51 protein-coding genes (1 of these 51 only partly in view) are annotated in these 57,671 nt (G+C 47.4%); 10 read left to right on the top strand and 41 right to left on the bottom strand.

All coding sequences use genetic code 11. The features are described 5' to 3' along the window. Window positions 1-189, bottom strand: the beginning of a protein-coding gene (locus M3636_RS23100) for a transporter substrate-binding domain-containing protein (protein ID WP_145409285.1). The gene continues 651 nt to the left of window position 1, outside the view; 189 of the gene's 840 nt are visible here — the first part of the coding sequence; it begins with the start codon at window positions 187-189; the stop codon falls past the left edge of the window. Window positions 190-539: 350 nt separating this feature from the next. Beyond that, the gene (locus tag M3636_RS23095; RefSeq protein WP_145049773.1) at window positions 540-881 is read right to left on the bottom strand and encodes a hypothetical protein; all 342 of its coding nucleotides are present in this window, start codon (window positions 879-881) and stop codon (window positions 540-542) included. 266 nt (window positions 882-1,147) lie between these two features. On the opposite strand from M3636_RS23095, the gene M3636_RS23090 reads away from it, so the two are divergent. After that, entirely contained in the window at window positions 1,148-1,684 is a 537-nt protein-coding gene (locus M3636_RS23090) for a GNAT family N-acetyltransferase (protein ID WP_251384170.1), read from the top strand. A gap of 119 nt (window positions 1,685-1,803) precedes the next feature. Here M3636_RS23090 and modB read toward each other — a convergent pair whose 3' ends face one another. Then, window positions 1,804-2,487, bottom strand: coding sequence for a molybdate ABC transporter permease subunit (modB, locus tag M3636_RS23085; RefSeq protein ID WP_128103375.1), 684 nt, complete (start codon window positions 2,485-2,487; stop codon window positions 1,804-1,806). Next, window positions 2,484-3,356: a molybdate ABC transporter substrate-binding protein gene (modA, locus tag M3636_RS23080; RefSeq protein WP_128103376.1), complete on the bottom strand. Its 873-nt coding sequence runs from the start codon at window positions 3,354-3,356 to the stop codon at window positions 2,484-2,486. The genes modB and modA overlap by 4 nt, the downstream gene beginning before the upstream one ends. A 352-nt stretch (window positions 3,357-3,708) precedes the next feature. Here modA and M3636_RS23075 point away from each other — a divergent pair, with 352 nt between their 5' ends. Further along, a complete protein-coding gene (locus M3636_RS23075; RefSeq protein ID WP_128103377.1) occupies window positions 3,709-4,767 on the top strand; it encodes a substrate-binding domain-containing protein in 1,059 nt (352 codons plus the stop codon). 154 nt (window positions 4,768-4,921) lie between these two features. Here M3636_RS23075 and M3636_RS23070 read toward each other — a convergent pair whose 3' ends face one another. The 13 genes from M3636_RS23070 to M3636_RS23010 all read right to left on the bottom strand — a co-directional run bounded on the left by M3636_RS23070 (window position 4,922) and on the right by M3636_RS23010 (window position 17,876). Next, entirely contained in the window at window positions 4,922-5,254 is a 333-nt protein-coding gene (locus M3636_RS23070) for a DUF3024 domain-containing protein (RefSeq protein WP_128103378.1), read from the bottom strand. A 103-nt stretch (window positions 5,255-5,357) separates the two neighbouring features. Next, window positions 5,358-5,627 carry a 30S ribosomal protein S14 gene (gene rpsN, locus M3636_RS23065; protein WP_128103379.1) on the bottom strand — a complete coding sequence of 90 codons (270 nt, stop codon included), beginning with the start codon at window positions 5,625-5,627 and terminating at the stop codon, window positions 5,358-5,360. 34 nt (window positions 5,628-5,661) lie between these two features. Next, a complete protein-coding gene (locus M3636_RS23060; RefSeq protein WP_251384169.1) occupies window positions 5,662-6,861 on the bottom strand; it encodes a GTP-binding protein in 1,200 nt (399 codons plus the stop codon). Between the two features lie 252 nt (window positions 6,862-7,113). Beyond that, the gene (gene cntE / locus M3636_RS23055) at window positions 7,114-8,328 is read right to left on the bottom strand and encodes a staphylopine family metallophore export MFS transporter CntE (protein ID WP_353056311.1); all 1,215 of its coding nucleotides are present in this window, start codon (window positions 8,326-8,328) and stop codon (window positions 7,114-7,116) included. 44 nt (window positions 8,329-8,372) lie between these two features. Continuing rightward, entirely contained in the window at window positions 8,373-9,566 is a 1,194-nt protein-coding gene (gene cntE / locus M3636_RS23050) for a staphylopine family metallophore export MFS transporter CntE (protein ID WP_251384168.1), read from the bottom strand. A gap of 14 nt (window positions 9,567-9,580) precedes the next feature. Next, window positions 9,581-10,327: an ABC transporter ATP-binding protein gene (locus tag M3636_RS23045; RefSeq protein WP_251384167.1), complete on the bottom strand. Its 747-nt coding sequence runs from the start codon at window positions 10,325-10,327 to the stop codon at window positions 9,581-9,583. Further along, window positions 10,328-11,137, bottom strand: coding sequence for a staphylopine uptake ABC transporter ATP-binding protein CntD (gene cntD, locus M3636_RS23040; protein WP_251384166.1), 810 nt, complete (start codon window positions 11,135-11,137; stop codon window positions 10,328-10,330). After that, complete coding sequence (gene cntC / locus M3636_RS23035) at window positions 11,118-12,014, bottom strand: staphylopine uptake ABC transporter permease subunit CntC (protein WP_251384165.1); 897 nt, start codon at window positions 12,012-12,014, stop codon at window positions 11,118-11,120. The genes cntD and cntC overlap by 20 nt, the downstream gene beginning before the upstream one ends. Beyond that, the gene (opp1B, locus tag M3636_RS23030) at window positions 12,014-12,946 is read right to left on the bottom strand and encodes a nickel/cobalt ABC transporter permease (RefSeq protein WP_128103384.1); all 933 of its coding nucleotides are present in this window, start codon (window positions 12,944-12,946) and stop codon (window positions 12,014-12,016) included. Before opp1B ends, cntC begins: the two co-directional genes overlap by 1 nt. 13 nt (window positions 12,947-12,959) lie before the next feature. Next, complete coding sequence (gene cntA / locus M3636_RS23025) at window positions 12,960-14,549, bottom strand: staphylopine-dependent metal ABC transporter substrate-binding lipoprotein (protein ID WP_128104586.1); 1,590 nt, start codon at window positions 14,547-14,549, stop codon at window positions 12,960-12,962. Between the two features lie 194 nt (window positions 14,550-14,743). Then, the gene (locus M3636_RS23020) at window positions 14,744-16,063 is read right to left on the bottom strand and encodes an opine metallophore biosynthesis dehydrogenase (RefSeq protein WP_251384164.1); all 1,320 of its coding nucleotides are present in this window, start codon (window positions 16,061-16,063) and stop codon (window positions 14,744-14,746) included. 122 nt (window positions 16,064-16,185) lie between these two features. Beyond that, window positions 16,186-16,980, bottom strand: a complete 795-nt coding sequence (locus tag M3636_RS23015) for an SAM-dependent methyltransferase (protein WP_483311540.1) — start codon at window positions 16,978-16,980, stop codon at window positions 16,186-16,188. A gap of 29 nt (window positions 16,981-17,009) precedes the next feature. Then, a complete protein-coding gene (locus tag M3636_RS23010; protein WP_251384163.1) occupies window positions 17,010-17,876 on the bottom strand; it encodes a histidine racemase CntK family protein in 867 nt (288 codons plus the stop codon). Window positions 17,877-18,200: 324 nt separating this feature from the next. Here M3636_RS23010 and M3636_RS23005 point away from each other — a divergent pair, with 324 nt between their 5' ends. After that, a complete protein-coding gene (locus M3636_RS23005; protein ID WP_251384162.1) occupies window positions 18,201-18,929 on the top strand; it encodes a biotin--[acetyl-CoA-carboxylase] ligase in 729 nt (242 codons plus the stop codon). 325 nt (window positions 18,930-19,254) lie between these two features. Here the strand turns inward: M3636_RS23005 and M3636_RS23000 are convergent, their stop codons facing one another. From M3636_RS23000 to M3636_RS22950, 11 genes are all read right to left on the bottom strand, one after another. Next, on the bottom strand, window positions 19,255-20,511 hold the full coding sequence (locus tag M3636_RS23000; RefSeq protein ID WP_251384161.1) for an amidohydrolase: 1,257 nt from the start codon (window positions 20,509-20,511) through the stop codon (window positions 19,255-19,257). A gap of 73 nt (window positions 20,512-20,584) precedes the next feature. Next, window positions 20,585-21,643 carry an LLM class flavin-dependent oxidoreductase gene (locus M3636_RS22995; protein ID WP_251384160.1) on the bottom strand — a complete coding sequence of 353 codons (1,059 nt, stop codon included), beginning with the start codon at window positions 21,641-21,643 and terminating at the stop codon, window positions 20,585-20,587. Between the two features lie 68 nt (window positions 21,644-21,711). Further along, the gene (locus M3636_RS22990) at window positions 21,712-22,584 is read right to left on the bottom strand and encodes a LysR family transcriptional regulator (RefSeq protein WP_128103389.1); all 873 of its coding nucleotides are present in this window, start codon (window positions 22,582-22,584) and stop codon (window positions 21,712-21,714) included. An 89-nt stretch (window positions 22,585-22,673) separates the two neighbouring features. Beyond that, complete coding sequence (ssuE, locus tag M3636_RS22985) at window positions 22,674-23,222, bottom strand: NADPH-dependent FMN reductase (protein WP_251384159.1); 549 nt, start codon at window positions 23,220-23,222, stop codon at window positions 22,674-22,676. Window positions 23,223-23,346: 124 nt separating this feature from the next. Then, window positions 23,347-24,264 (bottom strand): ABC transporter permease, encoded by a 918-nt coding sequence (locus M3636_RS22980; protein WP_128103391.1) that lies wholly within the window; start codon window positions 24,262-24,264, stop codon window positions 23,347-23,349. Window positions 24,265-24,282: 18 nt separating this feature from the next. Then, window positions 24,283-25,215, bottom strand: a complete 933-nt coding sequence (locus M3636_RS22975) for an ABC transporter permease (protein WP_128103392.1) — start codon at window positions 25,213-25,215, stop codon at window positions 24,283-24,285. Between the two features lie 42 nt (window positions 25,216-25,257). After that, entirely contained in the window at window positions 25,258-26,898 is a 1,641-nt protein-coding gene (locus tag M3636_RS22970) for an ABC transporter substrate-binding protein (protein ID WP_128103393.1), read from the bottom strand. A 504-nt stretch (window positions 26,899-27,402) separates the two neighbouring features. After that, window positions 27,403-28,746: an LLM class flavin-dependent oxidoreductase gene (locus M3636_RS22965; RefSeq protein ID WP_128103394.1), complete on the bottom strand. Its 1,344-nt coding sequence runs from the start codon at window positions 28,744-28,746 to the stop codon at window positions 27,403-27,405. A 460-nt stretch (window positions 28,747-29,206) separates the two neighbouring features. After that, window positions 29,207-29,485, bottom strand: a complete 279-nt coding sequence (locus M3636_RS22960) for a glutaredoxin family protein (RefSeq protein WP_128103395.1) — start codon at window positions 29,483-29,485, stop codon at window positions 29,207-29,209. Window positions 29,486-30,116: 631 nt separating this feature from the next. Next, complete coding sequence (locus M3636_RS22955) at window positions 30,117-31,688, bottom strand: glycosyltransferase family 2 protein (protein WP_251384158.1); 1,572 nt, start codon at window positions 31,686-31,688, stop codon at window positions 30,117-30,119. 67 nt (window positions 31,689-31,755) lie between these two features. Next, on the bottom strand, window positions 31,756-32,580 hold the full coding sequence (locus M3636_RS22950; protein ID WP_251384157.1) for a GT-D fold domain-containing protein: 825 nt from the start codon (window positions 32,578-32,580) through the stop codon (window positions 31,756-31,758). A 247-nt stretch (window positions 32,581-32,827) separates the two neighbouring features. On the opposite strand from M3636_RS22950, the gene M3636_RS22945 reads away from it, so the two are divergent. Continuing rightward, on the top strand, window positions 32,828-33,058 hold the full coding sequence (locus M3636_RS22945) for a hypothetical protein (protein WP_251384156.1): 231 nt from the start codon (window positions 32,828-32,830) through the stop codon (window positions 33,056-33,058). A 321-nt stretch (window positions 33,059-33,379) separates the two neighbouring features. Here the strand turns inward: M3636_RS22945 and M3636_RS22940 are convergent, their stop codons facing one another. The 5 genes from M3636_RS22940 to M3636_RS22920 form a co-directional block, all read right to left on the bottom strand. Then, the gene (locus M3636_RS22940) at window positions 33,380-34,111 is read right to left on the bottom strand and encodes a sugar phosphate nucleotidyltransferase (RefSeq protein ID WP_128103397.1); all 732 of its coding nucleotides are present in this window, start codon (window positions 34,109-34,111) and stop codon (window positions 33,380-33,382) included. Then, a complete protein-coding gene (locus tag M3636_RS22935; RefSeq protein ID WP_251384155.1) occupies window positions 34,108-34,881 on the bottom strand; it encodes a glycosyltransferase family 2 protein in 774 nt (257 codons plus the stop codon). The genes M3636_RS22940 and M3636_RS22935 overlap by 4 nt, the downstream gene beginning before the upstream one ends. Continuing rightward, complete coding sequence (locus tag M3636_RS22930; RefSeq protein WP_251384154.1) at window positions 34,881-35,960, bottom strand: glycosyltransferase; 1,080 nt, start codon at window positions 35,958-35,960, stop codon at window positions 34,881-34,883. Before M3636_RS22930 ends, M3636_RS22935 begins: the two co-directional genes overlap by 1 nt. A gap of 167 nt (window positions 35,961-36,127) precedes the next feature. Continuing rightward, the gene (locus tag M3636_RS22925) at window positions 36,128-37,012 is read right to left on the bottom strand and encodes a glycosyltransferase family 2 protein (RefSeq protein ID WP_251384153.1); all 885 of its coding nucleotides are present in this window, start codon (window positions 37,010-37,012) and stop codon (window positions 36,128-36,130) included. Between the two features lie 370 nt (window positions 37,013-37,382). Beyond that, window positions 37,383-37,670 (bottom strand): hypothetical protein, encoded by a 288-nt coding sequence (locus M3636_RS22920; RefSeq protein WP_251384152.1) that lies wholly within the window; start codon window positions 37,668-37,670, stop codon window positions 37,383-37,385. A 74-nt stretch (window positions 37,671-37,744) separates the two neighbouring features. On the opposite strand from M3636_RS22920, the gene M3636_RS22915 reads away from it, so the two are divergent. Beyond that, entirely contained in the window at window positions 37,745-39,310 is a 1,566-nt protein-coding gene (locus M3636_RS22915; RefSeq protein ID WP_251384151.1) for a M4 family metallopeptidase, read from the top strand. A gap of 221 nt (window positions 39,311-39,531) precedes the next feature. Here the strand turns inward: M3636_RS22915 and M3636_RS22910 are convergent, their stop codons facing one another. Further along, window positions 39,532-44,505, bottom strand: a complete 4,974-nt coding sequence (locus M3636_RS22910; protein WP_251384150.1) for a WIAG-tail domain — start codon at window positions 44,503-44,505, stop codon at window positions 39,532-39,534. A 279-nt stretch (window positions 44,506-44,784) separates the two neighbouring features. Between M3636_RS22910 and M3636_RS22905 the strand changes: the two genes are divergently transcribed. Then, window positions 44,785-45,915 (top strand): YheC/YheD family endospore coat-associated protein, encoded by a 1,131-nt coding sequence (locus M3636_RS22905; protein WP_251384149.1) that lies wholly within the window; start codon window positions 44,785-44,787, stop codon window positions 45,913-45,915. Between the two features lie 86 nt (window positions 45,916-46,001). Continuing rightward, window positions 46,002-46,793: an archaetidylserine decarboxylase gene (gene asd, locus M3636_RS22900; RefSeq protein ID WP_251384148.1), complete on the top strand. Its 792-nt coding sequence runs from the start codon at window positions 46,002-46,004 to the stop codon at window positions 46,791-46,793. Window positions 46,794-47,191: 398 nt separating this feature from the next. Here asd and M3636_RS22895 read toward each other — a convergent pair whose 3' ends face one another. Both M3636_RS22895 and pdxR read right to left on the bottom strand, forming a co-directional pair. Beyond that, window positions 47,192-47,977 (bottom strand): helix-turn-helix domain-containing protein, encoded by a 786-nt coding sequence (locus M3636_RS22895; protein ID WP_128103403.1) that lies wholly within the window; start codon window positions 47,975-47,977, stop codon window positions 47,192-47,194. A 199-nt stretch (window positions 47,978-48,176) separates the two neighbouring features. Further along, on the bottom strand, window positions 48,177-49,628 hold the full coding sequence (gene pdxR, locus M3636_RS22890; RefSeq protein ID WP_251384147.1) for a MocR-like pyridoxine biosynthesis transcription factor PdxR: 1,452 nt from the start codon (window positions 49,626-49,628) through the stop codon (window positions 48,177-48,179). A 144-nt stretch (window positions 49,629-49,772) separates the two neighbouring features. Between pdxR and M3636_RS22885 the strand changes: the two genes are divergently transcribed. The 3 genes from M3636_RS22885 (at window position 49,773) to M3636_RS22875 (ending at window position 52,278) form a co-directional block, all read left to right on the top strand. Next, a complete protein-coding gene (locus M3636_RS22885) occupies window positions 49,773-50,390 on the top strand; it encodes a pyridoxamine 5'-phosphate oxidase family protein (RefSeq protein ID WP_251384146.1) in 618 nt (205 codons plus the stop codon). Between the two features lie 133 nt (window positions 50,391-50,523). Next, window positions 50,524-51,822 carry an aminotransferase class I/II-fold pyridoxal phosphate-dependent enzyme gene (locus tag M3636_RS22880; RefSeq protein WP_251384145.1) on the top strand — a complete coding sequence of 433 codons (1,299 nt, stop codon included), beginning with the start codon at window positions 50,524-50,526 and terminating at the stop codon, window positions 51,820-51,822. Between the two features lie 333 nt (window positions 51,823-52,155). After that, complete coding sequence (locus M3636_RS22875) at window positions 52,156-52,278, top strand: YjcZ family sporulation protein (protein WP_217363759.1); 123 nt, start codon at window positions 52,156-52,158, stop codon at window positions 52,276-52,278. Between the two features lie 231 nt (window positions 52,279-52,509). Here M3636_RS22875 and M3636_RS22870 read toward each other — a convergent pair whose 3' ends face one another. The 5 genes from M3636_RS22870 to M3636_RS22850 form a co-directional block, all read right to left on the bottom strand. Beyond that, the gene (locus M3636_RS22870) at window positions 52,510-53,727 is read right to left on the bottom strand and encodes an ABC transporter permease (protein WP_251384144.1); all 1,218 of its coding nucleotides are present in this window, start codon (window positions 53,725-53,727) and stop codon (window positions 52,510-52,512) included. A 2-nt stretch (window positions 53,728-53,729) separates the two neighbouring features. Beyond that, on the bottom strand, window positions 53,730-54,482 hold the full coding sequence (locus tag M3636_RS22865) for an ABC transporter ATP-binding protein (RefSeq protein ID WP_251384143.1): 753 nt from the start codon (window positions 54,480-54,482) through the stop codon (window positions 53,730-53,732). Window positions 54,483-54,509: 27 nt separating this feature from the next. Next, window positions 54,510-55,880, bottom strand: coding sequence for a DEAD/DEAH box helicase (locus tag M3636_RS22860; RefSeq protein ID WP_251384142.1), 1,371 nt, complete (start codon window positions 55,878-55,880; stop codon window positions 54,510-54,512). Between the two features lie 247 nt (window positions 55,881-56,127). Further along, window positions 56,128-56,901: an SDR family NAD(P)-dependent oxidoreductase gene (locus tag M3636_RS22855; protein WP_251384141.1), complete on the bottom strand. Its 774-nt coding sequence runs from the start codon at window positions 56,899-56,901 to the stop codon at window positions 56,128-56,130. A 56-nt stretch (window positions 56,902-56,957) separates the two neighbouring features. After that, window positions 56,958-57,416 (bottom strand): chemotaxis protein CheX, encoded by a 459-nt coding sequence (locus M3636_RS22850; RefSeq protein ID WP_056702483.1) that lies wholly within the window; start codon window positions 57,414-57,416, stop codon window positions 56,958-56,960. Window positions 57,417-57,671 lie beyond the last annotated feature (255 nt).

Below are 57,671 nucleotides of genomic sequence, written 5' to 3'. Positions count from 1 at the left end.
AATGAAGCAGACGTTCGGGAACTGCGTGCCTGTTCCTACAATGATCTTTTTCACGTTGGTGTCGCCTGCTGCTGAAGCAGATTCGGAATCATTCCCGGCAGTGCCTGTGCTGCATCCAGCCAATACCGCAAGCATCGTAATGAACAGCAGTGCTGTTCGGAATTTCTGAATCCCCCGTTTATTAACCATTCCCAATCTCCTCCACAGGCTGTTTTCACAGCTAATATGATGTGTGCTTCCATTCCCAATCCATTTAACTAACCATTCTTACTTGTATAGTCGGAATTGGATTGAACAAAGAATATCATCGTGCGTCCTGAATAGGCAATAAGCAGGTTAATAGGACATCCTGATAACGTTATAGAACTTCTTTATATTTCATTGCATCTCTTTTTTGTTCAATAGAAAAAAAGCCATTCTTCCCTTTAAACGAACTTGGGAGAATAGCTTCATTTCTAATCTTCATCTCTCTTGTCGAATTCATCGTTAATCTGGTCTCTATCCAAACTCCAACGAAGACTTTGATTCATATTGCTTATCTATGTTCTACGGCTTGCCCACTTAATTTTGCGTGCCACTTCTACACGTTGTACTTGAAGTAGACCGATGCGTGCTTCAAATTTCTCACGTTCGTCCTTCGAATGTGCAGCATGCAATTGGTTACATAGCCCTGTTAACTTGCTGTTAATATGATCCAGCCTTGTCCAAAGCTCTTCTTCAGGTGATCGTTGTTGTTGCTGCTCCCCCGCCGGCTGAAATACTTTGAGCTGGTGGATCAGGGACTGCTGCCACTCTTGATCCTGAATTTGGATGGCAAAATGCAAAAGATCCAGATAGTCGTCAATTTGCAACGATACGCCGCAATCAGGTTTCGTATTCATTCGTCGTCTCTCCTTATTTCAGTGCTGGGCTGGAATCAGTTACTTCTATTTTACAGGATAGACCCCCATTTAGGCGAGAGGTGAAAGCGCTAAATTTGGTTTTTTTTATTTTTTCCACATATAGAAGCTTTCAATTGGCTTATAGACAGAATGGATTGGAGTTTTCCACACTCGAAAACCGTTTCATGATAAAATGACACCTAATCTATAATGTGCACTTATCGGGTTGGAATAGTTGTTATTCAATCATGAAGGGAAGGTTACCGATGACAGAACATTATCGCCTAGCCACACTGGAAGACGCTGAATCGCTGCTTGCCGTTACTTTGGATGCATACGAGACCATTCGTGCGCTAAATATTCCTTTTCCTGCAGGACATGCCACATTGGACGTTATTCAGAATAACGTAACTCAGCATGAGTGTTATCTACTTGAGGAAGATGGGCAGATCATTGCTACTGTAACCTTAGATCGTGCACAAGATGTGAGGCGGCAGGCCATCAGCTCCTATCCCTTTATTCGGTGGTTCGCTGTGAGTCCTAACCATAAAGGGAAAGGGTATGGTTCGAGGTTGCTGGACTGGGTTGAAAAAGAGGTCATTCTGAACAAACTGGATGAACCCGCTGTTTATTTGGCAACGGCAACTCGGCATCCTTGGCTGGCTCCAATGTATGAACGTAAAGGCTACACTCCGTTCCATACCCAAGTCGTGCAGACTCCGGATGCTTCAGAAGAAATTGTATTTATGATCAAAGTGTTAGATCCCAAACGTTATCATGCCCAATCTGTACAAACAGGCTAGCTATTAGGTTTTATTCTCATAATCTAATATCCGTATACGGATATAACTCAAAAACCCGCTTAAAGGAAGAAGCTTTCCTTAAGCGGGTTTTCTTACTTTCATCCACTAGTGTCCATTGATCAATCATTATTGCTTCGTGATTGTCTGGTCAGAAACAGCATAATAAATGAAATCACGACAATCGTACATGTCCAAGCCCAAGCCATCGTCTGGTTCCCGGAATCCACTGCAACATAGATTGCCGTAGGCACCGTTTGCGTTTTGCCTGGAATATTACCTGCAATCATCAATGTAGCGCCGAATTCACCGAGAGCTCGAGCGAAACCCAGTATAAATGCGGTCATCAATGCTCTGCCAGCCAACGGCAGGGAAATGTACCAGAATACTTGCCATTCATTCGCACCAATGGATCGACCTGCGGCTTCCAGATCCCGATCTATTCCAGAGAATCCTGATTTCATCGTTTGGTAGACCAGCGGAAAAGCCACCACAACAGCGGCGATTACCGCAGCCCACCAAGAAAAGATCACTGGTGCGGAGAAGATGGCTTCAATCCATTGACCAAGCAGACTTTTACGTCCTAACAGCACAAGCAGCAGGAATCCAACGACCGTTGGAGGTAACACAAGCGGAAGCATAAAGAACGTTTCTAGAAATATTTTCCCCCGAAACGACGCTCGCGACATCTTCCAGGCTACAGCAATCCCCAGCACGGCAGCAATAACACTGGATAGAAGTGCGACCTGAAGGGATAGTCGAACCGGTGACCAAAATACGGACCAATCTATGGCGTTAACATTCATTCCGGAATGGAGAACCCGTATTTGGCGAACACGTCCAGTACCTCAGGTGATTGCAAATACGTATAGAATTGTTCCGCTTCTGTCCGGTGCTTCGTTCCTTCAATGATCCCTACTGGATAATTGGCTGGTGTATAGCTAGTTTTATCTACTTCAAACGCAATTTTAACCTGATCGGAGGTCAACGCATCTGTTTTATATACAAAGCCAGCATCTGCATTTCCTGTCTCCACATACTGTAATACCTGTCTTACATCCTTGCCCTGTACAAGCTTGCTCTCCAGTTGATCCCATAGCTTCGCATTGGTTAATGCTTCCTTCGCATATGTTCCCGCAGGTACACTTTCTGGGATACCGATCGCAATGGTTTTAATCGTATCTGAGGTAAGATCACTCTCAGTGCTTACTTCATCCGCACGATCAGCAGAGACAACAGCCACCAATGAGTTTTGAAGTAAATTTTGCTGATCTGCTTCAGCGATCAAATTCTCTTCCACAAGAGCATTCATGTTTTTGCTTGCAGCGGAGACAAAAATATCAGATGGTGCCCCTTGCTCGATCTGTTGCTGTAATGCGCCCGAAGCACCGAAGTTAAAGTTAAGGTTAATGTTAGGGTTAGCCGCTTCAAAGTTGGTCTCAATTTCTTTCATCGCATCTGTCAGACTTGCAGCAGCCGAGATAGTCAGATCCACCGTTTCCTGAGGATCCACATTCTCTGTTGCACTGCTCTCTCCTGATGTTGCTGTATTAGAAGCTGTCGAATCCGTTGCAGAGGATGTATCCGGGGTATCTGTGCTTGCTCCGCATCCGCTCAACACAAGAGCTAGTCCAAGTGACATACTTCCTAGTACATATCCGATTCTCTTTCTCATTCGTTCTCCCCCAATGTTATGTTTCGTTATAATTAGTTATAATTAACTATAATTAATTATACACAAGACGAATAAAATGGAAAGGTGACATAGATCACATTCTATTTTTAATGACGTTTAGATCGGATGATTGCACGCTCTCTGGTTTATGGTTCCCCTCAATTAATGGTATAGTACAAGAGATATCAATGAAGAAGAATGATTCGATACCTTAGATGAAGATGAATTAATTTCTCTTCGTACATCTGTACATTTCTCTATCTAAAATGACTTCATAAAGCTCTGCCATCGAAGTGGCGAGTGTCCTATGTTTTAATTCATTTTTATATACCTTGAAGGAGGATCTTCACTAATGACGGAGGAGCAATCCTATACAACCGAAGAAATATCGAAGCTACTCAAAATATCCAAACTTACGGTCTATGACCTGATCAAAAAAGGTGACCTCGTTGCTTACCGTGTAGGTAAACAGATGAGAGTTGACGCCACCGATCTGGAGGCATACAAGCATCGCTCCAAACAGCTCCAATCCGGCGTGAATCGAACTGCTTCCGCGGATTCAGCTGCTCGTTCTCAAGATTCTAGCGAAAAGGGTAAGGATTCAATAAACATGGACTCGACCCTACATCCGGTGCACGCACCCAGTTCTTCATCTACTGTAACTGCGTATCCTCCTGTAAACGCTCAGCAGAACCACCTGTCCGCCCGCCACCTCGTCATTACAGGTCAGGATGTCAGTCTAGATATTCTCATGCGCCATATGGAGAAACAAACGCAGAATATCCGTCCACTCCGCTCATTCATGGGTAGTCTGGACGGATTAATCTCGATGTATCGGGGCGAGTCTGATCTTGTCAGCACTCACTTACTTGATGGAGATACAGGAGAATACAACTTGCCGTATATTCGCAAAATTTTGATTGGCTGGTCTTACGTGGTGGTGAACCTTCTGTCACGCCCAGCTGGACTCTATGTGCCGCGGGGTAATCCACGTGGCCTCAAGGATTGGAGTGACCTGAACCAGCCTGGTCTCCGATTGGCTAATCGCGAGAAGGGTTCAGGCGCAAGGGTTTTGCTAGATGAACAGCTTCGGCTCCACGGTATCTCTCCCTCCCAATTGACAGGATACGATATAGAGGAAACCAGTCATATGGGCGTCGCCGCGAAAGTCAGCACAGGTGAAGCTGATATAGGCGTGGGTATTGAGAAGGCGGTTCGGCTCATTGGCCAGGTTGATTTTATCCCCCTTGTGCAGGAGCAATACGATCTAGTTATGCTTAGAAAACAAGGAAATGAAGCGTGGGTAGACTCGGTGCTACGCATCCTGCAATCCTCAGAATTCAGACAGGAGCTGCAAACGTTTGAGGGTTATGATGTTTCACGTACAGGGGAAATTTTATACGAAGTGTAGTATCTAGACTGGGCGTAATGCTACATGATCATGTAGCATGATCATGTACAACTTAACTAAACTGTGCGTGATGTTCATATCTCGCTTGTGATATAAATAATTAAAATTAAAATGCCGCTGCAATCCATGCAGCGGCATTTGTCCGTTCTAAGCATCAGCGCCAAAATACACCTGCTTCATCTCGTTCCACCTGTTCAAGTAAATCTTCGAAATGCTGGCAAGGTTCTATTGCATCCACCGTATTCCAGCGATCATGTTCATCTTTGGCGAATACCTTCCAGCGATGTTCATCCCACTCGAATCTGGCAATATCCAGCTTGTCCCATCGGTAACGCTCCTCGGCTGGTCTTTCCTCGGTCAGAATCAGCTCGTTCTGATGCACACGATAGGTCAACTTCACCATGGTTCGCAGCGGTGCAGGTACTTTCTCGTGGATATACCCGTTCAGCACAGACTCAATTCGCCAAACGGTAAAGGAGTCTAGCATGATGTGACCTCCCTATCTAATCTTGGTACAGACAACCGGACTTCTGAACACGCTATTTAACACACATGGGTATTCGTTACCAGTTAATACACATGAGTATCCGTTACCAGCTTGACTTCGTCACGCCTGGAATCTGTCCTTTGTGAGCCAGCTCACGGAAGACAATCCGTGATACTTTGAATTTGCGTAGGTATCCTCTTGGACGACCTGTAACCTCACAGCGATTTTTCAATCGAGTAGGAGAGGCATTGCGTGGTAGTTTCTGCAACGCTTCGTAGTCTCCTTTTTCTTTGAGCTCACGGCGCAGCTCTGCATAGCGAGCCACAATTGCTTGTCGTTTTTTCTCACGAACAACTTTAGATTTTTTGGCCATATTTACATCTCCTTATCGTTCTGGTATATGTCTCTTAAACGACTGCGTCTACAGGCCACGGCAGTGGATTGTCAAACCCAGCCCAATTGGATTGCATCTCATCATCACTGAGTAAGCACTGATCCAGTTCTTCCTCTATGATGGCGGGGTCCATCTCAATCCCGATCATAACTAGCTCGGTCTGGCGATCCCCCCACTGGGCATCCCACTTCGCTCGAACCTCAGGCTCACTCTGCCATATTTCTTCCCGCTCCGCTTCCGGCAACGCCGCTACCCAGTGTCCCGCAGGCCCAAACTGAATCGATGGCCCTGCTTGGCTAAGACTGGCTGCCACATCTCCTTCAGCTGCGAGCCAGACCAATCCTTTTGCACGTACAACTTCTTCTGGCCAATAACTCATAAATTCCGCCAGACGGGAAGGATGGAATGGTTTTCTGCGGCGATACACGAAGGAGCCTATGCCATATTCCTCTGTCTCGGGAGTATGTGTTTCTTTCTCCAGTTCCTGAATCCATCCGGCAGACATACTCACTTGTTCGAAGTCGAAGCGGCCTGTGTTCAGAATTTCGGACGGGTTCACTTGACCATTCACTGTACGGATGATTTTGGCATGAGGCTGAAGCTTGCGAATGATACCTTCAAGTTTATTCAACTCCACCTCATCGACCAGATCACATTTGTTCAGCAGCAACACGTCGCATGTCTCAATCTGGTCGATCAACAGATCCACGACATCCCGTGTATCGTCATCCCCGGTAGCCTGATTCCGATCCAGAAGACTCTGTCCTGAGGCAAAATCATGCCAAAACCGATTAGCATCGACCACGGTAACTAAGCAATCCAGTTTAGCTAGACGGGTCAGATCAATACCCGATTCTTCATCGGCGTATGTAAAGGTCTGCGCAACCGGAACGGGTTCACTAATACCTGTCGATTCAATCAGAATGTAATCGAACCTGCCTTCGTGCACCAGCTTCTCAATCTCCTGCATCAGATCATCCCGCAAGGTGCAGCAGATACAGCCGTTAGATAGCTCCACCAGCTTCTCTTCCGTCCGCGAGAGTGTTGCTTCGCCTCGAACTAATGCGGCATCAATGTTGACTTCACTCATGTCGTTGACAATCACGGCAACCTTCAAGCCTTGCCGATTGTGTAGGACATGATTCAGCACCGTTGTTTTACCTGAACCGAGGTAACCGCTGAGTACAGTTACCGGCACTTGCTTTTGTGTCATGTGTATCTACTCCTTATAGGTACAGTTCATCCAGATGAACCTTAATAGTAATTATTACGATTAACAAGAAAGACTATAATCCTGTTCGTCGCTGTTGTCAAATTATTTTTCACAACATGACCTTAATCTTGAAGGCAAAAAAAGGCTTATGCCCTGTTCTCCTGCGGTTTCTACCCTGATGATAGATCGAGGAAATTTCAGTTCATAAGCCTTCACTACAAAATATAAACAATCACATACTCACTCTGCTGTTCAGTTCGCCACCACAGACCTGTCGCTATTGCCCGCTTCCATTCGCTGACGGAATAGTACGACCAGAACCAAGGCCACCACGGAGAGCAGTGTACAGATCATAAACATCACCGAATACGAGCTCACTTGCACAATGATGCCCATGGCGAGTCCGCCGAGAGAGAAGCCCAGATCGTACGAGGACATGAAGATGCCCATGAGTACATACCTTGAATCTGCAGGCAGCACGAAGGAGAGATAAGTCGTCAGTGTTGGATATAGCAAAGCTACGGCAAAACCGCTAAACACTGCCGAGAGATATACGAATGGTCCGATCGTCTCCAGCAGGCTGAGTAGCTGCGTTCCCAGTGCTGCACTTAGCAGTAATCCTGCCATCAGCCAGGTACTCCAGCTCCCGTCCGACGGTATTTTTTTGCGCAGGATGAACCGGCACAGAATAACTACCAAGCCTTGAATCGTTAGAAATAGCCCAGCACTCGCTGCCCCGGTGGACACCATATACAAGGGAAGAAACGTCGCCGTTGCTCCAAACACACACGAAGCAAAGAGCATCACGATACTGCTAATTAACAGGGGTGTACTACGCCAGATGCCGCTGAATGAACGTAGCATATCGCCCAAAGTGTATGATTTGTTCTGTACTGTACTTTGGGGCAGATCCACAGAGTAACCAATCAATAAGGGAAGTACCGCGAGCCCCAAGATCAGCACAGTGAACCACAGGTCATTGGCATTCTCCCAGATCTGAATGGCAAGGATCGGAATAACCAGCGTGGGAACCATCGTAAATAGCGTGTACATGGACAAACCTTGTGCACGGTCTTTATCCTCAAGCTTTTCCACAATCCCCGCTTGCATCGTCATTGAGAAAAACGCTGTTGCTACACCCTGCAATGCCCGCAGCCACAGATATGCCTCCACACCAAACACAACAAATAGCAGCAGCGTTCCCGCATGCAGAAGCAGTAACCCCTTCATGACACGAAGCGGCCCATACTTACCCAATAGTTGGGCTGCAAAAGGTCTTAAGAGCATACACGTGAACATGTATGCCCCCATCATGAGGCCAATCTCTGCCTGATTCAACCCTGCTGCCTCGCTCCGCAAAGGTAGAATAATCGTCAGCGCAGCATTGGCTGCAAAAAATAAAAAGGCCAGCATATAAAACCGAAAGAAAGATAAGGATGCCGGGTTTAATTTTTCATGGGATGTCACCGTTTCAGAATCCTTCAAAGCATCGTACCTACTTTCTCTGGAAGTCAGCTCACAGATGTACCTGTGACCGCATTACGCCGTTCATAGGCAAAAACGATCATCACCGCTCCCAGAATAGCACAGATCATGTACATCATTGAATAGGAAAATAAGTCAGCCAGTGGCCCCATGATCACACCGCCGAGAGAAATACCCAAATCTGCTGTCGCAATAAACAAGCCAATCAAGACATTGCGGTTCAGCTGAGGTAATACAAATGACAGATAGGTCGTTAACGTCGGATACAGAATCGCTTGAGCAATGCCCATCAAAATCGCACCGACATAGAAGAGAAAAATCCCTCCTGTGGTCGACAAACTTACGCAAAGCGCAGCTAAAGCGAGCAGAAACATCGTGCCCATAATAAATGGCGCATGCCATCGTCCGTCCGAAGGAATCCGTTTCCTAAGTACAATTCGTGCCAGCACCACCGTCCCCGCTTGAAGCATGAGATAGATGCCGGCATTACCGCTTGGAATCTGACTCGCATACAGCGGAATAAACGTTGTGACCGCCCCAAATACAACCGATGCACTGAGCATGAGTACACTGCAGCGAAACAAGTGTGAATTCTTCACCAACTGTCCAAAGGACTCCCACATACTGACAGACTGATCCGGTGCATTCCCTTCAGGCTGATCTTTATTCTTTTCTATTTTGGCGGTATAACCGAAGACGCCCGTACAGATGGCAATTCCGATTAACACAACCGTGAAATAATCCATACCGCCAGCCTGCCAAATCCCTAATGCGAGCACTGGCCCCACAATGCCCGGGATGTAACTAAATAACGAATAATACGATATGCCCTGTGATCGATCTTTTTCCGGGAGTGCATCGATAATGCCAATCTGTAGAGCCATGCTAAAGAACGCCGTGGATACCCCCTGCAAAATCCGGGCTAATAGATATCCACCTAGACCCGTAAACGTATATAAAACGAGGGCCAATCCGTTAATAATCAGAATAAGACGTAAAATTTTGATTGGCCCATGCTTTTGAATAATCTTCCCCGCCCATGGTCTAAAAAACATCGTCGTAAACATGTACGCACCCATGATTAACCCAATGGTCGTGCTGCTGGCTCCAAGGAATTCTCCCTGTAGGGGGATGATCACATTAAGAATGGCATTGGCACTGAAATAGAGAAGCACCAATATGTACAAACGCAAAAAAGGCCACGACATTGCTCCGCTCACAACGGGATAACCCCCTAAAATGTAATAAGATGTTTCAATAATTTCTTCGCATAATCCGACTGGACATCTTTTAATCGCTCGGTACGAATGATCTCTTCGATCTGGCCTGCCCTGAAAATAATCACCCGGTCACAGATATAGGCGGCCGCCTGAATATCGTGAGTAATGAAGACATAACTCATCTTATAGATGTCTTTCAGTTCCTTCAGTAGTTGAAGCACCTGAATCTGAACCGACACATCCAGCGAACTGATCGCTTCATCCAATACAATGCATCTTGGAGATGTAGAGATCGCTCTGGCGATACAGACGCGCTGTGCCTCTCCGCCGGATAGCTCATGTGGATATTTGGAACGGTAAGTGGCGTCTAATCCAACCTGAGTCAACAACAGATCTACCTTTCCTGCTATATCCTGCCCACTCTTCTTCAGCGCTTGCATCGGCTCCATAATGGCATCCTCTACCGTAAGAAACGGATTCATGGAGGACGTATAATTCTGAAACACAGCGCTGATATTGCCGATCCGGACGCGCCGATCACACACATTCCTTCCTTCAAACTGGATCAGGCCACGATCCGGTCTTTCAATGCCCAGAATCAATCGTCCCAAGGTAGACTTGCCACTTCCACTCTCACCGATAATGCCCAGACATTCGCCCTGCTTGCACTCAAAGGTAACGTTGCTCAGAATCTGCTGGCGTTGTTTTGAGAACAGCCCACCTTGGTTATATGATTTGCCAACTCCATCCACCTTCAGCATCTATGAGCCCTCCTGCATCAATGTCTTGAAATGATTGCTCAGCTCCAACCGGGTAGATACCAGATACTGCGTATAGGCATGCGCGGGTTCCGTTAATACAGATTGCATGCTACCCCGCTCCACGATCATTCCATCCTTCATGACCATCACATCATCCGCAATTTTCTTAACCACACCTAGGTCATGGGAGATAAATATCATGGAACAGCCGATGTGTTCACGCAATTGAATTAATTGTTCCACCACCTCGTATTGGGAGATCGTATCCAGTGCCGTGGTTGGCTCGTCCGCAATAATGAGAGCTGGTTCGAGCACCAGTGCCAGTGCAATCATGATTCGCTGCAGCATCCCGCCAGACAACTGATACGGATACTGATTCAGGATCTCACGAGGGTTCTTCAGCATGACACTTTCCATCGCATTGCAGATTCGGCGCTCGATCTCACGGGCATTCCAATCAAGATGCTGCTGTAATGTCTCCCGAATATGGACGCCAATCACACAGGAAGGGTCGAATGCACTCATACCATTTTGCAAAATCATACATAGCTGCTTGCCTCTCTTGCGCCGCATCTCTTGTTCTGTCAACACGTTTAGATCCTCACCCTGAAACAGCATCGTTCCAGATTGACGGATCCACGGCTTGTTTAGCCGCATCAGCGCCCTACATGTGACCGATTTACCGCTACCACTTTCGCCGACAATCGCCATGCAGCTTCCCTGCCTGACTTTGAATGAACTGTCATGAATAATAATTTTGCCTGTATTGGTGTCCCATACTTTCAGATGTTTAACCTCGACTATATTCATAAGCTGTCTTTCTCACCTCGCTTTCGTGAGGTTGGACGGACTTGCCCTGTGAAGTCATCAGTTTCGGATCTAGAGCAACCTGAAGTGCATCCGATAAAAAATTAAATGCCGACACAACGATGACAATCGCCAGCCCAGGTGCCAACATTAATTCGGGTCTAGAGAACATAACTTCTCTCGCTTCATTAAGCATCATCCCCCACTCTGCATGAGGCGCCTGAATACCTAGCCCTAGGAAGGATAATCCCGAGACTTGCAACATCATGGAGCACATCGCGCCACTAGCGATGACCGCAATATCCGCAAAGGTAACTGGCACAATATGCCTGGTGATGATTTTCAGGTTAGGTATGCCAGAAGCTTTGGCGAATTTCACATAATCCATGTCAGTGAACTGCATGACAGAGGTTCGAATGACGCGGGCAAACCAGGCCCATTTCATCCATACAAAGGCAATCAATATATTTTCCAGACCGGCTCCCAAAATACCCACCACAGCCAGTGTCATCACATAACCGGGGAAAGACAGCATAATGTCACAGATTCGCATAATCCACGCATCCACTCTGCCCTTGAAATAACCGGCTACAAAGCCGACAATGGCTCCGATCAGCACGGATAACGCCAAGGCAACGAGCACCCATAACACACTGGGACGAATGCCATAAATGAGCCTGGATAACACACATCTGCCCAGGTGATCATTGCCTAACAGATAAGTCCAGGAGGAAGAAGCATAACGAAGCTTCATGTTGACGGCTCCAGGATCATGTGGTGCGATGAAAGGGGCAAAGATGCCCACAATAATCGTAGCCAAGATGATGCACAACGAGGTCATTGCAAGCTTATCTCTGCTCAGATTTTTCAGTATTCGCATCAGAATTCCTTTCTTAACCTTGGATTCATCGCAGCATTGATAATGTCGGAAAGTGTGTTGAACAGGACAAACGTGACAGCCAAAATAAGCACATAAGCCTGAATAATCGGAAAATCTCTACTTAAAATGGACTTCACACTAAGCCTGCCGAGTCCTGGCCAAGCAAATACATTTTCAATGACAACGGTGCTGCCCAGCACAATAGGAATGGCCATGCAGAAGATCGATACCGCCACTTGCAGTGAATTACGCAAAATATGAAGCATAACCTTCCTTTCACTCAGACCGCTTGCCCGCGCGTACAACACATAATCCTCATTCATATTGCTTAACATTGAACTGCGAACAGTCCTAAAATAAATGCCCGTATAACTAACCGTGATTACAATAACCGGTAGAATATAGCTACGGTATGAGTCCATGCCACTGGTCGGCAATAGATCCAGCTTGACGGAGAAGTACCAGATCATAATGGCAGCAAGCCAGTAGGACGGCATCGCCGTGAGGAAAAATGAAATGCCTCTGACTGATTGATCCAGTAGTTTTCCTTCCCGCATGGCACAGACCACACCTAGTAGAATCGATAACGCGATAATAAATACCGAGGAAACCAGCGTTAATTTCAACGTATTCAGAAAAGCCGGGCCAATTAGCGTCCAGACAGACTCACCGGATACATACGAGTGACCAAAATCAAACTGCATGACGGCTATCGCCCAGTTCATATATTGGATCAGGAACGGCTGATCAAAACCCAGTTCTTTATTCGTTTGGGCAATGAGCTCAGCCGTAATCTGCGGAACTTCCTGTGCCTGTAATACCACGACAGCTGGTTCCAACGGCGACAGGTTAATGAGCACAAACGTTATAAATGAAATGACAATCAGTAAAGGGATAGCTAACAGAATTCGTTTGACGATATAACTTCCCATATCCATCTCCGCTCTATTTAAAATTCATCTGTTCAAACGGCAATTCATATTGCGTCTGTTTGAATCCAATACCCTCCAGGTTCTGGGGAGCAACCACCGTCACACGTCCGTTCGTAATGGGGATGAATACCGCCTCATCATGCACGATTTTCATAATATCGGCGTATAAGGACTTCCGGGATGTCTCATCCGTAGATACCATAACCTCGTCAATCTTCCGATACAGTTCATCTGCTTGAGCTATACCACTCGTTGTGTGCTTGTACGCCGAATCTGATGTAAACGCAGCAATGGTGCTTTGAGGATCATAAGCAAGTCCCCAGGTCTGATTGAACAACAGATCGTATTCTCCAGTCGCTCTTCGATTAGCGATGGAAGTTGATTCTTCGCCCACAAGCTCCAGCCCAATCCCCAATTCTTTTCCTGCATGTTGAATTATCTCGGCTTGAATTTTCTGTGAGGAGGAGTTGCTGTCATAGTATAGTTTCATCGTTAAAGGCTGACCGCTCTTCGTTCTTACAGCTTCTCCTGCCGCTGCTGTCCAGCCTGCTTGATCCAACAGTGCTTTTGCCGTTTCTGGATTATATTCTCGCCGCTTCAGATCAACATTGGCGTAGTTAACGTTGGATGAAAATAGTGTATTCGCTACCGTCTGGGTTCCATTGAAAATATCGTTGCTGATCGTCTCCCGGTCAATGGCATACCACAGCGCTTCCCGAACAGCCGTTTCTTGCACTGGGCTGCCTTGTCTGCTGCTGTTAGCAACGATCATACTTGTATTCATCGCCTCACTTCGGACGACCTGATAATCGCCTGATTGAGCTAACCGTTCCATCGCTTCAACATCGATGCTGTCCGCACCCCGATCATCTGTGAACACAACGTTGATTTCTCCCTTTTGCAGTGCCAAAAATGTGGTTTCTCCTGCCGGAAGCACCTTAGACGTGATTTTCTTAATTTGGGGTGCTCCTGCCCAGTATTCTTCATTGGCTTCAAAGGTAGCGCTCTCTTCAACCTTATGTGCAGTAAGCTTGTATGGCCCTGTGCCATGGTGTCCGCTTACGCCGTCTTTGGTTCCACCGTCAATAAAATCCTTCGGTGAAATGAACACATATGGTCGTGTCATAGACAATTCGACCATTGCTGGATAATAGGCATCTGATAGTGTCAAGACCACGGTGTGCTCATCAATGACTTCCACACTCGTAATTTTGGTGGACAATTTAATCCAGGCATGTTTTTCAGCGTTGGCCTGTACGGCTTCAATGTTCTGTTTCACGGCCTCTGCGTTAAAGGGCTCACCATCATGAAACTTCACCCCTTGGCGCAAATGAAATGTATAGTTCTTCCCATCCGCTGAGATATCCCAAGATTCAGCCAACAATGGCTTAATTCCGTCCGGTGTGTTCTCCACTAGAGACTCGTATACCATCCCTTGGGCAGGCATCGAGCCTGTATATAGGTGAGGGTTCATATCGTTAATATCTTTGGCTGACGCATAGATTAATTCACTTTGGACTTCAAGGTTAGCAGGCTCTGTCGAAGCCTCATTGGGTTGCCCGCAACCAGCAATAAGAACCAGAACAGATACCAGCATCAACATATAAATGAACGGACTACTCTTCTTCACAATATTTCCCCCTGATGATAAAAATAAAAATGTGCGAATCCATATCACAATAGCTTTAGTTGCTTTAATCAGAACTAGATATGGATCCAAAATCAGTTTGATTCATGTGCGCATTCATGCCAGCCGGCATGCTTCGTAACAATACAGCGGACTCTTTGAAAGCAAGGCTATACATCGCGATATATCGCATCCCTGTGGTTTGCAAGTCCTTGGCAGATCATCTCAATGTCCTCAGCAAAGGATTGAATTACAAAGGCATCGGATAAGCGCTGACCACGATGAGCTTGAGCTACTTGCTGAAGCTTCGCCTCATATGTAGCAATAAATTGATCAATCGTCGGACAGCTTACGTCCAAATGTCTTGCGATACCCTGGATAATTTTGATGCGATAATAATCTTCTTTGGGCATCCGTGGAATATCCACATCCCCCTCATGATTTACAAACATTTTCCGAAAGGGCACGGCCGAAAAGTCAAAATAGGTTCCTTCTGAACTTGGCTTAGAAAAAGGATCAATCAATAATGAGGTGTATCGTATGTACAATAAATACTCTTGATGTATGGGTTGCAATTGATTAAAATTCACGATATCGTGGCGGGATAAACTCTCTAATCGTACAGGATAATTGTCATCGGTCATGAATTGCAGCAGGTTGATCCCCTGAATATGGAGTTTGTCTGTAATTTGCATAATCTCTTGCCACTGAGCCCGCAGATCCCGAATCAAATATTGGGTAACTGGGCCTTCTGGATATATTTTGTACACATACGTTTGGATATCCGACTCCCCAAAGATCGCCTCAAGCGAGAAGTCATTCATGAACAGTGCAGGGTGCACATACAAAGATATATTTCTCGTTTCCGCCTCCAGCGGGGTTACCATGACCTCCATGTGAATGCCTATTCGCTCGTACAACCGGCACAGGTTGTGTACATTGTCAGAAGCAGATCGGGTGGAACCGATATAAACCTTCCGCTTCACTCCTGTCGTCATGACATGATTGGACGGTTGCTCGTGCATCCAGCGGGTATCTCCAAGATACGTAGAGAAGCTAATCACTTCCGGAGTCGCATTTCTCTGTTTCATATACTGGCTTACCAGACGATTGGAACCAAAAGTAGGGGATACCAAAATGATACATTTCACTTGTTTAACGAAGTGTTCATTCATTTCCCGCAATACGTCGATATATGCATCTGCTGTGACAGCCAAAATCATCGTATCCCATTCACCCTTAATGGTGTCGTAGCCATGAAACACCTGATCGACGGTGCACTCACCAGCGAGCGGTTGATGCTGTTCATTTTGGATACTTGCTTGGATGCGTTGATCGTTCTGTTCCAGTGCTGCAAATATCGATGCCGATCGCACGGACTCTCTGCCCACAATTCCGATGGAGCAGTTGAGATACGTTTGGAACAGTACGGCAAGCTGAATGGATACAGGCCCTGTTCCGGATATCAGAATTCGCTGAAAACCGTTCATATAAGCCTCCTTATGTTCAAAATAATACCTGCAGATTGGATTCATACTAGCTCCAGCTCTAATGAAGCAAGATCAACCTCTGTTCAGGTTTAATCGTTTTCGTGAAAAGGTGGTTGTAACAACTACGCTTTTTGATATAGGGCAATGTCGAACACATCATTAGGGCGTAATACTGTGTCTGCAAGCTTCCATTTCTGACTGTCCGTTTCCCTCATAGGATAGTTGAATAGGGATTTTAATTGGTCGCCATATCTCATCGCTACAACCACATGATCATTCGTCAGGTCATGCAATTGATCAAGTAGATCATACTTATTCGCTACCGTAGAGCTGAAAATAATATGTGTTGCTTCCCGGGTGTAGTCCAGCTGTTCGAGCAGTATGCGTTCCAGACGAATGTTCAAGCCAGCTCCCAGAATCTCAACAACCTTCTGTCCTAACGTAATCGCCTCTTCGTCGATATCGATTCCCACGACCTCGGCTCCTGTTCGCTTGGCTATATACAAGGGAGTCATCGGAAATGAACCCGAACCTACCAGCAATACCTTGGACTGAGATGTGACGTGGAAGCTGCCAAACTCTTTATCAATGCATTCTTCGATGTTCTTGAAATAATCCGCGATCTGCACGTCACCACGCTGCAATCGTAATGCACGATACTTCTCCATAATGGCTACACAGTAGGCTGATTGCTGCCTTAGTTCCTCCACGAGAGGATGAAGGCTGTCCAGCTCTTGTTCTGCAAGCTGTTCCCAGGCTGCCTTGTTCTCCGGATCTGTCACGAACCTGGAATAGTGATCGATCAGCGCTTCAAGCTCTGAACTATGATGCAGCGTATGATCATACTTGCTTCCCAGCTCATTGAATTTCATCGCGTATTCACGCAAACAGGTCTGAAAATGAACCAATGTGACCATTTCTTATCCCCCTACATCTTGTCATCGACTTACATATGATGTGTCTGTAAAAGTGCGCTTGCTGGGTCATCAATAAATGCTCTGCCTTGTGCCACAATGCCCACAGTCCCTTCAATGGTAATGCTCTCAAGCTCTGCTTCATGCCACTTGGCTACCACCTTAATTGCACCACCAGGCTGCTTGATATACTGAGATATTTCCCGTTGCTGGCTCCATGCAAGGTATGCTCCAAGGGAGGCTGTACCTGAGCCACATCCTCTTTCCCAGATGAGACTATCCAATTGAGGTACATAGATGAGTGGAGCTAGCTCTGCTGACGACGATTTATATAACATAATACCGATCAGCTTATCCCCCATCGTTAGCCCAAGTAAGCGAGCCAAGGCTTGAGCCCTTCTCTTCATCGTCTCATCGAATTCTTCAACTTCAATCACAATATGGATAAATTCTTGGTAGCGCACGATGATGATATCCAGATCCATACCTTCATACTTAATGGATCGTTGCTCAATCTGTTCAGGGATTGGCATAGACACTTGGCAGTCATATCCGCTGGCTTGCCTTTTCACATGACACACAATTAATTGCTCTGTTCCGGAAGCCTCCAGCACAACGTGCATCTGATCATGTTGTTCCAGCTTGGCTTCTGATGCGATGTGTGCAGCGAGCGCCATACAGGCATTGCCACAAAACTCTCCTCCCGCCATCTGTAAATGTGCAGCAGCTCCCTGTTGCATGGATCTCTCAATGAATCCCACCTGTTCAGCGTACACATGTTCATACGACATCAGTTGGGATGCAATGTGTGGGTAGCTCTCGGCTGGATGATTCGTCTGAACCAGTATCGTCATGTTCTGGGTCGGATTAAATTTAATAAACTCGATCTCCTGTTTCATCGCAGCGCTACTCCTATTCTTATCCTTAGAATATAAAGCTGAGCTTATTTTCCTCAATTCGACATTAATCGTAATTATTACGATTAGTGGACGAGAAAAATATAGCATAGCGATACCAGATCGTCAACAAATATTTCCATTTTAGAGAAAAGAGCTCTATCCGTTATACAACAATCCATTTTTCTATTGGCAGCCTATGGCTAAGGTTTACTTCAATCATAAGGATGTAAAAAAGCGGGAATTCTCTTGTCCGAGAATAGGTTCATGTTATAATTCAATCGTTAGTTCAGGTGCGTTGCATCAGACATGATTGGGGGATCTTCCATGGATATATTACAATACGACACAATTGATAGCACCAATATAGAAGCCAAGCGACTGATCCAGAGCGGTAAATCTCCAGGCTTTGCCGTTATGTCCCAGAATCAGACTGCAGGTAAAGGACAATACGGACGGGTGTGGCAGACACCTTCGGGGAATCTGGCACTTACCACCGTTTGGCCGCTATCAGCCAATCCGGCTCTTCGACCAACCATCGCTTTGATGGCAGGGCTTGCGATTCATGATGTCATTGAACCGTATCTTACAGCCAATCAGCGTCTGCAGATCAAATGGCCCAATGACATCCTTATTAACGAAGCTAAACTATCTGGTACGCTCGTTGAAGCTGATCACTCCGCTATTTACATCGGAATCGGCATTAATGTGGCGTATCGACCAGAACATGTGCCTTACTCCACCATATGCTTATCCGAATTCGCGGAGGTTCGCCCTGAGGTACTTGCAGAGCAGCTCGTGCAGAGGCTAGTGGACTATCATCAATCTTGGATTATGGATGGATTCGAGCCATTGATCCCGCTGTATCAGGAACGCATGTTTAACTTTGGAGAAGAGATTCAATTCATGGTTGACCGCAAGATAAGCGAATGGATTGAAGGACAATGCCTAGGCGTCGACAGCCATGGACGTTTGCTCATTGAGCAGGCGGATGGGCAGGTCACTGCGCATGCAAGTGGGGACGTCGTGATTAAGAAATTGGATGGTTCAAGCTAAGGAGTTATATTTCAAAGTTATATTTCAAAGTTATATTTCAAACTTATATTCCGAAGTAATCATAGGGATCACGCGATGCAATGGTCGAGTAACACAAAAAGGCTTTATGGGAACCCTTAGTCCATAAAGCCTTTTGGCATGATCTTTTGCAAAGAAACCGTACAGTAAGCAGGCAGATTCTCTACACCAAAAAGGCGAATTTACCTGCAACGTCTTTCTTTTTAGCATTTATTCTTTGGTAGCTGTTCTTTAAAATCTATCCTTTGTCAGCTATTCTATTGCCATCTGTTTTCTGACATTTCGTGCTATTCCAATCTTCAAGCAATTAGTCAGCCGCTGGCTGTTGTGCCTGTAGGTTCTCAAGAGCCTGTTCCGCAAGGGCTGCCAAGAGATGTGCCCCAAGCGGGAGTGCTCTTTCATCGAGATCGAATGCAGGGTGGTGCCATTCATGGCGTCCGGATGTGCCGAGAAAGAGAAATAAACCTGGAACTTCTTTTTGGTAAAAAGCAAAATCCTCACCAGCCGGAGACGGCAATGGTTTAACGCTTTTCAATCCGATATGCTCAGCCACATGTTCTGCTTCAGCGGCTAACGAGGCATTATTCACCACTGCCGGTGGGCCTTGTATCCAGCGTACTGACGCACGTGTACCATAAGCCGCCGCTACACCTGAGACGACCTGATTGAAGCGTTCCCGAATCCGCGCCCGTACCTTCTCATCAAAAGTACGCACCGTTCCATCCAGAATCGCTTCATCAGGAATGACATTCCATGCAGTTCCACTATGAATTTTAGTTACACTGACTACAGCACTTTCCTGCGCACCAACATTTCGACTTACGATTGCTTGTAGTGCTGTGACGATGTGGGAAGCGACTACGATTGGATCAATGCCCGCTTCAGGAACTGCCGCATGAGTGCCAACACCTTCCACTTTGACGACAAACCCATCTGCTGCCGCCATAAGCGCTCCTTCGCGGATGCCCACTGTACCTACCTGCAGATCCGGTTTGTTATGCAAGCCAAATATGGCACCAACGTTGGTGAGCGCACCACTTTGAATGACTTGTCTTGCACCTGTTGCCTTCTCTTCCGAAGGCTGGAATACAAGCCTCACCTTGCCCTGAAGCTGGGCTTCACGCTGCTTGAGCAGACGTGCAGCCCCGATAAGAATAGCCGTATGCGCATCGTGACCGCAGGCATGGGCTTTGCCATCAACCTGGGATGCGTATTCAAGTTTCGTCTCTTCTTGTAAGGGCAGAGCATCAATGTCCGCACGCAGAGCAACAATCGGGCCATCTCCCTGTCCGATCTCTGCGATCAATCCAGTACGCAGCTTATAATCCGTTGCAACGGTTACGCCCTCTTCTTCCAACCAGCCTCGAATGGCCGCGGTTGTTTCGAATTCCTCTCCGGATAATTCCGGATTACGGTGTAGCTGACGCCGGATTTCAATCAAGCGAGCAGCCAATGCTTCATCCTGTTCTGTAGGAGTTGCTGGCTTGTGATTGAGATGAGGCTCTGACTCCACTTGCTGTAATTCATGCCCTTCACGCTGTTCCGACAGTTTCAGATCACTCATGTCATCGCTCCCTCTCTCCATGATCGTGTACGAATTCTGTAATGATTAGGACGTGTCTGAAAACACACCCTAGCTATATCACGGATTCCGCAACATTTACGGCTTCCACATCTTCAATTAATCCCTGCTCCTCCAGAGCATCTCGCAGCAATTCAAACGAACGGATTCGTTTCGCAAAATCACGCGTAGACGTCGTTACAATCAGCTCATCCACAGCAAATTTTTGCTGAAAATCACGCAGCGCTTTCCCCACAGATTCCTTCGTACCTCGGGTCACGCTTGGTTCTAGCACTTCGGTTCGATAGGATTCATTCGTCTGTTTAGCAAACTCAGCTACCTGCTCCTCTGAAAGTACGGTCAGCGTCTTACCACTTTCCAAAAAAATCTTGATCGGTCTATGCTCTCCGATTAGCTCCTCGGCTTCTTGCTCACTCTCTGCCACAATTAACGACAGCGCAAGTGCCGCATATGGCTCACGACCAGTAGAACGGTCAAATTGCTCACGATAGATTCGCAAGGCTTCTTGAGCCACCTCTTGATTACTGTTGATAAACAGGGAGAACACATAGGGCAATCCAAGCTCTGCTGCCATACCAGCACTGTCCGGGCTTGCCCCGAGTACATACAGCTCGGCTGGAATTTCGGATACAGGTGAAGCTTTCAATCCAGCTAAAGGATGGGACGAATCTTGTTCAGGCTCGTTATGAATAAACTTCCTTACTTGAGCGATCTTCTCTTTAAGCGAGGCTGCCTCTTGGATACCTTGTTGCAGCGCTTGGGTCGAGCGGGGCAGTCCTCCTGGTGCACGCCCAATACCCAGATCAATTCTTCCCTCTCCGAGTGCCGCAAGGATATTGAAATTCTCGGCCACTTTATAAGGGCTGTAATGCTGAAGCATTACACCTCCGGAGCCCAAGCGAATCCGTTTCGTGTGATTAATCAGATGAGCAATGAGTATTTCTGGTGAAGAGCCTGCCACATGCTCTGAATCATGATGCTCTGATACCCAGAAACGATGAAATCCAAGCGCTTCCGCTCGCTGAGCAAGCTCAACCGTATGCCGAAATGCATCCGCTGGCTTTTCCCCTTCATAGATTGGAGTCTGATCCAATATCCCAATACGAATGCCCATGTGAAGTTCCCCCCTAAATTAATCATTCGAGTTCAAACATATGATTCGCAGTACGAATATCCAACATGCTATAGCTGCCGCAGCAGTTCCCCAAAAGGCTCTGCAAACGGAGAATGTTCTTCTTTTAACGTAACGACACTAATCTGCAAGGAGACCCCCGCAACCTCGTGTACCTGAATAGGAAACAGTTGTTGCTCTTCCACTTCCTTCTGCACCGTGAGTGCAGGCAAAAAGGCAATTCCTGCGCCCTGCATAACGAGTTTCTTCGCCGTTTCCGAATGATCTACATGATATGTAATATCCGGTGGGTGTTCCAGTGAGTCAAAAGCTCTGTGAATACGTAGCCAGTCCAGTGATCCGCATTCGAAGAAGACCAACCTCTCGTCTCGAATCGCCTCCATGCTGACATGCCCACGTTCAATAAACGGATGCCCTTTATACACATACAACTGGATCGGATCTTCATAAAAAGCGACTGTCCGAATTGCCGGATGCATGACCTTACGTACAAAAGCGAGATCAATCTCTTGATTCAATAACTTGGCGACCAACTGGTCGGTCGGAGCTGTCGTTAATTTAATGCTGACTTCCGGGTAGGCTTCCTTAATCTTGGGCAGGAAATCCGGTATAACATAATTCGAGACAGAAACAGTGCTCCCAAGGCGCAGCGCATCAGGCGTAGTCCGGCGTTGTTGGATTTTCTGTCTGCCCTTCTGAATCACTTGCAGCACCTGCTGTGCATAAGGGAGAAATTTACGCCCCTCCTCCGTTAGCACAATCTGCTTGCCCAATCGGTCAAACAACTTGCATCCGAGTTCACGTTCAAGCGACTGGATACGTGCGGTCACGGAAGGCTGGGACAAAAAGAGTACTTCGGCAGCCTTATTGAAGCTTCCGTAATGATTAATGTATACAAACGCTTCAATGTTTTCGATATTCATAAGTGCCTCCGTATCCACGTCACTGACGCTTTGCTCCAATCAGTTGACCTTTAAATTTTATTTTATTTTACCGATCTAATTACTTGGTTTTAGGCTATCGTAATACCATCCTTTTCCAGTGTCAATCTTAATTCTTCGAGTGACCGATCCAAACGTGTTGTAATCTCAGCCGATAATACATACTTATCTCCATCCAACCGTTCGATACCTTGATCGACTGCGTACACTCCACCAAGGATATGCCTACCTCCAAGAGCTGTCAGTACAGGCTTCAACGCATAATCAATTGCAAGCAGATGTGCAATGGATCCACCAATCACTAGTGGAAGCGACACTTTGCCTCGAAGTCCTTCTTGAGGAATGAGATCCAGGAACAACTTCAATACGCCTGAGTATGCAGCCTTATAGACTGGAGTAGCCACGATTACTGCGTCTGCCGCTTCAACTACCGCTAGAGCATCCCGAATGAACGTGCTATCAAATCGAGCCTGCACCAAATCTTCGGCAGGTAGGTCTGCTACATGAATAACTTCAACCGTAACTCCTGCCTCGCTTAGCTGGCTTACACTGTAGTCAATTAGCCCCGTCAGACGTGAGCGTTTGGACGGAGAACCTGCAATAATAACGACATGTGACATTAATAATTCCTCCTTATGGATGTTGTTCAAAAAGTCCCACCGACATTTTTGAATGCGCACTTATATAATGCATGTTCAATTCCCGGTAGTCTTTGGTATCAAAAAGATAGAATAACGGTAGTGTCTACGCCGCCCCATTTACTTTGGGATCAAGTCGATCACGGATATCGTCTCCAATCAGATTAACCGCCAGTACAAACAACGTAATAGCTAGCCCCGGGAAAGTACAGATCCACCAAGCCACCGTCAGATAACCTCTTCCTTGGGAGAGTAACGCTCCCCAATCAGGGATTTCCTTCAACACCCCGAGGCCTAAGAAGCTAAGCCCAGATCCGGTCAAAATGGACGTTCCCACCCCAAGCGTTGCCATAACCAACAACGGTGATAAGGAATGCGGAAGCACATGACGCCAGAAAATACGTGTATTGGAACCACCGAGCGAGCGTGTTGCGGTAATAAAGGGAAGTCCTTTGACAGACATAACCTGCCCACGCATAACCCGTGCATAACCCGGAATGGAAGCTACCGCAACCGCCAAAGCAATGTTTAGCAGTCCTGGCCCAAGAGCGGCCGCCACAGACAAAGCAAGCAGCACACCAGGAACAGCCATCAATATATCCACTGCACGCATGATGATTGAATCTACAATACCACCGATATAACCGGATATAATCCCAAGCGCGCTGCCTGCAAGACCGCCTACGAGAACAGAAGCGAAACCAATCAACAACGAATCTCGGCTACCGTACACAACCACGCTAAAAATATCTCTTCCAAAATAATCCGTTCCAAACAGGTGAGCCCAAGAGGGAGCCTGAAGGATGGCATCAGTCAACATCTCCGTTGGCGAATAAGGTGCAATCCAGCCCGGTACAATGGCACAAGCAATCGTAAATACCACAATCAGTAATGCAGCATAGAAGAATGATCGCGAGATGGCGAGCGAGAAGCGTGCCTGCCATGAATGGCGATTCCATAAGCGAATACGTCCTCTACGCCCCAACCATGCTTTTTTGTCACCAACCAATGGTTTCATGCTCATGAAGATTCCTCCTCCCGATTAAGCTCGCACTGCACGTCTTACTCTTGGATCGATGTACGCATATGATATGTCCACGAGCAAGTTCAACACCACATAGATGATCGCTGTAAAAAATACGACACCTTGCACCACCGGCAAGTCTTTAGACATAAGGGCATCTGCAATAATTCGGCCAATTCCTTGTCTGGAGAAGACTGTTTCCACGACAACAGTCCCTGCAAGTAAATCACCAATAAGCATACCGATAACCGTTACAGCTGGGATCAATGCATTTCGTAGTGCATGACCATACATAATGACCCGTTCCGAGAGCCCCTTGGCTCGCAATGCCACGATAAACGGTTCATTGATCACTTCCAGCATACTGTTACGTACCATTCGCACGATAAATCCTGCACCCACTAAACCTAGTGTTGCCGCAGGCAGCACCAGTGAACTGAATCCATCTGAACCCATCGCCGGAAACCAACCAAGCTGCACGGAGAACAAAAGAATGAGCAGAATTCCCGTCCAGAAGGTAGGCATCGAAATCCCGAATAATCCTACAAGGCGAGCAATAAAGTCAATTACTCCATTACGATGAATGGCTGACAGCACACCTAGTGTAATGCCAATCGTGATGGCAATCAGGGAACTAAGCGCCGTCAGTGCCAGTGTTGCAGGGAAATGCTCCAAGATTTTAGGCAGCACCGGGTCAGAATTAATCATTGATTTACCAAAATCCCCACGAAGCATATCGCCAAAATAGTGTGCGAACTGGATGTAAAACGGCTGATCCAGACCTAGCTGAACCCGCAAGTTCTGGATCATCTCTGGTGTAGCAGAGGATGGGTCTAACATCAGCAGGACCGGATCACCCGGCAGAAGATACATGATGCAGTACACCAGCACCGAAGCTCCGAAAATAACGAAAAGTGATGTTGCTAGCCGTGTCAGTACCGTTTGAACCATACCGGGTCGTCTCCTTCCTATCTACGTAAAATGCTGAACATGTTATGGCTGAATGGTGACATCGTTGAACAATGGGTATCCAAGTGCATCGAACTTCACACCTTGAACGGTCTTGGATGCAGCGACAGTATAAGGGAAGACGTAGATTGGCAAAATGACAGCCTGATCAATCAAATATTGCTGAACCTGATGGTAGATTTCCACCCGTTTGTCCGGATCGGTCTCCACCGCGCCTTGCTCCAGCAGCTTGTCAATTTCAGGGTCTGCCAGGCCAGACAGCGTTGGACGCTCTCCTTCTGCACTCGTATGATAGAAGGCGTACAGGGCATTAGGATCAGAATTGACCTGACTATTACCGTATAGATCATAATCCCAGTTCTGATATATGACAGTGGCAATATCTTTTGTAATCTCAACCTCAACAGCAATACCCACCTGTTTCAACTGTTGTTGAATAATAGCCGCGATATCATTGCGTTTTTCCCGGTTAGGAGAGCCATCTACATAACGAAGTGTCAGCTTCTTCCCATCCTTAGCACGAATTCCGTCCGTTCCTTTAACCCATCCCTCTTCATCCAGCAATTGATTCGCCTTGTTGATGTCCGGATTAATGCTGCCTTCTAACGAAGCATCGTAACCCAAAATTCCTGGAGATAGCGCAGACCATGCACGTTCGTAATTGCCTAGATAAAGCGTTTTGACGATGGTCTCCACATCCACGGCAGATTGAACGGCCTGACGAACTTTCACATTATCCCAAGGGGCTTTACGTAGGTTGAAAAAGAGGGTGTAAGGCAGTCCCACGGTATTCGCCTGCAACAGCTGCTGATTCGGATCACCCTTCAGCGCCGCAATATTTTGCGGTGGAACCGTCTCGGCTGCGAGCACCTGACCACTTTGTACACTTCCGATACGCGTGGCTTCTTCAGGTACAATTTTGAAGGTAATTGTATCTAGGTGAGGCGCAGCCTGATTTTCTACGGTCTCAGGTGCCCAGGCATAATCTTTATTTTTGGCAACAACGATATCCGCATTTTCATCCCATTTTACAAACGTGTACGGCCCGGTACCTACCGGGTTTTTCCCCAATTGATCTCCATATTTCTTCGCAGCAGTTGGAGACACAATGCCAAGTAATGCTTGACTTAGGTTGCCAAGGAATGCCTGTGATGGCTGTGCCAAATTAACTTTAATTGTGTATTCATCAATGACCTCAGAGGAGCTATACGGTCTAATGAGGGCTAGAGAATTGGCAGCTTTGGTAGCTGGATCGATAACGCGATCCAAATTATACTTGACCGCTTCTGCATTAAACGGCGTGCCGTCATGGAATTTCACGTCATCCCGTAGCTTGAACGTGTAACTTGTGCCGTCGTCCGATACACTCCACTCTTTGGCTAACCAAGGCTTAATGGAGCCATCTGGTAGTTGAACCACCAGGTTATCATAGATCGTCCGAATTGCACGTACCGTTACCGCTAATCCGCTTCGATGAGGATCAAGCGTGTCTGGAGATGTCGCAAGTGCATACGTCAGATTGCCGCCTTCTGCTGGTGCAGACTGCTTACCACCCGAAGCTTGAGCAGCTCCGTCTGATGTGCTGCCAGCTCCACATCCGGATAATACCAGTATTAGTGCTGCTGCCAAAGCCATATATTTCATCCATCGAATAGACCTGCTCATATCGCTTCCCCCTCTGTGTATACAGGTGTCATTGAATCATTAATCAATATAACCTATAAGATAACTTGGTTTTAATTCGTTAAAAAATGACCTATCGGCATGCCGCGTAATCAAAAGCGAACTTTTTGAACTTCCTCTTCAAATACGGTTCAAAAAGAGCGGTTTTCAGTACCTAGAAGATGGGATGAAGCTAGAAATGGAGTAGCGGAGCGTAGGCAAACCTACGTGAGCAACGGACATTTCGGCTGAATCCCATATTCGACGCTGATGATGCCGCAAGGCATCCTTCGTAATCAAAAGCGAACTTTTTGAACTTCCTTTCAAATACGGTTCAAAAAGAGCGGTTTTCAGTACCGAGAAGATGGGATGAAGATAGAAATGGAGTAGCGGAGCGTAGGCAGAACTACGTGAGCAACGGACATTTCGGCTAAATCCCAGCTTCGACGCTGATGATGCCAGTCAGGCATCCCTCGTAATCAAAAGCGAACTTTTTGAACTACCTAATCAGGCTTGTTGTGGTTCGGCTTGTTGGCGGGCAACAGTGTACCGATTAGCTGGAATCTGCACGCCCAGATTGCCTCGTAATGTATCATGCTCATATTCCGTACGATAGAGACCACGCTCTTGCAGGATTGGGACAACAAGTTCTACGAAATCAGACAGTCCGCTTGGTAGCTCAGAAGCGATAATGAAACCATCTGCCGCTTCGGCTTCGAACCATTCTTGAACTTTGTCTGCTACCTGTTCAGGTGTTCCAATAAACTTGCTCTTAGGTGTTGCTGCTCGCAATGCTACTTCGCGCAAGGTAAGCCCTTGCTCTTTGGCATTCTGCTTAATTTTATCTGTGCCGCTACGGAAACTGTTGCTTCCAATGCCATGCAGCTCAGGGAATGGTTCGTCGAGTGGATATTGGGAGAAGTCATGATGCTCGAAGAAACGACCTAAGTAATCAAGTGCTTTCTCAATTGTCACTAGATTTGCAATTTCCTCATATTTACGCTCCGCTTCTTCCTCAGTACGTCCCACAATAGGATTAATTCCCGGAAGGATCACGATATCTTCTGGTTTGCGACCATAGGAAGCAGCGCGAGTTTTGACATCCTTATAGAATGCTTGAGCCTCTTCGATCGTATCATGCCCAGTGAAGACTGCATCCGCCTCTTGTGCCGCTAGTGTCTTACCATCCTCGGAAGAACCTGCTTGGAAAATGACCGGTTGACCTTGACGTGAACGGGCAATATTGAGTGGACCTTGAACGGAGAAGAACTCGCCCTCATGATTGAGCGTATGCAGCTTGGATGAGTCGAAGAATACGCCACTTTCTTTATCCCTTACAAATGCATCATCTTCCCATGAATCCCACAGCCCTTTAGTCACCTGCAAATATTCTGTAGCAATCCGGTAACGCTCGGGATGGGTTGGATGATTGCTTTTACTATAGTTTTTGGCGGAGCCTTCCAGCGGAGAAGTTACAACATTCCAACCAGCACGGCCATCACTGATGAGATCCAGAGAACCGAACTGTCTAGCAACCGTGAAAGGATCACTATATGAAGTCGATAGGGTTCCAACCAGACCAATTTTGGACGTGATTGCAGCCAGCGCAGACAGAATGCTAATTGGTTCAAATCGATTTAGAAAATGGGGAATGGATTTCTCTGTAATGTACAGACCGTCTGCTATGAATACCAGATCGAACTTGCCTTCTTCTGCTTTTAACGTTTGGCGTTTATAAAAATCAAAGCTCACACTTGCATCCGCCTGTACATCTGGATGTCTCCAAGTGGTCATGCTACCTCCAACCCCGTGTACAATCGCTCCAAATTTCAAACTACGTTTTGCCGTCATATCCGCTTCCGCCTCTCTCTGAGTAAATGATGGGATAACCACTTATATTCGTTAACCTAGAAGTTATTGATAATGACCCACGTTCGCAGAGCAACCATCCCAAACGCTGTTCTCTCAGGCTTTCCGACTATTCAACAATTTGAGAAAACAATAAAAGTTAACTATTCCTATGAGTTTGGTTTGTTTTAATTTCACAAATCTTATCACTGCCCTGCTAATGGGTCAACTATGTTTCTTATAGAACTTTTCTATATGTGCATTGGATAATCCAAAGGAACACTTTACCTTAGTCATGTATAGGTCAAAATTAACTCTCCCGACTACCCTATGCCGTGATAACAGCCCATCGCAGCCGGGAAAGTTTGCTTTTACAAAAAGATCTATTACGATCCAACTTAAAGTGCGTGTTCAAAAAGGTCGGTTTTCAGTACCGAGAAAAGGGGACTTTTTGAACAACCTCTTAAACGGCTGCCGCTTCGTCCTGGCGTTCAAGAAGCTCTACCAGTTTTTCCAAATCCGCCTCTAGCAAGGCTTCATACTTGCCGTCTTTGCCTACCTCAATCACAGGTACATGACGGATACCATACTTGGCTTCCAATACATCTCTCAATACGTCGTTGCCTTGTACTTCAATGTTCTCAAAAGGCTGGTTTCGCTCGGTCAAAAATGCCTTGACCTCCCCGCAAAAATGACAACCTGTTTTGCTCCAGAGCACTACTTTTTTGGATGAAGAAGACATCGACATACCTCCTGATTGGATTCAAGATTATGATCAGGGGTTACTATCCCAGACCATTAATTCCTATCTGTTAAATAAGAATTATGGCTATAAATGTACTCCCGTGCCTATCAGGCGTCAATCCATCTGCTAATAGAATAAACCTATAACCGGATAGAAAGATTAAATTTAAAAATTTAATTTGGGGCTCAATTAAAAAAGAAAGGCTACTCTTATCCGCTTATATAAGGCGGCTTCACAGGCTTCTGGGGAAATAGGACATGTTGCACTCCTAGAGGAATATTTCTCGCAAGCTTGCATGCATTGAACCATCTGTTGCGCGTTATGCACATACAAAACAAAACAATCATCAGCAACGGCTAACCCGTCACTACGAATTAGTCTGGTCATACAAAAAAGCCCCTTCCCATCTATGATAGCTGTCTTCATCAGAAGCAGTCACCGCAGATGGGAAGAGGTCTTGAATGGCACATTGGTTATTTTTCGCATGGATGGGGGGCTGAAGCGTTCCCTTCCCACACCGTATGTAATCATTGAATGTGGAATGAAGGCGGCGTAATTCGATCGTCGTGCCACAACACTTCATTCCACATCAAGCGAACCCTAAGCCTCACGAACGCTGCTCCAATCATTACAAATCTTCGTTCAAGAGCTGCGGTGGGGCAATAATAGGCCAGCTTTCTTCGATCAAGCGTAATTGCTCTACAGGCATGTGCACAACATGCGCAGAATGTACGCCCCAGCGCTCGGATACATAAGTCGTTACAAACCTTCTGCGTTTGCCCCCGCTAATCTGGTAACAGATCTCCGGTGCATCTGCTGCTGCAACAATCGTTCCTTCCGGCCAAACCTTTTGTGAGCCCTCCATGGATGAGCCCTGCACCTGATGAAATTCCAGCGGCCATGCCTTTACTTCGCTCGTTGATTCCACTGCCTCTCCCACAGGAATGCTGAGCAGTTCAGGTTTGGCAATCTGAACGGGTGAAATACCGCGTGGTACAGGGATATTTAATTTGCGACGCTGTCCACCAACCAAGGTGTAGACCTCTCCTTTTGCATCCGATATGAACGAGCCCTCTGGATAGAACTCACTGCTGCGTCTGAATGATAATGTAAGATCTGCGCTTCCCTGAGTGGATATGCGTTGTCTTGGATCTACCTGTTGCTTGTTCACCGAGACGGTGGAAGGCATTCCACGAAGTGCAAGTTGGTTTGTTTCTGTAACAAGCGCATGAGGATCTCCCCATTTTTTCGAAAAAAACTGCTCGTTCCCTTCGTTGACCACCACGTAATTCTGCTCACCTAACGCCTTCATGCTCACACTTCCGAAATGATGGATGAAAGCATCCCCAGCTACCGCAAGCTCATATCCAGCCAGCTTCACACGGATGATCCAATCATCATCCTCGAAGTTGCCGACAGCATAGCCTTCGTCCAGATAACCGACACGCTCCCATAACTCCCGTGTGAACAACCAGCAGAACCCAACCAGTCGATCCGTTAACCGATGCTTCTTCGCATCCGGACGATTATGCTTGCTCGCAAATGACCACATATCCGCCACTTCACGATAAGGAACCTCGATCTGCTGATCACCGCCGATGTAGTTCGTTACTGGCCCAACCACACCGATCTTCGGATCACTATCCAGACATGCCATCATGTTGTCGAGCCAGCCTGGTGTGACTAGGGTATCATTGTTCAGAACGACGATATGTCTACCTCGCGCCATCATCAAGCCATAGTTTACCCCGCCTGCAAATCCACGGTTCACGTCCAACGCAGCCACTCTGACCACACCGCCAGTGCGAAGCAAGGCTTGTGCTGTACCATCTTTGGAGGCATTGTCCACAACGATAATCTCGTAGGGGGCTGGTGTATGTTTTTCAATGCTCGCAATACATTTCAGCACATAATCGCGTTGATTGTAAGTGGGGATAATGATACTTACCCCTTCAAAAACAAGACCGAACGAGCTCTGTCCCTGCGCTACTCCTTGATCGTACCCTCTGCGATAACCCTGCTTATATAACTTTGCACCTTTGGCTGCCCGTCGTCCAGTTCGTCTGCGCTTAGACTTTTGCCCTACACGTTTGTTTACCGAGTGTAAAGTAACACGTTCCGATTCAAGACTGCGTGTAGCTGCGGTCATTCTAACAGCACGTTTCCCTGAACCACCAGATGTATGACTACTGCTCCTCATGCTTCCCCCTCCATTTCTCTTCAATGAGAGCCGAGCGCAGATGATATAGCTCTGCCCTCGGCATTCATTAGAGATGAAGCTCTCCTGTAACCAGTTTGTCAGCTAAATGTCCAAAATCCAACGCAACCCTGCCAAGTTCGCCTGCAATTCGGCGACATATGATCACGGCCGGAATTCCGGCAGCAACGAGTGCAATGTCAAAAGCCGTCTCTGCTGTCTGCTGCATCACCCTTGGAATATCTGAATATCCTTCCACAGAACCGATAACCCCCACAACATGAATGCCATGAGATTGAAACAGTACCCCCAGTTCATGAGCCTTGCTGCCGATTAACAATACCCGCCGCCCATGTAGAACAGGCAGCAATAGACCTGACTGATGCAATCCGTAATTGATGGTGGAGCTAGTCAGCTTCAGACGTGACCAATCGATTCCAAAGTGCCGTAAGACAGGAAAAAGCAACCCTTGGAATGTGGGTGCCCGTGAGATCGGAACCCCGACACAATCTGCACCTTGAATGGCTTCGGCGAGCGTAGCCCGAATCTCAGGTGTAGAACGTGGCACCCCTGCATAAGGCAGAAACGGTGCGAGTTCCTGCACCTCCTCCGCGGGCAGCACCGTATCGGCTGCCAAGGCCAACAGTTCGCCATCGCCTAGGCGAACGACGGAAAGGGGGCGCTGGGCATCCAATGCGCCCACAAGCTGTTCAGCCACCTCATGGGGGCTGGACAGCCTTGCCAGGCTGGGCGCGTATTGGCGGAATCCCGCCGCGATCAGATCTGCCGCCGCAACGGCGGGCAGAATATGATCCGGCGGGATGTGCTGCGCCACCAGCGCCTCCCCGCCCGCGAACACGCCGTCGCGGTAGCCCTCGGCATAGCCGCCGGGCACAGCCGCCGCCTGCACTGCGTGCTGCGCTGGCGGCAAGCCCTGTGCGCTGCCCACACCTGGGGCAGCGCCTTCCCGCCCCGCCGCGGCGACACCCTGCGGGAGTGTCGCTTGCGGGGCGGCGCCAGCACCGCTGGCAGGCAACGCCCTTGGCGTGCTGGCCTGCGGTGCTGGCGGAAGCGCACGGCGCGAAGCCGTGCGCTGGGTGCTGCGGGCGGCGATCGCTCGCCCGCCGGGCGCTGCTCCGGGCTTGCGCCCGGCGCTTGCCCGTGAGCCATGGCGCAAGCGTGCTGCAGCCCGCGCGCCTGAGGGCTTGCGCGCAGCCCGTCTGCGACCTGGCAGCGCAACGCTTGTGCCCCGCATTTTGGACGGGGCACCTGAACGAGCACTCGCGCCAGCCTTACTCTTGGGCTTACTTGCGGCTCTGCTCCTTACCGAGACTTCTCCACTCGCACGCTGTTCGCGAGGTTCACCATGGTGAAGAGAAGCGCCTGCTTGCGCATGAAACAGCGTCTCCGCTGCTCGGTTGACTGTCGTTCGCCCTGAAGCGCTGCTCATACCCACATGTGGCCGATTAGAATTGCTATTTCCTGTGCCTTTCCAATGTCCTTGACCCTGAAATGCTGCCGGATGGGTACCCCTGGACTTGCCGGTTACCCAGGCTTCAGCGGGCCTGTTGCGTTTGGCTACTTTCACGGCATTTCCTCCCCTGATCTTCGTTAGGAGTGCCACTGCTCCTCAGCATCGGCGCAGTCATCTGCTCTTCCATAGGGCACCGCACAGCAGCATATAAAAATCATTTTTACGGCAGTTGGCCTTTCATTCGAACGGACGCTTCCTGTAGGGATTCAAACGTACCGGCATCGCTCCAATATTTTTGCAAAATATCGTACTCCAGCCCACCTGCCGCTGCATAATGATTATTTACATCAGTGATTTCAAGCTCTCCACGGGCAGAAGGTGCAATGCTACCGATGAGGTTGAACACATGATCATCATACATATAAATTCCGGTTACACAGTAGGATGTCTTTGGATGACTCGGTTTTTCTTCAATATGCGTAATACGTTCTGGATGCTGGGGATCAAATTCCGGTACTCCATACCGTCTGGCGTCATCCACTCCCTTTAACAACACACGAGCTGTTCCTTCAGGTTGCTGTACATAGCGATCAACATAAGGTTTCAGATCATCACTGAACAAGTTGTCACCCAACAGCACAACAAATCGTTCTCCCGGAAGGATAAAAGACCTTGCCAAATCCAAAGCTTCTGCAATGCCGCCTGCTTTCTCCTGGATCCGATAAGTCAAACGAACACCCAGCTCTGCCCCGCCACCCAAGAAATCGGTATATAGACCGGCCGACTGTTTGCCCATCACGATCAAAATATCTTCAATCCCCGCCTGACGGAGCCTGTCGATTCCATATACAATCATCGGATGTTTACCGACTGGAAGCAGATGCTTGTTGATCAGCCGCGTCAGAGGGTACAGTCTTGTTCCTGTTCCGCCAGCAAGAATAACACCTTTCATTTCACGTTGCCTCCTTCATCGGATGTCTCAATATATTCAAGAGGATCGACCTGCCATTTGTTGATGAAAATAGAGCGATTACGCTCCAGTAACTGTTTCCATGTATCCGGATCCGTCTTCAGAAAACTTGCACTACCTTGATGATGAACGAGAACATCGCCGCATACCCGTAAACGAAAGCCCTTTACCCGGGCGCGATAACAATAATCATCATCCTCATAATGTCCCGGCGAATACGCCTCGTCAAGCAAGCCAATGGAATCGAGTACGCGTCTCCGAATAAGCATACATAACCCAACGATCCGTTTAACCTCTATCCATTTCTCAGGGTCGCTTACATTGTTCTCTCTCGCCAGCTCCTGAAAATGCTCCATGCTGTGAAAATCCACCTTAACCTGTTGAATACCGCTGGCGTAATTGGTGACAGGTCCGGTAATTCCAACCTGCTCATCACTATAGAGCGTAGTTCGTAAATTTTCGAGCCAGCAAGAGGTCACCGTAACGTCATTATTCAAAAGGAGAAGCTCATCCCCAATAGCTACACGTAGCCCTGCATTGCAGGCAGCAGGGAATCCACGGTTTTCAGGCAACCGGACAAATCTTAGACGTTCCTTGGCGCAATAAGCGGCCGTACCATCTGTAGAACCGTTATCCACAACGACAATCTCGTAAGGGGTATGGGCACCTGTATATTGACGGATCGACGCAATGCAGGATTGCAATAGATCTAATCCGTTATAGGTTGGAATGATGATACTCGTACAAGTCATCAGGTGTTCCTCCTGTAAGCCACTTCACTGCGGGATAACGTGGATTCCAGCACCTCTTTACCTACTACATTCAGCCATTCGGCAATCGCTTCAAGATGATCTCCAATAATGAGTTTAGCAACTGAATTGCCGCTACCTACATTGGTGGAACGAAGACGATTGGAACGAATGACGTCCACCTGGCTAGGTGCCGTTACTCTTAAACCATGTTGAATTGCCAGAGCTTGCGCTTTAGGCGGAACAACGAGAGACTCCGGATTCACTGCCTGAATCATACGCCGAGATAACGCATGGGGCACAGCCGTAAGAGAATTCGATTGAAGATCTGCTCTACCCAATGTCCGATTGAGATATGCCTTCATACGAGTAACCTCATCTTGGCGTGCGAATGCAGGCAATAAGGAGGAGAGATTGTTGAGTGCCACATCATCTCCGCGATCAACTGCATATAGAAAAGGCGCCAATTGCTCAGCAGGAATGATCATATCTCCATCCACAAACAGCACGGTTTCTGCTGTCGTTACCTTAGCACCTATGGCACGACCAACATCATGACCTGCACGATTTGGCTCATAGACAAGGGTCACTCTTGAATGGGCAAGCACCTGCTCCAGACTTTGGTCGGTTGTTCCGTTCAATACAACAACGATTTCTGTCAGAGGAAGCCGTTTGAGTTGTACGATCACTTGTGCCAACGTGCCCTCTTCGTTACAGGCACTGACTACAGCCGCCGCAGTACGATGAAGATGCACAGGCACAATATTCAGTGACCGTCCAGCCGAACGGGAATACCCCTGCATAAATGCCTTCCCTGCCTGCATAACATCCTCATAATGATCCAACCGCTCGGATAAAGCAGGCCAGCATTCGCGCCAAGCAAGATGTGCCTGTTGCTCCATGGAATCCATATTCCCCGAGCCATGCCGCCCCGCTTGTTCACCGCATTGCCATGACTGCTGGAACACCGCTCGATTCGTTTCCTGCTTCGTGGTTTGTTTCTTCAACAATTGCCCTCGCCTTGCTCGCATACCTCTTTTTAGTGTTCGCTGATGGCGAACGCCAACGACACGGGCTTTCATGTTGTCACCTCCAGCATATTGCATCATTCAACCTACAAACTTCCGAACACCATAACTTTAGAGCACGGATATTTTCCAAGCTGCCGTCCATCAAAGGATAAAGATGAACACACCTCATGCTCTATCGCGCGGTGCCTGGAAGCCGTTTGTGAATGCTTGCAAAATGCTCACCTCGCCAGGCTACGTACCCGCTCCAGATCGGAATGTCCGCCACGGGAACCAAGTGTATCCGTTATCCATTTGATCGCCGTTAGATGATCAGTCAAGATCACTTGGCTTAATAGATCGGCGCTTCTTCGTTTGCGTAACCGGACTGCGTTCATTCTACCTACAGGCACATGGTGCACTGCACGTACCTGCAATCCACCGACCACTGCTTTGGCCTGTGCCAGTGGAGGAATCTCCAAACATCCAGCACCTATAACCTCAAGAGCCTTACGACTTATCGCATGTGGAATGGCTGTCATCGAGGCTCCCTGCAGATCCGGTCTCGTTAACATACTATTCAGCACATGTTTGGCTTCCACCACCGGATGTATAGGGTTTCGTGTAATTGGACCGTTATAGTCGTTCAGAGCGACGTCTGTTCCATCCATAATCGCTTGCACATAAGGTGCTAGCTGATCTGGAGAGATCGGAATGTCTGCATCTGTGAATAATAATACGTTGCCACGAGCCACCATCGCACCTGCTCGCCGACCACCGTCATGACCCAGAGCCTCTGTATAACTGATTACACGAGCACCTGCCGCTCTTGCAGCTCTAGCCGTACCATCTGTTGAGCCGTTGACCACTACAATGACTTCCGAATTCCGGCATATACGCCGAGCGAAACGAACCACCTTGCCTATCGTTTTCTCTTCGTTCATTGCCGGAATAATGACCGAAAGCAATGGGCTGTGCTCTGATCGCTCCATAGCTGGAATGACATACCTATAGGTCTTTGTACCTTTTCTACGTATCGATTTCAATCGTTGCCTCTGCTGCTGTGTCCTACTTCGTTTGGAGCTTGGTTTGGCACCAGTCCGAGCTATACTACGGCGGTTTTGCAACCATATCACCTCCCAGTGAAAATCATCAGCATGCAAGGGAGTACACGTTATTCTATGTATTCGTGGAGAAGTGGAAACGGCGTTTGTCCTTGATTGACGGGCACTTCTCCCAGCAAAATCCGCTTTCACTCCGTCTCTTCCAGACAAATTCCGTCAAATTATCGGTAAAAGGTTGCTTATCCCCTACTTTAGACATAATTTTGGGCAAAAACTAAAAATTCTTCTTTTCCAAACTTTTACATTGTGATACTATACGTTCAAGCCTTCAACTTACAAAAAAATCCTTATACAGAACAAAAGTTCCTAATCGAACTTTTCACGTCTGTTAATTAACCTTAGGACAATTCTTAAGTACGTTTCAATTCATTGCTTACATCACTTGAGAGGAGGGATGCCGTTCACGATATACAACCCACTTCCGGTTACGCGAACCTGGTACGAACACCCCGGCTGCGTAAGACTTCTTCTGCTTCGTAAGTAGACAACACCCCCTGGCATCCGAAAGAGGAAAGGCAATAGACGATATTGCGCAAGCGACCGGATCGGAAACAGTGACCTTGCTAATCTGGCATGAGACAAGCTGTCCGAACGATTGACTTATAACCGTCTGTGTAACATTCCACGCTTCAGGATTAGCCCCACGCTCCGCGCTGCCCACGTCGCAGTCGGAACTCCACCCAAGAATGGCATGATATGATTCCCCCAAAAAATTGAATGAATGGAGCGTTTACTATGAAATTTGCCAAAGTTATGCCAACAATTCTTGGAGGAGCACTTTTGCTCGCTTCCGTATCTTCTGCAGGAGCGGCTCCGTTGTCAGATCAATCCATTCCGTTGCAAACGCCATACGTATCTGAGGAGGGGATTCCTTTGAACAGCGGCTCCGACGAAACCATCTTCAATTACCTTGGGCAACAAGAACAATTCCTGAATTCGGACGTAACGTCCCAGCTCAAAATTATAAAAAGAACCACGGACACCTCTGGCATAAGACACTTCCGTTTGAAGCAATACATTAAGGGAATTCCGGTCTACGGTGCAGAGCAAACGATTCATTTGGACAAAACAGGAGCCGTTTCCTCCGCGCTTGGCGATCTTCCTCCTGTTGAAGAGCAATCCATCCCGAACGACGGTGTGGCTGAGATCAGTGCTGAAGATGCCATTCGTATTGCCTCTGAAGAAGCCACTTCCCGCATTGGCGAGCTGGGCGAAGCCCAAAAAGACCCACAAGCTGAATTGAACATCTATCACCATGAAGAGGATGGTCAAACCTACCTTGTATACATTACCGAAGTCAATGTACTTGAACCTGCCCCGCTGCGGACAAAATATTTCATTAATGCCGTCGATGGCAGCATCGTATCTCAGTTTGACCTCATTAACTTTGCCACAGGAACAGGTACAGGTGTCCTTGGTGACACCAAAACCCTAACCACTACTCAATCGGGAAGCACATTCCAATTAAAAGATACGACACGTGGTCGAGGCATTGAGACGTATACGGCCAATAATCGTTCCTCACTGCCAGGTACCTTACTCACCGATTCAGACAATGTCTGGACAGACCGCGCAGGAGTAGATGCACATGCATATGCTGCTGCCACCTATGACTTTTACAAAAACAAGTTCAACCGCAACGGAATCGATGGTAATGGTTTAATCATTAAATCAACCGTGCATTACGGCTCCAACTATAACAATGCTTTCTGGAACGGTGTGCAAATTGTATTTGGTGATGGAGACGGTACAACCTTCACTTCCCTATCTGGTGATCTCGATGTGGTAGGACATGAATTAACTCATGGTGTCATTGAATACACAGCAGATCTCGAATACCGGAATGAACCTGGTGCATTGAATGAAGCTTTTGCTGATATTATGGGGAACACCATCGAAAGTAAAAACTGGTTGCTTGGAGATGCCATCTACACGCCTAACATTCCGGGCGATGCATTACGCTCCCTCTCCAATCCTACCTTGTATGGACAACCTGATAAGTACAGCGATCGTTACATCGGTTCACAGGATAATGGTGGTGTTCATATTAATAGTGGAATCATCAATAAAGCTTATTATCTCGCAGCGCAAGGCGGTACTCATAATGGTGTAACGGTAACTGGAATCGGACGTGATAAAGCGGTGAAAATTTTCTATAGTACACTTGTGAATTATTTGACACCAACGTCCAAGTTTGCCGCTGCCAAAACAGCAACAATTCAAGCTGCCAAAGATCTGTACGGCGCTAATTCGGCTGAAGCAACAGCGATTACCAAAGCCTATCAGGCCGTAGGACTATAATTAATCTCTAACTGTGGTGAACGTTCCGACACCCCTCACTGTCCGAACGGACCAACCCTAATGATGAACAAAAGCGGTGTCCTGGACAAATCCGGGAACCGCTTTTGCTTGTTATAATGTAGAAATATATACAAATTACATGTTCAACAAAGGCGATTTTCAGTACCAAGAAGATGGGATGAAGTATATTTCGTAATCAAAAGCACGTTTTAGTCAACCTCTTATATGGAAGGTCCAGCAGCGATCCATGACAACAAACCATACGTATGCTTGCAGCCTACCGCACGTGAAACCTCCAACACCGCTTCATCCTCACTTTGAGACAGCAGAGATACCTGAAATCCACGATCATTGCTCATCGCAACAATAACATAATGCTCTGATGCAAATGACTCTTCAAATGCAACCGTCACCTCTACGCATTCTTCATTCTCAGGCAAGATGAATGCCTCCATACCGAATTGTTGCACAACCAGTTGCCGGCTGACACTACGTACAGGTTGGAATGATAGATGCTGAGGCTGAACCGCGCCTGCTTGTAACTGCTCGCTACCCACAATATTGTCACACAAATGCTCTTGTTGAACGGACTGTTCATTGAGCTGGAACGTATCATTGCTGCTACTTGCCTCGGTTACATCTGACGCTTCCCCCGCTGTTGGAGTCCATTCGTCCGTCAATATATCAGTCTTGGGTTCTGTAACCGATTGTTCCTTCCATTCTTGAACAGATGTCTGAAGGAACTGAATTGCCTCGGCATGTGCCACAGTTTGTTCTTCCAATTGTGTAAGTTGCTGTTGTTGATCTGCTAATGTGAGTTGTGTCTGATGTTCGGACTCGTTCAGTAAACTGATCTGGTTAACCAGATCCAGATGATCCGAGAAGTTAGACTGGTTGATTGGATTAATGGGGTCGAGTTGATTCAGTTGATCCTCTTCTACATTTGCAGGTGCTTCCTGCCGTTTTGTGACCTCAAGCTGTTCCAGCGTCTCTCCACTCACCTGACGAATTGCAGTCCAGATATCCTCACTTAAATGTGCAGCATTCACAATCCCTTCATTTAAATGACGAGATGTGATGCTCTGCTCACTGAGCTTGCTTCCGTTAATGGCACCATCTGCAAATTTCTCTGCTGTGATAGCTCCATCTTGAATATGATCCGCGTTGATGCTTTGTGCTTGGATGTGATCTGCTTGAATGGCTCCGTCCTGAATATGGGCTGCGTTGATGCTTTGTGCTTGGATGTGATCTGCTTGAATAGCTCCGCCCTGAATATGGGTTGCGTCGATGCTTTGCGCTTCGATATGATCCGCTTGAATAGCTCCGCCCTGAATATGAGCTGATTGTACGCTCTCTTCAGACAGGTGTGCACCAGATACTGCTCCTTGCGCCAGTTTGCTACCGTCCACACTGCCTTCAGCGAGTTTATCCAACGTCACAGATCCGCTCTGCAACGCTTCTGTTGTTACGCTCCCCTCTTCCAAATGGGACGCCTGAATACTCTGTGCTTGAATATGATCTCCGTTGATGCTCTGTACTTGAATATGATCAGCGTGAATACTTTGCCCTCGGATATGACCGGCTTGAATGGCTCCATCCTGAATATGGGCTGCATCGATGCTTTGCGCTTCGATGTGGTTCGCTTGAATAGCTCCGTGCTGGATATGATCTGCCAGAACTGCCCCGCCTTGAATGTGTGCTGATTGTACGCTTTCTTCTGACAGATGCACACCAGATACTGCTCCCTGCACCAATTTGCTACCATCCACACTGTCTTCAGCGAGTTTATCCAACGTCACAGATCCGCTCTGCAACGCTTCTGTTGTTACGCTCCCCACTTCCAAATGAGACGCCTGAATACTCTGTGCTTGAATATGATCTCCGTTGATGCTCTGTACTTGAATGTGGTCTGCGTTGACGCTTTGCGCTTGGATATGATCTGCTTGAATGGCTCCGTCCTGAATATGGGCTGCATCGATGCTTTGCGCTTGAATGTGTGCTGATTGTACGCTTTCTTCTGACAGATGCACACTCGATACTGCTCCCTGCACCAGTTTGCTACCATCCACACTACCTTCAGCGAGTTTATCCAACGTCACGGATCCGCTCTGCAACGCTTCTGTTGTTACACTCTCCACTTCCAGATGAGACGCCTGAATACTCTGCTCTTGAATGTGTTCTGCGTTGATGCTTTGTGATTGGATATGATCCGCTTGAATGGCTCCATCCTGAATATGATCTGCGTTAATGCTTTGCGCTTCGATATGATCCGCTTGAATAGCTCCGTGCTGGATATGACCTGCTTGGATAGCCCCATCTTGAATATGAACTGACTGCACACTCTCTTCAGACAGATGTGCACCGGATACTGCTCCCTGCACCAGTTTACTGCCATCGACACTGCCACTTGCCAGCTTAGAGCGAGTCACGGATTCTTCTTGCAAAATAATAGAGCTGACGGATTCTTCTTCCAGATGAGATGTGCCAATACTCCGTTCGTGGATATGATGGGCGAAGATTGCTCCATCGTTAATATGGCGTGATTGTACCGCTCCTTGCTGAAGCTGAACAGTGCTGATTGAATCTGCTTTCAGGTGCAATCCACTGATCAAGCCCGGTTGCAGGTGCGCCTCTGTCACAGATAACGGTGCCAGATGATCCGTCTGAACGGAGCCGGGGAGGATATGATGGGAAGTAATGGCCTGCTCATTAATATGTTCCCCATGAACACTGTCTGCCTTCAGATGATGTGAATGAATAACCTGACTGCTCAGATGATCAGACTTGATGATGCCATCAGCCAGATGAATGGATGTTACTGCGGATGGCTGCAGATGCTCACTACTCACTGACTCGTGCTGTAATGTGTTCGAAGATACGGAATCTGCAACGAGATGTTCTGCATTAATCGAACCTGGACGCAATTTATTACCTGTAATACTTCCATCTGCAAATAACTCTGGGGACCGAATCTCATCTGCCAAGTGCTCCAGTGAAACGGAGTGCTGCTTCAGATGATAACCACGAAGCGTTCCTGCAGGGATATGCTTAGCTGTAATACTCTCAGCCATGATTTTACTGGACGTGACGCTACCATCTGCGAGTTTGGCTGAAGTCACAGCCAGGTCTGCTAATTTATCTGTGGCAACACTCTCTGGTGACAATTTCGGTGAAGTCACCGAATGATCTGTGAGATGTGGCGGGAAAATACTACCTCCTGCGATCTGGCCGGAAGTCACACTTCCCGGAGCCAATTTATCGGTGGTAACCGCGCCACGAGATATGGCATCCGTTTGCACACTTCCAGGCTGCAGATGGGGTACCCCCACAGCATGCTCGGTTAGGTGCTCCGACTTCACCGCATAAGGTCGAAGAGCATCTGAACCAACGCTACCTGGCGCAAGATGAGCCCCCGTCACTCCGCCATGTGCAAGATGTGATGATGACACACTTCCTGGAGCAATGGCTCTGCTACTGATCGATGCTGAGCCTAGTTTTTCTTCCGTTATACTTTCATCCGCAAGCTTCGCGTCTGTTACCGCACCATCCTGCAGTTCATACGTACCTACGGCAGACTCCGTCAGATGCTGTGTGGAGACAGCTCCGGGTGCAATTGCATCCGCAGACACACTGTCTGTGGCTAAATGCGTAGCCTCAATGCTCCCACTCGCAATGTGGATGGAATGGATCGCTGCATTATCCACATGCACAGGCGATATGCCTCGGTTGGCAATATGCTCTGCACGAACAGAACCTTTGGCGATATGCTTGCCATGTACTGCCTCATCTGCAATTTTGGAAGCAACAATACTCTGATCCGCAATCTTGGAAGCTGTAATTGACTGTTCCAGTAGTTTCGCTGTCCCTACAGATTGATCAGCCAATTTACTGCTGGTTACGGCGCCATCCACCAGATGTTCATTGGTCACTTCGCCCGTACCGATCTGTTCTCTGCCTACAGCAGCCGTCCGAAGCTGATTGGATCCTATTGCTCCGTCTACCAAATGTCTTCCGCTCAGCGAGCCTTCAGCCAAATGTCTTGCTTCAATTGCACCGTCTTCAATCTGCTCACTTCCAATGCTACCCGCCGCGAGCTGGGAACGATTGATTGCCCCTTCCGCCAGATGAGTTTGCTTAATCGCACCTGACTGAATGTGACGAGATTCCACCGATTGTTCTTCAAGCTTACTGCTGGTGACCGCTCCCTCACGAATTTTAGCTGTGGTCACTGCTTCGTCCGCTAATTTGGATGTATGCACAGCCCCACCTGTCAGGTGGCGAGTATCTACACCGCTGATGGCAATTTTATCTCCAGTAACGGCTTGGTTTTTGATTAAGTCCTCCGTAACGAGCATGCGACTAAGGTGCCTTGTGCCAATTGAACCATCTGCAATTTTGGCGGCATCAATAACCTGATTGCCAAGCTTTTGTGATGTGATGCTGCCATCTCTTATTTTCTCGCCGCCAACAGAAGCATTACGTATTTTGTAGCCAGATACCGAGCCATCAATTAAATGTTCCTCTGATACGGAAGCTTCGGCCAGTTTAGCAGACACAATCGCACCGTCTGCGATATGAATGCTAGTCACCGCATAGTCCTGTAACGCTTCGCTACCAACAGCTCCGGGCTTCATTTTGGATGCATCCACCGAGAACGGCGCAAGCCTACTCTCTGTTACCGCATACTCACTTAGGTCATCCGTATAGATATATGCTCCCGTTGAGCCTGGCATCTGATTCTGATTCAAGATATATCGGCGATCCTGACTCGTGATTTCCTTCGGCTCTTCTAGAACACTGGGTGCCACACTACTTACTTGGATTTTCTTGGGTTCATCCACGACCACAGGCGTAGACAACTCTGGTTCGCTTGCCACTTTTGGCTCTGGTTTCACTGCTGGTGCTTCAGATTGTACTGCTTCTGGTTCAGATCGTACTGCTTCTGGCTTGATGGGCTCTTCCGCGTTTGTTGCATCTGCAGTATGATTCGTCGATTCCGAAGAAGATTCTACAGGTGTCTGATTCTCAATAGCTTTAGAAGCTGGTACATGTGTCTCCAGCCGTTCTTCCTTGTGCAAGAACGGATCCGATTTAATCGAGCCGATACGGCGATCCGTCAGTTCCAATTCCTTAAACTTCGGGCTCACATGCCGCAGTTTCGGCGTAAGAACCTTCTTTTTGCCTCTTTTACTCATGCAGCTTGCTCCTTCCTCTCACGTTCGTCTCCGGCATCATATGCTTCAATCTAGGCATCTGCCACTTATAATCCGGACTTTTATCCATAAAGAATCCATCATGTACAAGCAAGAACGGATGGGATGAACCCCCTACAGTGAAATAGGCTACGTACGGTGACATCGAAAAAGGCGGCTGTCCATGCCCTCTGAGCAAAAATGTCATACGATATCGTATAAGTACGGGTATGCCATGAACGGACGAACCAGTGCCTTGATAACTTTGAAGGAGGAGCGGTCATGCCACAAGAGACGATCGGCATTATGTTCGATTCACGCATGTACCGAGGGATACCGGCCGGAAGAACCGGCCAGGAATCACTCGCCAATTATGAGCAGGCAGCAGCCTGCCACGGATTGATCCCTTGTTTTTTGCGGCTGGAAGATATCGATTTCAACACCAAAACCTGTATAGCCTATGTAAAAAAAGAAGAGGGATATGTTCGACAAAAAATGCCCTTGCCCACAGTCATTCATAACCGTGCGCTTCAACTCCGCAGAGCAGAACAGCATCAAGTTACTACCTTACTTTTGCAAGGTATTCAGGTATATAACGTTCGTAATCGTTACAGGAAGGATCACATTCACGACATGCTCCGTCAGGAACCTTTACTGAGAGAGCATCTGCCTCATGCCGTGAGAGCCACACCTGAATCGTTAACCGATATGATGGAGCAGTATAATGATTTGATCATTAAGCCATGTAGCGGAAGTATTGGGCATGGCATTATCCGAATATTCAAGCAAGACGGGCAATGGAAATTAACGCGTGAAACGAGAGCTTCTCGCAAAGGCTGGGCCACCTTTCGATTAACGAAGGGGCAGCTGCCCTCGGCGATTCTCCGCAGAATTTTCCGGTATGCATACCTCATCGAAGAACGCATTCCTCTCATACGTTATGAAGGCAGACCCGTGGATCTGCGTGTTTCAGTGCAACGTGGGATGGATGGATTATGGGAGGTGACTGGATTATTCGCCAAGGCCGCTCCAACACATACCTTTGTCACCAATATCGCACAAGGCGGCAAGGTCATGAGACTGGCTGAGGTGTTTGCTTCTGATATGAATAGTTCTGAGCTCACACAACTTGAATCCAGAATCCGTCTGGTCTCGCTACGCATCGCCAAAACGCTGGCAGCTAGCCTACCCCATCTTGCAGATTTAGGTCTTGATCTGGGCATTGCCCGCGATGGACAGATTTATTTTATTGAATGCAATGGACGGGATCAGCGTTACGGTTTCCGTAAAGCCGGTCTGCTGGAACAATGGAGGGCAAGTTACCACGAACCGATGGCATACGGGCGTCTTCTACTGGAGCAGAATTCGCGTATCCCTAGACAACCACAGACGTACCGTAAGTACCCGTATTGATTTCGGAGGCATTATGTGTCAATATTATGCAGAACGGCCGGGTCCTACCGGCCTTGATGTTCGCACTAACCCTAAGGGGGATATTCATGGCAAAAACGCTGTTACGGTTAATGACTGAGCTTTCTTCTCGCAAATGGATCTCGCGAACTGTGGGAGCCTTCTCCAAGAGCAGAGGAAGCAAGGCATTTATTCCTTATTTTGTCCGAACCTACGACATCCCTGTTCAGGAAGCAGAGAAAGACTGGAAGGAATACCGTTCACTGAATGATTTTTTTACTCGCAAATTAAAACCAGGCATGCGCCCACTAGACCTATCGGAGCATGCGCTAATTAGCCCAGTGGATGCCAAAATTACGGCAGCGGGTCCAATATCCGCAGGCACACTCCTGAATGTTAAGGGACAAAACTATACACTTGCTGAATTGTTGAACCACTCACCACATCTGGAGAAATACAAACACGGCTATGCCTTCGTCCTTTATCTCAGCCCTCGCGACTATCACCGCATTCATGCACCTGTGAGCGGACGCAGGATTGAGAGTGAACATATCAAGGGGAAAGTTTATCCCGTGAATGATTTTGGTCTGACACATATGAGATCGGTGCTGAGTCGCAACGAACGACTGATTACGTACATCGCCCATGAATATGGAGAGGTAGCTGTGGTTAAGGTCGGTGCGATGAATGTGAGCAGTATACAGTATGCTGATGCGGATACCAGCACATGGGCAAAAGGTGATGATCTAGCCTATTTTGAATTCGGTTCTACGGTGGTTCTCCTAACGCAAAGTGGTACGTTCGAGCCTACGCCTGGTCTACAGCCTGGAGATTCCGTCAAAATGGGAACATTGCTCGGCCGCCTGAAACCAATTCACTGATAACTTTGAGGCAGCACTCATGCACAATTAAAAAGGATGGCGGAACACCTGTATTCAGGGACTCCGCCATCCTTTTTGGATTGATCTGTGTATCATGCTATCATGATACACCTGTTACACTTCATGTATACAAGCATTACGAAGCCTCACTTCGTAATCATTGATCGACTGATATCTCTTCAAAACCATACGTCCTGCAACTCATCTGCGGGTTTCGACCGACGCAGACGGTTCCGGAAAATAAGGCATCCTTTTGTAGAGCATCCCCGGTTGCGGATCCGCCGTTTTCCGTTCATCCCAAGTCCCCCCTTCGTTTGTTCATCTGGAATGCTTTTTACTTACCCCTGACTCCCAGATTTGAAACGTTATGCTGTATCTTGGCATGAAGACCTAACGATCTAACGAATCTCGGAAGGACTTTTGCCTGTATACTGCTTGAACTGACGACTGAAAAAGAAGATATCCCGGTAACCTAAAGCATCCGCCACTTCGGTGACATTCATACCGGTATGCACAAGCAGATGCTCAGCACGTTCAATACGCATACGAATGATATACGATTGTACAGAAGAGCCAATTAACTCTTTAAACTTAATAGAGAAGTATCGCGGAGACAGCCCCGCACGTGCAGCCAGATCCTCCACACGATGCGTGATCCCTGGATGCTGACGAACATAATTCGCCACTTCCTGAATCACATCTGATAGCTGGTTACTCACCTTTTTCTCAACAGGTGCTTCCGTATCCGCACGCAATAGATGAATCATCAACTGCTTCAAGATCAACCGGCTTTCTTCCGTGCGACCGTATACGTCAGACAGGAACAGCCTTACATACCGTGCCAACAAATGTTCAAACTCCACCGTCTCCTGTACTTCACGATAGGACTGAGGCACATCCGTAACATCCACATCCACATCAAAATGGATATACGTTAGTACAAGCGGTTTCTGTCTATTATGTGTTGCACTTGTATGATCTCCTGGTCTGAATAGGAAACAACTGCCCTTGCCCACCTCGTAAGGCTGGTCATTCAGCACAACAGTTCCCTCACCACTCCACACATAAAATAAATCATAATTCTGCATCGGTTTTTCCCGCTTCTGCCACTTCCATCCCGGTTCGCAGACTATTTTGGCGACAGCGGGCAAAATAACAAATGATGACGGCGATGCCTGCAGCATGTCGCCACTCCCCCTTGAATGTTAATCTCTAGCTATTGCATCATACCCATTCTTATCGATTGGGGCTTAGGTTTACGAATTGTTCATCTCAAGTTGCTTAAGACATGTACGCAAATCCTTGTTGAAATGATGCAACAAGCTCATATATGTTCTCTGCTCCCATGGGAGCAGAATGTCTTATTCTATTATACAGCGGAATTCATCGAAACGAAAATGTACTCTTCTCCCAAGCGATCCGCATTCGGTTAATGCCCTCCGCAATTTCATCTTTCTCCAAATGTGCAAAGCCAAAACAGACTGCAGGATGACCTGGCGTAAGCTGATAGCGGGACGCATCACGGAATATTACACCATCCTCCTGAGCTAACGTTTTGAATCGAATATAACGCTCTCGATCATCATTCCACGACGCATAGATATGCAGCCCTGCATCCCCTGGCTGCATGGTAAATGCTTGAGGCAATTGCCGCTGCATCTCACGAACAAAAAAGGCATGTCGCTCCCCATACAACCGGGTTAAGCGTCGTAAATGGCGCAGATATCCTCCTCGCATCATCAACTTCGCAAGTGCACGCTGTTCGAGCAGCCCAGGTGGCACAGGCTCATACAACGCTTTAGCCGCAAGAAGGGGATCTACGAGCGCTGGAGGCAGCACTGCATAACCAAGCCGGAACGAAGCCACCATTGTCTGTGAGAAGGAGCCTACGTAGACCACACGTTGTTCCCGATCAAGCACTTTGAGTGGTTCGATCGGCCTTCCACCCCATCGAAACTCACTGTCATAATCATCCTCAATAATGACGGCATTTCGTTCACTTGCCCAATTCAGTAATGCCTTTCGCCGTTCTAGACCAAGAACAGCGCCTGTTGGAAAATGTCTTGTAGGTGTCACGAATAACACCTGTGCTCGCCAGTCCTGAAGAATAATGCCTTGAGCATCAATGTCCGCTGGAATAATCACGCCACCGCATGATTTCACAGCGTGAGCTATGCCTTGATATCCTGGGTTTTCTAATACGGCTGCGTCTCCTTCCGAGATCAACAACTGCGCTAACAGCACAATCCCCTGCATGGAACCACTGAATAGTACAATCTGTGAAGCCTCCGCATCAATTCCCCGTGTCCATCTAAGATGCGAGGCAATCGCTTCTCGCAGCTCTAGATCTCCTGCGGCACTGCTATGTTCACGCCAATCGCTGCGGTGAACAGCGGCCAGTGCACTCTTCCACTCTGCCTCTGGGAAATGCTCTGCCAGCATGCGCTGCACCTGAAAGTTAATGGTGGATTTGCCTTGCGCCAGCGCAGGCGTATCTCCCTTTTGCGTATCCAACGCTGCTACTCGCTTTCCCCATGCAGACAAGACAATTTGGGCTTCTGTGTTCTTCTGAGTCGATGTTGTTAACGTCTCTGTTACAAATGTACCTTTCCCCCGATAAGCCTCAACGTAACCATCTGCAAGCAACATATCATACACCTGTGCTACAGAGCCGCGTGACATACTGTACTGAACCGCGAGTTCACGTGTGGAGGGAAGTCTTGTTCCTCCGGTCAACGTGCCTGTATGTATCGCATCACGCAACGCATGGTATAGTGCAACATATTTGTATCGGTGCTGCTGCTCATATGTATCCATCGGTAGCCATAGTTCCATCATACGTCTCCTTTGTTTCTATCAGCTTTTCTAAATTGGACTATAAAATTTAATCTAAATTGGATCTATTTATATGTCAATGTACGTTCTATTGTTAGGGTAAAGCAACATTTTCGATTAAAAACCAATTCAGGGGGAACAACGATGAGACGAAAAGAATTTACAGTAGAAGAAGAACAAGAGATCATTACTTTTCTAGACCAATGCTCCTTTGGTTTTCTGGGAACGATTAGCCCGGATGGACAGCCTCGGGTCACGCCACTGAATTTTGTATATATGGATGGCTGTTTTTATTTTCACGGCAGTATCGCTGGAGAGAAAATGAAACAGATCAAGCAGAATACTTCGGTTAGTTTTACAGTCGCCGAAGAGTTTTCGCTGATCCCATCCTATTTTACTGACCCAGAGCTAGCTTGTCCGGCAACCTCCTTTTTCAAAAGTGTCATGGCGTTTGGTCATGCAGAGCCGATAAAAGACCTAGAGGTAAAAGGGCGGGTTCTACAACGATTTATGGAGAAACTTCAGCCACAAGGTGGCTATGTCCCTATCGATGCAACCGACCCACGTTACACTGGACAACTTAAAGCTGTAGCCGTTGTGCAAATTACGCCTGAGCGACTGACCGCCAAGTTTAAATTTGGGCAAAATCTCTCGTCTGAAGAGTTCGAGAATCTCAGCAATAAGCTGGAAGCCCGAAATGAAGGAAGAGATACAGAGACCGCTGAAATGATGCGAAAATACTGTCCTTTTCACCAGCAATAAACCTGCATTTTCAATCCACAACAACGCGGTGAAGTGATATAACTGTCATTATGCGTAATTTCCGTGACGGGGGGATGTCAAGGTGTTATAATGTTAGGCAGTTGAATCTCAAAGACTTGGAAGGATGAAAAGAATGAATCCACTGGCTGAACAGTTGAACGAAAGCATTCAGGCAGGCAGCAATCACGTCTACTCGATGCTGTCGCAGCTCGGCAAAGAAATTTACTTCCCGAAAGAAGGTATCTTGAGTCAGTCTGCAGAAGCAGCAAGTCTGGCCAAGACCTATAATGCCACGATTGGTATCGCCCTAGAAGGCGGAGTGCCTATGCATCTACCTGTTATTCAGGAGAAGCTGTCCGCATTCCAACCCAAGGATCTATACCCATATGCTCCTCCTGCAGGCAAGCCTGAATTGCGGAGTGTTTGGAAAGATAAGATGTTGAAAGAGACCCCTTCATTGGCAGGTAAGTCTTTTGGCAACCCAATTGTAACGAATGCATTAACTCATGGACTCAGTATTGTAGCCGATTTGTTCGCAGATGAAGGCGACGCTGTTATATATCCAGATAAAAACTGGGAAAATTATGAGCTGACTTTCGGAATTCGCCGTCATGCTCAGTTGGTTCATTATCCTCTGTTTGATGATCAATTAAACTTCAACAGCGAGGGATTGCTTGAAGCGCTGCTTGCTCAGAAAGACAAGGGCAAAGCGATTGTGTTACTTAACTTCCCGAACAATCCAACAGGCTATACACCAGGCCCTGAGGAAGCAGACGCTATTGTGAATACAATTCATCAAGCAGCTGAAGCGGGCGTAAATGTAGTTGTTGTAACGGACGACGCTTATTTCGGACTTTTCTTTGAAAATTCGATTCACGAGTCCTTGTTTGGCAAACTGGCAAGCATCCACCCACGTGTGCTGACCGTCAAAATTGATGGTGCAACAAAAGAGGAATTCGTATGGGGCTTCCGCGTAGGTTTCATCACGTATGCCCATGAAGATGCTGCTGTGCTGCATGCACTGGAACAGAAGACCCTTGGTATTATCCGGGCGACCATTTCCAGCGGGCCACACCCTTCTCAGACATTTGTACTGGATGCACTGAAAGCGCCAGAGTTTGAAGCTCAGAAGCAGGAGAAGTTTGAAATTATGAAAGGCCGTGCCAACAAGGTGAAGGCTCTTCTCGATAGCGGCAAGTATGGAGATGTATGGGAGTATTATCCGTTCAACTCCGGTTACTTCATGTGTCTGAAGCTGAAAGAAGTCAGCGCTGAGGCACTCCGTACCCATTTGTTACAACAATACGGCGTCGGAACAATTGCGCTGGGTGAGACTGATCTGCGAATTGCGTTCTCCTGCATTGAAGAATCCAACTTGGAAGATCTCTTCGATACCATCTACCGTGGAGTTCAGGAATTACAGACCACTTAGTATATCATTGTCATTGGATTAACATAAATAGGATAGGTTCATTACGAACCTATCCTTCCATACAAGACGCCCCTCTAGGTGAGTTACTCATCGTTTAGAGGGGCGTTTGTCATGTTATCCATATAACAAGGTTGATAGCAGGTCGAACCATTAGATCGACCATCTTCCCTATCTGCTTTTGCTCGATATCCTCATGGTCGTCTTAGCGTACACCGCCCAAAATGGTTATTTCTCCATGAATACGGGGCAAAGACCCAATCAGCCAACACCCATGGCACATAAGATACGGTGTACGCAAGGGCGTAACAACAACGAGTTGAAAGGGGAATGACCATGTCTGGAGTTGAAGAAACAAGAGGCGGTTATGGATACGGATTCGGAGGATTTACAAACACAGGTGCCATTCTTGTATTGTTCATCCTGCTTGTAATCATCACAAAGTCGTTCCTCTACTAGTCCTGATCCGGTGCACTTGTTCGTAGGTATCTATCCATAATAGGTATCGTAGCAATCAAAAAAACCTCTTACGGCAGTCACCGTAAGAGGTTTACTTTCATACAGACGAAACGATGCAGTGAATCACATAGTGAATATCGTTGGCATTACCAAAACGGCATTCTACTGGACATCGAGCCTTGAACATCATTACTGTTGCTTGTGAGCATATCGGGATTACATAAGAGAAATCTACTCCTCTTCTTCTTCCTTCAGCCACTTCTTACTTTGAGAACGTCGCATCAACATAATAACCAGCACGCCCAAAACCAACCCTACTCCCGCTATCGTAATTCCACCGATTCCACTCGACAGCATTGGCAACCACATCAGCAGAGCAGACACAGCATGCAGATTCGAAATGAAGCCCAGCACCTGTGAACGGCGGCTCTCCCCTGAGATCGGGTAGATCATAATCCAGAATGATTCCGCGTGACTGCGGCGAAGTGCACCGATCTGCACGCCAACCAGCAACAGGAACAACAGGTATGCGCCGATACCAAAATAAGTACCTGCCGTCCACCAAGACAACAGCATCCCGAGCACAACTAAACGTAGAACAATCGAGAATACTTCTGTCCGAATGAATGTCTTCGTAATTAGGTAGCGGTAAGCTTTGCCTGCATTCCATGCAAGCCCACTTCCCCATTTGCTGAGCCAGCGCCGTGAGCTAACCTTTTGACCTGAGGAAGGTACGTCTACGAACCACCCCAACGTCCGCATTACACGACCTGCTTGGCTTTGCTCAACCTGAATTAGACGTTCCCATGCCACCCGGTGTTTCACAGGTAAACGTAGTGCTACTAAATAGACCGCGGCCAGCAATAGCAGAAACCAAATACTACGCGCTGGTGGCTGCCATACCCAAGCGGCCACAGCAAGAATGGCGATTGCCCAGCGTAGCAAACGAAATGCCCTGGATGCACCAACCTGAACCATACGCAGCTCTTGCCATGCACCGTAGCTTGATAGCCCCTTCCACACAAGTAAGAGCAGGAGAAACCAGGTGAACGGTTTGGCATCCTGATCTGCCCTCACATAGAGCGGCCACAGCGTAAAGAATATGAGCAGCATGCCTAATGTTTTGTAGATTACCCCGCGGGCAAAGCTGTTCTTCAAATATTCATGCATCCGATGTTCCTGTGGACGTAAAAAAACGATATCCGCTGGATGAAGATATGTACGGTATCCGCTGAACAACACCAAAGGGGTAAGCAGAAGCAATGTGATCCAGCGAATCGGAAAGCCTGCAGGTATGTTCTGTACAAATGAGGTGTACCAAGCGGAAAAAGCAATGATGAGAAATAGAAATACCATCGCTACCCCACTTTGAATGACATATCCCAGATAAGGAAGAATTGTGTTCCAAAAGCCCGTGCGTCTTTGCTTCCATAACAGCTTCAGATCCATACTTAATCCCTGCCTTGTACGAGGGAATAGAACATATGCTCAAGCGTAGTATTTGACTCTCCGTACTGAGAACGCAGCTCCTCCAGCGTGCCATGAGCAATGACCTGTCCACGGTGCAGAACAATGAACCGATCACAATAATTCTCAATAGTAGAGAGAATATGTGAGCTAAGCAGAATGGATGACCCGGTGGCTTTCATCTCCAGCATGAAATCAAGCAATGAACGAATGCCAAGTGGGTCGAGACCCAAGAAAGGCTCATCAATGATATAGAGTGGTGGCCCTGCTACAAACGCACACATAATCATAACTTTCTGCCGCATTCCTTTGGACAAGTGGGTGGAAAGGCTGGTGCTTTTCTCCCTCATACGGAATAAATCCAGTAATTTCTCCGTACGCTGCTTGAAATCTGCCTCCGATACGCCATATGCCCTCGCTGTGAATTCCAAGTGCTCCATGACCGTCATCTCGTCATACAATTCAGGTGACTCAGGAACAAAAGCCATCGCGGATTGGTAGATCTGAGCATCCTCTTCTCGTGTCTTGCCCATTACGCGGACTTCACCCTGTTGCGGCGTCATCAAACCTAAGATATGTTTCATCGTTGTACTTTTACCAGCGCCATTTAATCCGATCAGTCCGACCATTTCTCCGCGTCCAACTTTCAGATCAATGCCGTGGAGGACAGGCCGCTTAGCACTATATCCTCCGCTTAACCCGTTGATTTCCAATACGGGGGATTGAACATTACTCATGAATCCCTGCACCTCTTTCGTCAGGTTTTATTCTTCGGAACGCGGTGTGTTCCCCTTGCTCCATTTTGGCGCTCCCTTGTTCTTGCGATCCTGGTTACGATCCGTTCTTCCTGTATTACCAGCTGGTTTGCTACCTGCATCACGTTGATTCGATACTACTGCTCTTGCACCACCGTTACGTGTTGCCTGTCCGGGCTTGCGCCCTTTCGAAGAGCCCGGCTTCCGACTGAAGGAATGCCCTTCAGGTCTTGTGTCAGGACGGGGATCTGCTTCCAATACTTTACCACCGAACAACACACGTTCTGCCAGCTCAATTCCGAGCTCACGTGCAAACTTACGCATAATAAAAATCTGTGTTTCATCTACAATAGACAGTACAATGCCACTGCGTCCCATACGTCCAGTACGGCCTGCACGGTGAACATAGTGCTCTGAATCGAACGCAGGATCATAGTTGATAACCATCGGCAATCCTTCGATATCCAATCCTCTCGCGGCAACCTCACTCGCAATCAACAATTGGATTTTACCGTTACGGAAAGCGGACAGGACATTGCTGCGTGTAACCTTATCTGCATCACCGTATAACGCGGCTGCGGATAGACCCAAATGATTCATTTTGGCTTCAACTTCACCGATATCTTCCGTAGCATTCACGAAGACAATGGCACGATCCGGATTGTACTGTCTTACGAGACGACGCAGCATATCAATTTTGTTACGTGTTTCCTCGACAAAATAAAAATGCTCAAGCCCTGCTGCCGTTGCGCGCTCTGGTTCAATTCCGATATGAACAGGCTCCTTCATCTCCCGTTTGGCAAGACCAGCCGTATGTTCATCAATTGTTGCCGATAAGAAAATCAGCTGACGGTCGCGGAGTGCACTGCGCAGTACGAAATCAACGTCACTTACACCGCCAAGCTGGAATACTTGGTCTGCCTCATCGATGACAATCGTGGAGACGTTATGCATTTTCAATTTTTTGAGCGTAATTAATTCCTTCAACCGTCCTGGTGTTCCCACAACAAGCGCTGGATGCTCGCGTAATTTCTCAATCTGGCGTTTCACCGCTGCGCCTCCAATTAAGCCTAGAACACCAATTTTACGCTCTTCTCCATAACGCTGTGCTTCACGCACAATCTGCATAGCCAGTTCTTGTGTAGGGGCGATAATAAGCTTTTGTGTGCCTTTTACATCACTTTTGATCGTTTGCAGAAGAGGCAACAAATAAGCAAGCGTTTTGCCTGTTCCCGTCTGGGATTTGGCTACGACATCTCGCCCTTCCAAAATCACCGGTATTGTCTGCGCCTGCACAGGAGAAGGTTCATTAATGCCATGTCCGGCAAGTACTTTCTCAAGATCCTCTGCTACGCCAATTGAAGCAAATGTATTCGTCATGTATGTCCATCCTTTAAGTTTATTCTTTTATTATTCCGTGGGATAAGCCTCTCATCACATTAACTTTCATTATATGCGAAAAGCAGCCATGAACCAAATCTTATTGTTAACGAGGTGGCTCACTTGTACGTTATGCTTGGACAAAAAAAAGAAAAGCTCCTCGGCGGAGCTTCCCGTAATTCAACCGTGATGTCCATTGCAATATGAAACTTGAACACGCTGTCACACGATGATTCATATCCGTCGCTCATTTCTGATTCATGAAGCCATGAGACAGGCGATCCGCAAGACGTGGGAACAACTGATACAGCCATATCCCTACAGATGCCATTCGAGGTAGGTTCACTTCTTCTTTACGCTTTTTCATCGCCTGAACCATATGTCCTGCAACATCCTCTGGCTTCAACATCATCCAGCGTACATTGTTAACATAATTGCCAGATGGATCTGCACGATGGAAGAACGGTGTATCGATCGGCCCAGGATTAATAGTGGTTACCGTTATTCCCGTTTTGCGTAACTCCTGACGTAGCGCATTACTGAAGCCGAGTACCGCGTGTTTGGTTGCTGTATAGGAAGCTGACTTTGCCGTTCCGATTTTGCCAGCCATGGAGGCTACATTCACAATCTGTCCTGTGCCATGCTTCAGCATGTGCGGCAACACAGCCTTCGTGCAACGAACAATGCCCATGTAATTCACGTCCATCATCTCATCGAATTCCTGCACAGTCATATCCGTCATCGCAGCAAACGTTCCATATCCCGCATTATTCAGCAATATATCGATTCGTCCGTACTTCTCTAACATATTACTTATTGCCGCCTGCACCTGCTCATCATTGGTGACATCGAGCGTAAGGAGTTCATGTTGCCCATTCAACGAAGCACCGATCTCTTCAAGCTTGTCCCGCGAACGAGCAGCCAATATAGGAATGGCTCCTTCTTCTATCAGCATCTGAGCACAGAGTGCGCCAATCCCACTCGACGCGCCAGTAATGAAAACAACCTGATCTTTCAGCATATCTGATGTCCTCCCGTAGTGAACACATATTGCCTCTTGAGGCCTATGGTACTATTCTACGAGATCATCACCTGAATATCCATCTCACCAATGCCATCCATCAATAATGGAATGCTCAATGCTTTCGTTGCACTAAATGCGGTCAAATGCTCCGATTTCATGACTTGTGGAGGTGTAATATCCACAACAACACCTTGATTGGAAAGAATGGTACTTGCATTACCGCTGATCATATTGCCAAGCTCGGAGATTGCACTTTTACTCATATCGTCCATTTCGGTGATCACAAAACCGCCCATCATGGCTGAAACAATTTTCAAAGCAACCGACTCTTGAATGCCAAATACAATATTTCCGCTCATTTGTCCGGTCATTCCAATCACGATCCAGACATGATCAGCAATGTACTCTACATTTTTCACGCCAAGACTTCCGGTGGAAGGCGAAACCTGGATGAGCTGTTCAAATACGTTACGTGCTGATTCCAGGAAAGGATTAATCACTTCCGCTTTCACTGTTTATGTCCCCCTCGCACTGGGTTATTGGTCACACACCAAAAGTCCCATATTCTATAAATTTATTATACTTTATCACGTACAAGAATACATCATGAATTCATCAATGAATGTGTACTATAATTTATCGTCATCTGTGCGGCAAATGTTTATAGCTAATTTTGGCGAAATAACAGGGTTTTTCATATATTGTTCAGGTAACTTTTCCCTCCATAAGCCTGTGCAAAGGAGTTTAGGACTATTTTACTGTTTTAT

Origin of the sequence: Paenibacillus sp. MER 99-2 (genome assembly GCF_023714095.1) — a bacterium.
In the GTDB taxonomy this organism is placed as follows: domain Bacteria; phylum Bacillota; class Bacilli; order Paenibacillales; family Paenibacillaceae; genus Paenibacillus.
Note: the sequence above shows the minus strand (reverse complement) of the source record. Positions and strands in the feature narration are given on the sequence as shown.

Bases quoted from the DNA above. Each gene is read 5' to 3' on its own strand.
- M3636_RS23095 (WP_145049773.1), bottom strand. From the start codon at position 881: ATGAATACGAAACCTGATTGCGGCGTATCGTTGCAAATTGACGACTAT.
- M3636_RS23090 (WP_251384170.1), top strand. From the start codon at position 1,148: ATGACAGAACATTATCGCCTAGCCACACTGGAAGACGCTGAATCGCTG.
- modB (WP_128103375.1), bottom strand. From the start codon at position 2,487: ATGAATGTTAACGCCATAGATTGGTCCGTATTTTGGTCACCGGTTCGA.
- modA (WP_128103376.1), bottom strand. From the start codon at position 3,356: ATGAGAAAGAGAATCGGATATGTACTAGGAAGTATGTCACTTGGACTA.
- M3636_RS23075 (WP_128103377.1), top strand. From the start codon at position 3,709: ATGACGGAGGAGCAATCCTATACAACCGAAGAAATATCGAAGCTACTC.
- M3636_RS23070 (WP_128103378.1), bottom strand. From the start codon at position 5,254: ATGCTAGACTCCTTTACCGTTTGGCGAATTGAGTCTGTGCTGAACGGG.
- rpsN (WP_128103379.1), bottom strand. From the start codon at position 5,627: ATGGCCAAAAAATCTAAAGTTGTTCGTGAGAAAAAACGACAAGCAATT.
- M3636_RS23060 (WP_251384169.1), bottom strand. From the start codon at position 6,861: ATGACACAAAAGCAAGTGCCGGTAACTGTACTCAGCGGTTACCTCGGT.
- M3636_RS23045 (WP_251384167.1), bottom strand. From the start codon at position 10,327: ATGCTGAAGGTGGATGGAGTTGGCAAATCATATAACCAAGGTGGGCTG.
- cntD (WP_251384166.1), bottom strand. From the start codon at position 11,137: ATGAATATAGTCGAGGTTAAACATCTGAAAGTATGGGACACCAATACA.
- cntC (WP_251384165.1), bottom strand. From the start codon at position 12,014: ATGCGAATACTGAAAAATCTGAGCAGAGATAAGCTTGCAATGACCTCG.
- opp1B (WP_128103384.1), bottom strand. From the start codon at position 12,946: ATGGGAAGTTATATCGTCAAACGAATTCTGTTAGCTATCCCTTTACTG.
- cntA (WP_128104586.1), bottom strand. From the start codon at position 14,549: ATGTTGATGCTGGTATCTGTTCTGGTTCTTATTGCTGGTTGCGGGCAA.
- M3636_RS23020 (WP_251384164.1), bottom strand. From the start codon at position 16,063: ATGAACGGTTTTCAGCGAATTCTGATATCCGGAACAGGGCCTGTATCC.
- M3636_RS23015 (WP_483311540.1), bottom strand. From the start codon at position 16,980: ATGGTCACATTGGTTCATTTTCAGACCTGTTTGCGTGAATACGCGATG.
- M3636_RS23010 (WP_251384163.1), bottom strand. From the start codon at position 17,876: ATGAAACAGGAGATCGAGTTTATTAAATTTAATCCGACCCAGAACATG.
- M3636_RS23005 (WP_251384162.1), top strand. From the start codon at position 18,201: ATGGATATATTACAATACGACACAATTGATAGCACCAATATAGAAGCC.
- M3636_RS23000 (WP_251384161.1), bottom strand. From the start codon at position 20,511: ATGAGTGATCTGAAACTGTCGGAACAGCGTGAAGGGCATGAATTACAG.
- M3636_RS22995 (WP_251384160.1), bottom strand. From the start codon at position 21,643: ATGGGCATTCGTATTGGGATATTGGATCAGACTCCAATCTATGAAGGG.
- M3636_RS22990 (WP_128103389.1), bottom strand. From the start codon at position 22,584: ATGAATATCGAAAACATTGAAGCGTTTGTATACATTAATCATTACGGA.
- ssuE (WP_251384159.1), bottom strand. From the start codon at position 23,222: ATGTCACATGTCGTTATTATTGCAGGTTCTCCGTCCAAACGCTCACGT.
- M3636_RS22980 (WP_128103391.1), bottom strand. From the start codon at position 24,264: ATGAGCATGAAACCATTGGTTGGTGACAAAAAAGCATGGTTGGGGCGT.
- M3636_RS22975 (WP_128103392.1), bottom strand. From the start codon at position 25,215: ATGGTTCAAACGGTACTGACACGGCTAGCAACATCACTTTTCGTTATT.
- M3636_RS22970 (WP_128103393.1), bottom strand. From the start codon at position 26,898: ATGAGCAGGTCTATTCGATGGATGAAATATATGGCTTTGGCAGCAGCA.
- M3636_RS22965 (WP_128103394.1), bottom strand. From the start codon at position 28,746: ATGACGGCAAAACGTAGTTTGAAATTTGGAGCGATTGTACACGGGGTT.
- M3636_RS22960 (WP_128103395.1), bottom strand. From the start codon at position 29,485: ATGTCTTCTTCATCCAAAAAAGTAGTGCTCTGGAGCAAAACAGGTTGT.
- M3636_RS22955 (WP_251384158.1), bottom strand. From the start codon at position 31,688: ATGAGGAGCAGTAGTCATACATCTGGTGGTTCAGGGAAACGTGCTGTT.
- M3636_RS22940 (WP_128103397.1), bottom strand. From the start codon at position 34,111: ATGAAAGGTGTTATTCTTGCTGGCGGAACAGGAACAAGACTGTACCCT.
- M3636_RS22935 (WP_251384155.1), bottom strand. From the start codon at position 34,881: ATGACTTGTACGAGTATCATCATTCCAACCTATAACGGATTAGATCTA.
- M3636_RS22930 (WP_251384154.1), bottom strand. From the start codon at position 35,960: ATGAAAGCCCGTGTCGTTGGCGTTCGCCATCAGCGAACACTAAAAAGA.
- M3636_RS22915 (WP_251384151.1), top strand. From the start codon at position 37,745: ATGAAATTTGCCAAAGTTATGCCAACAATTCTTGGAGGAGCACTTTTG.
- M3636_RS22910 (WP_251384150.1), bottom strand. From the start codon at position 44,505: ATGAGTAAAAGAGGCAAAAAGAAGGTTCTTACGCCGAAACTGCGGCAT.
- M3636_RS22905 (WP_251384149.1), top strand. From the start codon at position 44,785: ATGCCACAAGAGACGATCGGCATTATGTTCGATTCACGCATGTACCGA.
- asd (WP_251384148.1), top strand. From the start codon at position 46,002: ATGGCAAAAACGCTGTTACGGTTAATGACTGAGCTTTCTTCTCGCAAA.
- M3636_RS22895 (WP_128103403.1), bottom strand. From the start codon at position 47,977: ATGCTGCAGGCATCGCCGTCATCATTTGTTATTTTGCCCGCTGTCGCC.
- pdxR (WP_251384147.1), bottom strand. From the start codon at position 49,628: ATGGAACTATGGCTACCGATGGATACATATGAGCAGCAGCACCGATAC.
- M3636_RS22885 (WP_251384146.1), top strand. From the start codon at position 49,773: ATGAGACGAAAAGAATTTACAGTAGAAGAAGAACAAGAGATCATTACT.
- M3636_RS22880 (WP_251384145.1), top strand. From the start codon at position 50,524: ATGAATCCACTGGCTGAACAGTTGAACGAAAGCATTCAGGCAGGCAGC.
- M3636_RS22875 (WP_217363759.1), top strand. From the start codon at position 52,156: ATGTCTGGAGTTGAAGAAACAAGAGGCGGTTATGGATACGGATTCGGA.
- M3636_RS22870 (WP_251384144.1), bottom strand. From the start codon at position 53,727: ATGGATCTGAAGCTGTTATGGAAGCAAAGACGCACGGGCTTTTGGAAC.
- M3636_RS22865 (WP_251384143.1), bottom strand. From the start codon at position 54,482: ATGAGTAATGTTCAATCCCCCGTATTGGAAATCAACGGGTTAAGCGGA.
- M3636_RS22860 (WP_251384142.1), bottom strand. From the start codon at position 55,880: ATGACGAATACATTTGCTTCAATTGGCGTAGCAGAGGATCTTGAGAAA.
- M3636_RS22855 (WP_251384141.1), bottom strand. From the start codon at position 56,901: ATGCTGAAAGATCAGGTTGTTTTCATTACTGGCGCGTCGAGTGGGATT.